At 63.5% G+C, this 57,671-nt stretch carries 48 protein-coding genes (1 of these 48 running past the window's edge); 24 read left to right on the forward strand and 24 right to left on the reverse strand.

All coding sequences use genetic code 11. The features are described 5' to 3' along the window. The first annotated feature begins 53 nt into the window (after positions 1-53). The 3 genes from BN1133_RS03330 (at position 54) to BN1133_RS03340 (ending at position 1,961) form a co-directional block, all read left to right on the forward strand. Positions 54-302: a DUF3297 family protein gene (locus BN1133_RS03330; RefSeq protein ID WP_005346163.1), complete on the forward strand. Its 249-nt coding sequence runs from the start codon at positions 54-56 to the stop codon at positions 300-302. A 222-nt stretch (positions 303-524) separates the two neighbouring features. Further along, positions 525-947, forward strand: a complete 423-nt coding sequence (locus BN1133_RS03335; RefSeq protein WP_050665136.1) for an InvB/SpaK family type III secretion system chaperone — start codon at positions 525-527, stop codon at positions 945-947. A 3-nt stretch (positions 948-950) separates the two neighbouring features. After that, positions 951-1,961 (forward strand): hypothetical protein, encoded by a 1,011-nt coding sequence (locus tag BN1133_RS03340; protein ID WP_050665137.1) that lies wholly within the window; start codon positions 951-953, stop codon positions 1,959-1,961. Positions 1,962-2,110: 149 nt separating this feature from the next. On the opposite strand, the gene BN1133_RS03345 is transcribed toward BN1133_RS03340, so the two are convergent. Next, positions 2,111-2,536, reverse strand: coding sequence for an Hsp20/alpha crystallin family protein (locus BN1133_RS03345; protein ID WP_050665138.1), 426 nt, complete (start codon positions 2,534-2,536; stop codon positions 2,111-2,113). Between the two features lie 191 nt (positions 2,537-2,727). On the opposite strand from BN1133_RS03345, the gene BN1133_RS03350 reads away from it, so the two are divergent. The 3 genes from BN1133_RS03350 (at position 2,728) to BN1133_RS03360 (ending at position 6,057) form a co-directional block, all read left to right on the forward strand. After that, positions 2,728-3,195 carry a BamJ family beta-barrel-assembly machinery protein gene (locus tag BN1133_RS03350; RefSeq protein ID WP_050665139.1) on the forward strand — a complete coding sequence of 156 codons (468 nt, stop codon included), beginning with the start codon at positions 2,728-2,730 and terminating at the stop codon, positions 3,193-3,195. A gap of 206 nt (positions 3,196-3,401) precedes the next feature. After that, positions 3,402-4,799, forward strand: a complete 1,398-nt coding sequence (locus tag BN1133_RS03355) for an alpha-amylase family protein (RefSeq protein WP_050665140.1) — start codon at positions 3,402-3,404, stop codon at positions 4,797-4,799. A gap of 124 nt (positions 4,800-4,923) precedes the next feature. Beyond that, positions 4,924-6,057, forward strand: coding sequence for a M23 family metallopeptidase (locus BN1133_RS03360; RefSeq protein ID WP_050665141.1), 1,134 nt, complete (start codon positions 4,924-4,926; stop codon positions 6,055-6,057). A 53-nt stretch (positions 6,058-6,110) separates the two neighbouring features. Here the strand turns inward: BN1133_RS03360 and BN1133_RS03365 are convergent, their stop codons facing one another. The 3 genes from BN1133_RS03365 to BN1133_RS03375 form a co-directional block, all read right to left on the reverse strand. After that, the gene (locus BN1133_RS03365) at positions 6,111-7,565 is read right to left on the reverse strand and encodes a methyl-accepting chemotaxis protein (RefSeq protein ID WP_050665142.1); all 1,455 of its coding nucleotides are present in this window, start codon (positions 7,563-7,565) and stop codon (positions 6,111-6,113) included. 115 nt (positions 7,566-7,680) lie between these two features. After that, positions 7,681-9,045, reverse strand: coding sequence for a glutamine synthetase family protein (locus tag BN1133_RS03370; protein WP_050665143.1), 1,365 nt, complete (start codon positions 9,043-9,045; stop codon positions 7,681-7,683). Beyond that, positions 9,038-10,420, reverse strand: coding sequence for an aspartate aminotransferase family protein (locus tag BN1133_RS03375; RefSeq protein ID WP_153006693.1), 1,383 nt, complete (start codon positions 10,418-10,420; stop codon positions 9,038-9,040). Before BN1133_RS03375 ends, BN1133_RS03370 begins: the two co-directional genes overlap by 8 nt. A 212-nt stretch (positions 10,421-10,632) precedes the next feature. On the opposite strand from BN1133_RS03375, the gene BN1133_RS03380 reads away from it, so the two are divergent. Then, positions 10,633-12,048: an SLC13 family permease gene (locus tag BN1133_RS03380; protein ID WP_050665145.1), complete on the forward strand. Its 1,416-nt coding sequence runs from the start codon at positions 10,633-10,635 to the stop codon at positions 12,046-12,048. A 77-nt stretch (positions 12,049-12,125) separates the two neighbouring features. Continuing rightward, entirely contained in the window at positions 12,126-12,821 is a 696-nt protein-coding gene (locus BN1133_RS03385; protein ID WP_050665146.1) for a lytic transglycosylase domain-containing protein, read from the forward strand. Between the two features lie 52 nt (positions 12,822-12,873). On the opposite strand, the gene aqpZ is transcribed toward BN1133_RS03385, so the two are convergent. The 5 genes from aqpZ to BN1133_RS03410 all read right to left on the reverse strand — a co-directional run bounded on the left by aqpZ (position 12,874) and on the right by BN1133_RS03410 (position 18,346). After that, entirely contained in the window at positions 12,874-13,560 is a 687-nt protein-coding gene (gene aqpZ / locus BN1133_RS03390) for an aquaporin Z (protein ID WP_050665147.1), read from the reverse strand. 208 nt (positions 13,561-13,768) lie between these two features. Continuing rightward, a complete protein-coding gene (gene ruvC / locus BN1133_RS03395) occupies positions 13,769-14,290 on the reverse strand; it encodes a crossover junction endodeoxyribonuclease RuvC (protein ID WP_050665148.1) in 522 nt (173 codons plus the stop codon). 63 nt (positions 14,291-14,353) lie between these two features. Continuing rightward, the gene (locus tag BN1133_RS03400; protein ID WP_050665149.1) at positions 14,354-15,508 is read right to left on the reverse strand and encodes a CaiB/BaiF CoA transferase family protein; all 1,155 of its coding nucleotides are present in this window, start codon (positions 15,506-15,508) and stop codon (positions 14,354-14,356) included. Further along, complete coding sequence (locus BN1133_RS03405; RefSeq protein ID WP_050665150.1) at positions 15,508-16,683, reverse strand: acyl-CoA dehydrogenase; 1,176 nt, start codon at positions 16,681-16,683, stop codon at positions 15,508-15,510. The genes BN1133_RS03400 and BN1133_RS03405 overlap by 1 nt, the downstream gene beginning before the upstream one ends. Positions 16,684-16,765: 82 nt before the next feature. Next, positions 16,766-18,346 carry a sigma-54-dependent Fis family transcriptional regulator gene (locus BN1133_RS03410; RefSeq protein WP_050665151.1) on the reverse strand — a complete coding sequence of 527 codons (1,581 nt, stop codon included), beginning with the start codon at positions 18,344-18,346 and terminating at the stop codon, positions 16,766-16,768. A gap of 239 nt (positions 18,347-18,585) precedes the next feature. Here BN1133_RS03410 and exaC point away from each other — a divergent pair, with 239 nt between their 5' ends. Then, complete coding sequence (gene exaC / locus BN1133_RS03415) at positions 18,586-20,103, forward strand: acetaldehyde dehydrogenase ExaC (protein ID WP_050665152.1); 1,518 nt, start codon at positions 18,586-18,588, stop codon at positions 20,101-20,103. A 41-nt stretch (positions 20,104-20,144) separates the two neighbouring features. On the opposite strand, the gene BN1133_RS03420 is transcribed toward exaC, so the two are convergent. Continuing rightward, complete coding sequence (locus BN1133_RS03420) at positions 20,145-20,939, reverse strand: AraC family transcriptional regulator (protein WP_050665153.1); 795 nt, start codon at positions 20,937-20,939, stop codon at positions 20,145-20,147. A gap of 95 nt (positions 20,940-21,034) precedes the next feature. Here BN1133_RS03420 and BN1133_RS03425 point away from each other — a divergent pair, with 95 nt between their 5' ends. Then, complete coding sequence (locus BN1133_RS03425) at positions 21,035-21,916, forward strand: DMT family transporter (RefSeq protein ID WP_050665154.1); 882 nt, start codon at positions 21,035-21,037, stop codon at positions 21,914-21,916. Positions 21,917-21,944: 28 nt separating this feature from the next. On the opposite strand, the gene BN1133_RS03430 is transcribed toward BN1133_RS03425, so the two are convergent. Genes BN1133_RS03430 through BN1133_RS03445 form a run of 4 tightly spaced genes read right to left on the reverse strand, consistent with a single transcriptional unit; the run spans position 21,945 to position 27,070 of the window. After that, complete coding sequence (locus tag BN1133_RS03430) at positions 21,945-22,631, reverse strand: response regulator (RefSeq protein WP_050665155.1); 687 nt, start codon at positions 22,629-22,631, stop codon at positions 21,945-21,947. Between the two features lie 3 nt (positions 22,632-22,634). Continuing rightward, positions 22,635-24,200 carry an ATP-binding protein gene (locus tag BN1133_RS03435; protein ID WP_050665230.1) on the reverse strand — a complete coding sequence of 522 codons (1,566 nt, stop codon included), beginning with the start codon at positions 24,198-24,200 and terminating at the stop codon, positions 22,635-22,637. A 16-nt stretch (positions 24,201-24,216) separates the two neighbouring features. After that, positions 24,217-25,767 (reverse strand): oxaloacetate-decarboxylating malate dehydrogenase, encoded by a 1,551-nt coding sequence (gene maeA / locus BN1133_RS03440; RefSeq protein WP_050665156.1) that lies wholly within the window; start codon positions 25,765-25,767, stop codon positions 24,217-24,219. 10 nt (positions 25,768-25,777) lie between these two features. Next, complete coding sequence (locus BN1133_RS03445; protein WP_050665157.1) at positions 25,778-27,070, reverse strand: 2-hydroxycarboxylate transporter family protein; 1,293 nt, start codon at positions 27,068-27,070, stop codon at positions 25,778-25,780. A 206-nt stretch (positions 27,071-27,276) separates the two neighbouring features. Here BN1133_RS03445 and BN1133_RS03450 point away from each other — a divergent pair, with 206 nt between their 5' ends. From BN1133_RS03450 to BN1133_RS03460, 3 genes are read left to right on the forward strand one after another with little or no spacing between them, the layout of a single operon-like run. Continuing rightward, positions 27,277-27,765, forward strand: a complete 489-nt coding sequence (locus BN1133_RS03450; RefSeq protein WP_050665158.1) for a MarR family transcriptional regulator — start codon at positions 27,277-27,279, stop codon at positions 27,763-27,765. Then, entirely contained in the window at positions 27,755-28,813 is a 1,059-nt protein-coding gene (locus tag BN1133_RS03455; RefSeq protein WP_050665159.1) for an HlyD family secretion protein, read from the forward strand. The genes BN1133_RS03450 and BN1133_RS03455 overlap by 11 nt, the downstream gene beginning before the upstream one ends. Before the next feature lie 50 nt (positions 28,814-28,863). Further along, positions 28,864-29,892, forward strand: coding sequence for a DUF2955 domain-containing protein (locus tag BN1133_RS03460; protein WP_050665160.1), 1,029 nt, complete (start codon positions 28,864-28,866; stop codon positions 29,890-29,892). Positions 29,893-30,713: 821 nt separating this feature from the next. Here BN1133_RS03460 and BN1133_RS03465 read toward each other — a convergent pair. Genes BN1133_RS03465 through BN1133_RS03485 form a run of 5 tightly spaced genes read right to left on the reverse strand, consistent with a single transcriptional unit; the run spans position 30,714 to position 36,664 of the window. Beyond that, a complete protein-coding gene (locus tag BN1133_RS03465) occupies positions 30,714-31,718 on the reverse strand; it encodes an ABC transporter ATP-binding protein (RefSeq protein ID WP_050665161.1) in 1,005 nt (334 codons plus the stop codon). Then, the gene (locus BN1133_RS03470) at positions 31,715-32,707 is read right to left on the reverse strand and encodes an ABC transporter ATP-binding protein (RefSeq protein WP_169793526.1); all 993 of its coding nucleotides are present in this window, start codon (positions 32,705-32,707) and stop codon (positions 31,715-31,717) included. The genes BN1133_RS03465 and BN1133_RS03470 overlap by 4 nt, the downstream gene beginning before the upstream one ends. A 10-nt stretch (positions 32,708-32,717) precedes the next feature. After that, positions 32,718-34,535 carry an extracellular solute-binding protein gene (locus BN1133_RS03475; protein ID WP_050665163.1) on the reverse strand — a complete coding sequence of 606 codons (1,818 nt, stop codon included), beginning with the start codon at positions 34,533-34,535 and terminating at the stop codon, positions 32,718-32,720. Between the two features lie 56 nt (positions 34,536-34,591). Then, the gene (locus BN1133_RS03480; RefSeq protein ID WP_050665164.1) at positions 34,592-35,635 is read right to left on the reverse strand and encodes an ABC transporter permease; all 1,044 of its coding nucleotides are present in this window, start codon (positions 35,633-35,635) and stop codon (positions 34,592-34,594) included. Between the two features lie 3 nt (positions 35,636-35,638). Next, complete coding sequence (locus tag BN1133_RS03485) at positions 35,639-36,664, reverse strand: ABC transporter permease subunit (protein WP_050665165.1); 1,026 nt, start codon at positions 36,662-36,664, stop codon at positions 35,639-35,641. A 722-nt stretch (positions 36,665-37,386) separates the two neighbouring features. On the opposite strand from BN1133_RS03485, the gene BN1133_RS03490 reads away from it, so the two are divergent. The 11 genes from BN1133_RS03490 to rfaH all read left to right on the forward strand — a co-directional run bounded on the left by BN1133_RS03490 (position 37,387) and on the right by rfaH (position 48,457). Next, positions 37,387-39,954 (forward strand): TonB-dependent receptor, encoded by a 2,568-nt coding sequence (locus tag BN1133_RS03490; RefSeq protein ID WP_050665166.1) that lies wholly within the window; start codon positions 37,387-37,389, stop codon positions 39,952-39,954. 110 nt (positions 39,955-40,064) lie between these two features. Beyond that, on the forward strand, positions 40,065-40,826 hold the full coding sequence (locus BN1133_RS03495) for a DUF3450 domain-containing protein (RefSeq protein WP_050665167.1): 762 nt from the start codon (positions 40,065-40,067) through the stop codon (positions 40,824-40,826). After that, complete coding sequence (locus tag BN1133_RS03500) at positions 40,826-42,193, forward strand: MotA/TolQ/ExbB proton channel family protein (RefSeq protein WP_050665168.1); 1,368 nt, start codon at positions 40,826-40,828, stop codon at positions 42,191-42,193. Before BN1133_RS03495 ends, BN1133_RS03500 begins: the two co-directional genes overlap by 1 nt. 10 nt (positions 42,194-42,203) lie before the next feature. Beyond that, complete coding sequence (locus tag BN1133_RS03505; RefSeq protein ID WP_050665169.1) at positions 42,204-42,731, forward strand: MotA/TolQ/ExbB proton channel family protein; 528 nt, start codon at positions 42,204-42,206, stop codon at positions 42,729-42,731. Positions 42,732-42,785: 54 nt separating this feature from the next. After that, positions 42,786-43,193, forward strand: a complete 408-nt coding sequence (locus BN1133_RS03510) for an ExbD/TolR family protein (RefSeq protein WP_005346259.1) — start codon at positions 42,786-42,788, stop codon at positions 43,191-43,193. A 15-nt stretch (positions 43,194-43,208) separates the two neighbouring features. Next, entirely contained in the window at positions 43,209-43,844 is a 636-nt protein-coding gene (locus tag BN1133_RS03515; protein WP_050665170.1) for an energy transducer TonB, read from the forward strand. Between the two features lie 9 nt (positions 43,845-43,853). Then, positions 43,854-45,098: a tetratricopeptide repeat protein gene (locus tag BN1133_RS03520; protein WP_050665171.1), complete on the forward strand. Its 1,245-nt coding sequence runs from the start codon at positions 43,854-43,856 to the stop codon at positions 45,096-45,098. Between the two features lie 261 nt (positions 45,099-45,359). Then, positions 45,360-46,403, forward strand: coding sequence for a methionine ABC transporter ATP-binding protein MetN (metN, locus tag BN1133_RS03525; protein ID WP_050665172.1), 1,044 nt, complete (start codon positions 45,360-45,362; stop codon positions 46,401-46,403). After that, positions 46,384-47,037 (forward strand): methionine ABC transporter permease, encoded by a 654-nt coding sequence (locus BN1133_RS03530; RefSeq protein WP_050665173.1) that lies wholly within the window; start codon positions 46,384-46,386, stop codon positions 47,035-47,037. The genes metN and BN1133_RS03530 overlap by 20 nt, the downstream gene beginning before the upstream one ends. A gap of 27 nt (positions 47,038-47,064) precedes the next feature. Further along, positions 47,065-47,865, forward strand: a complete 801-nt coding sequence (gene metQ / locus BN1133_RS03535; protein WP_050665174.1) for a methionine ABC transporter substrate-binding lipoprotein MetQ — start codon at positions 47,065-47,067, stop codon at positions 47,863-47,865. Between the two features lie 94 nt (positions 47,866-47,959). Next, positions 47,960-48,457 (forward strand): transcription/translation regulatory transformer protein RfaH, encoded by a 498-nt coding sequence (gene rfaH / locus BN1133_RS03540; protein ID WP_050665175.1) that lies wholly within the window; start codon positions 47,960-47,962, stop codon positions 48,455-48,457. Positions 48,458-48,459: 2 nt separating this feature from the next. Here the strand turns inward: rfaH and BN1133_RS03545 are convergent, their stop codons facing one another. From BN1133_RS03545 to dgt, 5 genes are all read right to left on the reverse strand, one after another. Next, positions 48,460-50,415 (reverse strand): methyl-accepting chemotaxis protein, encoded by a 1,956-nt coding sequence (locus tag BN1133_RS03545; RefSeq protein WP_050665176.1) that lies wholly within the window; start codon positions 50,413-50,415, stop codon positions 48,460-48,462. A gap of 34 nt (positions 50,416-50,449) precedes the next feature. After that, on the reverse strand, positions 50,450-51,664 hold the full coding sequence (locus BN1133_RS03550) for an EAL domain-containing response regulator (protein WP_050665177.1): 1,215 nt from the start codon (positions 51,662-51,664) through the stop codon (positions 50,450-50,452). Continuing rightward, positions 51,654-55,925: an ATP-binding protein gene (locus BN1133_RS03555; protein WP_050665178.1), complete on the reverse strand. Its 4,272-nt coding sequence runs from the start codon at positions 55,923-55,925 to the stop codon at positions 51,654-51,656. Before BN1133_RS03555 ends, BN1133_RS03550 begins: the two co-directional genes overlap by 11 nt. Before the next feature lie 178 nt (positions 55,926-56,103). Continuing rightward, positions 56,104-56,313, reverse strand: a complete 210-nt coding sequence (locus BN1133_RS03560; RefSeq protein WP_050665179.1) for a hypothetical protein — start codon at positions 56,311-56,313, stop codon at positions 56,104-56,106. 272 nt (positions 56,314-56,585) lie between these two features. Continuing rightward, positions 56,586-57,671 carry the 3' portion of a dGTPase gene (gene dgt / locus BN1133_RS03565; RefSeq protein WP_050665180.1) on the reverse strand. 252 nt of this gene lie beyond the right edge of the window, so only the last 1,086 of its 1,338 coding nucleotides appear in the window; the start codon falls outside the window, past its right edge; it ends in the stop codon at positions 56,586-56,588.

Here is a 57,671-nt window from a genome sequence, read left to right on the forward strand (position 1 = left end):
AGGCGATGGCCATCGCCTACAATGGCGCCCTTTATCGAGAGCAGGTGATGACCATGAGCGACACCCAAACCAAACCGGCCCTGCCGGATCGTCTGGCGGCCAATCCGCGCAGCCCCCACTATGTGGCCGAGTGCTTCGAGCACGAGATCGGCATTCGCCTCAACGGCAAGGAGCACAGCACGGTCGAGGAGTACTGCATCAGCGAAGGCTGGGTGAAGATCCCCTCCCCCAAGGCCAAGGATCGCTATGGCAACCCCATGCTGATCACCCTCAAGGGCACCGTCGAGGCCTATTACCGCTAAGGCGCTCGCCCCCCGCGATGACAAGAGACCGGCTCTGCGCCGGTCTCTTGCTTTTGGGCCAAGCGGGCTGTCACTGTCTCCTGACGTCAATTTCACGCCCCGTTTCACCGGCATGTGTTCATACCCAAGGATGATATTCCAAAAAAAACGACCAATAACGATAGCTCGGTTCCTCGTTCATTTGCACCATATGAGCCATCCCCAACGAGTGGAGCTGCTCATATGAACGATCTCTCTCCTACCCTCTTGCAAGAACAAATAGGCAATATGCTGACAGGCCTCGGGCTACCTCTCGATACCCTGCATACCCTCGAAGCAGAGCGCACGCTCGCTCTTCAACTGGAGGGGTTGCCTGACCTGATGCTTTCACTGGTCGATGGGGAGCTCTGGTTCTGGAGTCTGTTGCAAAAACTGAGCACCAACAAATTGATGGACTATGCCCCCGCCGCACTGACCCAGCTCATCATACCAGTGGAGGGAATACAGGGAGGTCAATTGACCCTGGGAGAGGGTGAAGAAGGGTATGAATTGAAGGGGATGATCAATCCTCGCTGGCTGGAAACAGAATATGGATTGCTTATTACGGCGCAGGGATTTATCCGCCTGCTCGCCGCGTTTTGCCACGCAACCGGAACAGGAGATTGATCCATGCCACCTATCAACGGCGTCACCACAACGGCCTCGCACTCCATCGCCACTCATGGTGTAGACACAGGAGCAACAACTCGTATTGGCCAGGCCACATCCGCCAATGTCAGCTTTCATGAGGGTCCTAATACCCATCAGAAACAAGGCGTGTTATATGCACCCTTTGCAGCACCAGACATAGTGGAGATGGCAATAGGCAAGAATATGATTCGTGCCCAACAAGGCAAACCTCTCTACCCATTGATCTGCCGGAACGAGCAGGACAAGGCCACACTGGAGCAATTGAGAACAACCTTGCTCAACACTCGGAAAGAAGACTACGAGGTGATGACCTCGGGCCTCAACGATTACATAAACCAAATGGCCAAATATGGTTTCACCGAAGAAGAAGCCCGTCAGAATTTCCCCTCGGGAGGTCCGGAACGCTTCGACAGACTACAAAATAACATCAGTAAGCTCCCCCCTATGATTGATGCCCTCACAAATTTAACGATAAAGGGCAGTGATGACCTAAAATTACTCCCCCCAAACCAACATAAACTCTATGTAGTTGGGCATGGCGGGGCAGGAATGGACATTCTGGCCGCAGACGAAGCCTGCCAGCAAGGAATGGTCACCGCCAAAGAAGTTGCCCATCAGCTGGCCGAAGGGGGGCTCGACAAGCGCTTTACCGATATTCGTGTGACCGCCTGCTGGAGCGCAGATACCTGTGCGCCGACTTCGTTTCAAAAATCGGCTCTTGATCGCGCTTCCCAACCGAAAACTCAACAAAGTGGCTTCCTTGGCCTATTTGGATTTGGCAAAAAGGAGGTTGTGGCCGAGCCATTTGCCCAGACCTTGAGCAATGCGATGAAGCGGGAGGGTTTCGAGCAGCCACGAGTGAGCGGTTATCACGGTATTGGTATGACCTTCTCAAGTTTTTTAGGTGAGCACCATCTACGTCGTCTGCCCGACAGTCAGGAGAGCGACGCTCGCGCCTCCACTGTACGTCAATTCTTCATCCCCGTCTGATCTTGAGGGTGCCCCATGCCCCGCGATGACAAGAGACCGGCTCTGCGCCGGTCTCTGGCTTTTGGGCGCACACAAGAACAAGCCCCCGGTCGGGGGCTTGGTGACGGAGGGCAGGCCTCTCTACCTTGCTCGCACGCCCGAACGGGCGCCTACTCGATAGGGATGCGCTGGCCACTCTGGGGGTTGCTCTGCTTGGGCAGGCTCAGGGTGAGCAGGCCGTTGTCAAAGCGGGCATTGACGCCGTCGAGTGTGACATCCATCGGCAACTCGAAGCTGCGAGCCACACTGCCGTAGTAGCGTTCGCTGCGCAGCAGGCGCTCTTCCTGCTCCTGGCTGTCGTGCTGACGCACCTCGGCACGAATGGTGACGACGCGCCCCTGGATGTCGAGGTGGATATCCTCCTTGCGCACACCGGGCAGCTCGGCCAGAACGGTATAGAGCGAGTCGGACTCCTTGACGTCCAGCTTCACCTGAGCCGGCAGCGGGTCCCCGTGCAGGGGCTTGACGGTAAACCCGGAGGCCAGGTCCCGAAAGAGATCGTCAAACAGGCTGGCACGGGACGGTAACAGGCTCATGGCTTCCTCCTTCTCTCGTTAGACACCCACCTTGAAGTCTAAAAAGCCCGCTCCCGGCTGCAAGACGATCTGCCACTCCCCTGATCCGGATCAACTTTCCCGCCCCGGGGGAGCCGACCCCTCCATCTGGCCGTGATGGCCCGCTTCGGGCTAAGATGGCCGCCGTTGCCCACCCTCAAGGAGTCTGACCGATGAAAATCTTGTTGCTGGTTGCCGTGCTCGGCCTGGCCTTCTACTTCTTCACCAGCCAGCAGGCGCGCAAGCAGGCGGCCGAGCATAGTCGCCAGGGCGAAGCCTTCCTGGCCGAGAACAAGGGCAAGGAGGGAGTGCAGAGCACCGCCTCCGGGCTCCAGTACCTGATCCTGAGTGAGGGGAGCGGCGCCGAGCGTCCCGGCCCCACCAGCCGGGTCAAGGTGCACTACGAGGGGAGTCTGCTCGATGGCACCGTCTTCGACAGCTCCTACGCTCGCGGCGAACCCATCACATTTGGTCTCAATCAGGTGATCGCCGGCTGGACCGAGGGGCTGCAGCTGATGCACCCGGGGGAGAAGATGCGGCTCTTCATTCCCGCCCACCTGGGTTATGGCAACCGCTCCGCCGGCAAGATCCCGCCCGGCTCCACCCTGATCTTCGACGTGGAGCTGCTCGCCATCGAGTGAGTCTGGCCCGCGAGACGCTAGTAACACATTAATCAATAGTGTTTTGAATCCGTTTTCATGATCCCCTTCACAGAGCGTCGAAGGGGGTCATGAGGCTGGTCACAAAACCGTCACGCCCCGCTTGTTGCCCTCCCGCTTGCCCCGTCACTCTCTTCGTCAGCCTTCAGGGCGCTCCCGCCCTCGAGGCGCACACGGAGAACAAAATAATGAAACACACAGCGGGCTTTCTGGTGGCAGCATCCTTGCTGACCGCCCCTCTGGCGCAGGCGGATGTCATCCTCCACGCCTTCAACTGGAAATACGCCGACATCACGGCCCAGGCCGACGCCATCAAGGCGGCGGGCTACAAGATGGTGCTGGTCTCCCCTCCCCTCAAGTCCTCGGGCAACGAGTGGTGGGCACGCTATCAGCCCCAGGATCTGCGGCTCATCGACAACCCTCTTGGCAACAAGCAGGCGATCGAGCAGCTGATCACCGCCATGTCGGCGCGCGGCATCGCCGTCTACGCCGATGTGGTGCTCAACCACATGGCCAACGAGACCTGGAAGCGTCCGGATCTTAACTACCCGGGCCAGGAGCTGCTTGGCCAGTACGCCGCCAACCCCACCTATTTCGAGCGCCAGAAGCTGTTTGGGGATCTCGGCCAGAACTTCCTCTCGGGCGGTGACTTCCACCCCGAGGGGTGCATCAGCAACTGGAACGATCCCTACAATGTGCAGTTCTGGCGCCTGTGTGGCGGGGCCGGCGATCGGGGCCTGCCGGATCTCGATCCCAACAACTGGGTGGTGAGCCAGCAGCAGGCCTACCTCAAGGCCCTCAAGCAGATGGGCTTCAAGGGCTTTCGCATCGATGCGGTCAAGCACATGAGTCCCTATCAGATAGGCGCCATCTTCACCGGCGAGATCACCTCGGGGATGCACGTCTTCGGCGAGGTGATCACCTCGGGCGGCGCCGGTGCCGGGGACTACGAGACCTTCCTGCGCCCCTATCTCGACGCGACCAACCACGGGGCCTATGACTTCCCCCTGTTTGCCTCGATCCGCTCGGCCTTCTCCTATGGCGGCAGCATGAACCAGCTCGCCGATCCGGGGGCCTATGGCCAGGCCCTGCCGGGCAGCCGCGCCGTCACCTTTGCCATCACCCACGACATCCCCACCAACGATGGCTTCCGCTACCAGATCCTGGGTCAGCAGGACGAGAAGCTGGCCTACGCCTATCTGCTCGGCCGCGACGGAGGCACCCCCATGGTCTACTCCGACCACGGGGAGACCAAAGACAAGGACGGGCTGCGCTGGCAGGACTACTGGAAGCGCACCGACCTCAAGGGCATGATCCGCTTCCACAATGCGGTGCAGGGGCAACCCCAGCAGCTGATCGGCAGTGGCGATTGCTTCGTGCTCTTCAAACGGGGCAAGGCGGGCCTGGTCGGCATCAACAAGTGCGACAGCGAGCAGGAGTACTGGCTCGACACCGGCAAGTTCGAGATGAACTGGAACCGCAACTACCGGGACGTGCTGGACGCCAGCGCCGTGGTCAACGTTCAGAGCCAGTGGGTGCGCCTCGCCATCCCGCCCCGCTCGGCGCGGATGTGGCTGCAGGAGTAACCTGACAGATCCGGCAGGCCACCCCGCCCCGAGGTGGCCTGCTCTTCGTAAGAGGCTATGGTAAGGTGTCGCCTGGCACCTTGTGCCTGTCGTGGCGATCCGGTTCATCTTCAAGGAGAGCACCATGCCCGGATCCCTTGTGTTACTGCTCGGCGCCTCACTCGCCGTCACCGATCTGCACACCCCCCTGCCCGCCCATCACTTCACCACCACCGAGCGCGTCGCCGCGCTGGCCGATGTCACCGCGCCGGACGAGCAGCTGTTCGTCTACGGGGAGGCGGCCCTGGCCTTCGACCTCGAGGGCTACCTGAGACGCGAGGCCCCCCATTTGCTGCCCAAACTCGAGACCCTCAGTCACTGGGCCGGCGCCACCAGCATCAACCCCCAGCTGCTGCTGGCCCTGATGGAGCAGCGCAGCCAACTGCTGAGCCAGCCCACGGCACGCGCCGTCGAGCAGCCCTTCGGCATGGCGGTCCGCGAGCGCGGCTTTACCTCCCAGCTCGCCGCCATGGCGCGTACCCTCTCCGAGCGCTTCTACCAGGCGCGGGAGCTGGCCAAGCGCCGGCCCAGGGGGGTGACGCGCCCGATCGCCCCCACCGCCCTGGCCCTGCAGACCCTGCCGGGCACAGGCCACCGCCCTCTGGCCGAGGTGTACGAGCAGCTGTTCGGGCGCGGCAGCTTCCGCAGTGCGGCACACCCGGCCGCGGCCCCGCTCCCCCTGCTCGCCGGCCTGTTCCAGCTGCCCTGGCGTCAGGGTTACCGCTGGAAGGTGAACGGCGCCCACGCCCACTCGGGCTCGGGCTTTCCGCTCTCCTCTATCGATGTCTCCTATGACTGGCCGGGCTGGGGCAGCCCCACCTACACGGTGGCGGCGGCCAACAGCGGCACCGTCACCGTCTTCTCCCGCTGCCAGGTGCGGGTGACTCATTCAAGCGGCTGGGCCAGCAACTACTACCACATGGCCGACATAGCCGTGCGCAGCGGCGACTATGTGGAGGCCAACACCCGCCTTGGCACCTACGCCGGCAACCGCAGCCAGGCCCTCTGCGAGGGGGGCAGCTCGACCGGCCCGCACCTGCACTTCTCCCTGCTCTACAACGGGGTGTTTCGCTCCTTGCAGGGGATGACGCTGGGGGGCTATCGCGTCAATGCCGGCCACTACAGCTATGACAATCACTGCAGCCGCTTCTGGCTCGACGATCTGGTGGCCGGCCAGCGCCGCTGCGCCTGGCAGCCCCTCAACAACCACGGCCTGTAGAGGGCAACGAAAAGACCCGCCGCGGCGGGTCTTGTTATGTTGAGTCTGGCCTGTCAGGCGGTGCCGGCCACCACCTGACTCAGCTCGCGGGAGAGGTGCTCCAGCCCGGCGGTGAGCTGGGCCAGCTCGGCCTCCCGCTCGCGCATCTGCCCCGAGGTGGAGGCGGTCTCGCGGGCCACATCGGCCACCTGTACCCCGGCGGCGGCCACCTGGGCCAGGCTGGCATCCTGACTCGCCATCAGGGACTCGAGTCGCCCCACGTCCTGGGCCACCACCCCGATCCGCTCCAGGATCTGCCCGATCAGGGCACCCGATTCGCCGATGATGGCCTGCCCCTCGCTCACCGCCTGGTGGCTGCGCCCGAGCAGGGCCCGGATCTCATTGGCCGCCTGCTGACTGCGGGCCGAGAGCTCGCGCACCTCCTGGGCCACCACCGCAAAGCCGCGTCCGTGATCCCCGGCCCGGGCCGCCTCGATGGCGGCGTTGAGGGCCAGCAGATTGGTCTGATCGGCGATCCCGGTGATGATGCCGGTCATGGCGGCGATCTCGTCGTGGCTGGTCAGGATCCGGTTCATGGCCCGCTCGCTGCGACCGAGGGCATCGGCCCCCTGCTCGGCCAGGGTGCTCGCCTGGCGTGTGCGCACGGCCACCTCGCCCACGAAGCGATTGGCCGCACCAAGATCCGCCCCCATGCGCTCGAGCTGACTCTGGATCTGATCGCTCGCATCCACCTGCTGGGAGGCCCCCTGATGCAGGCAGGTGACAGAATCGGCCAGTGCCCGCGAGGTGTGGCCCAGGGCCGCCGCCGAGCTCACCAGGCGCCCCGCCCCCTCCTCGGCGCGGCTCACCACGGCCCCCAACTGCTCGCGGCCACGGGTGGCGAGTTGGGCTATCCGCTCGCTCTCGCCCAGGGCCTGGCTCGCCTCGGCCAGGGCCCGGTCCCGCTGGCGCACCGTGAAGAACTGGGCACAGGCACAGAGCAGCAGGGGTAAGAGGGCACCGGACCAGGTCTCCACCGCCATGGCCCGCTCGGGCAGCACGAGCCGGGGCACCGGATAACCGCTGCGGTTGAGGGCCACCATCAGGGCGGCGCAGCCCACCAGCAGAACGCTCCACCCCAAGGCACCGAGGCGCCCCTGCAGCAGGAAGCTCACCTGGATGAGCAGCGGGATCCAGTAGAGTTGGGAAGAGTGCGGCACGCCCCCCGACTGCCAGATGATGTTGAGGGCATGCAAAGACATGGCGCCCATGGCCAGCGCGCCGGCCAGTTGCTCCCCGAGCCCGAGCCGGCCGCACAGGCCCGAGGCCAGGGCGCCCCCCATCAGCAGCAGGGAGGTGAGGGCCAACTCGTCGTGGCCATGGTGGCTCCACTTGATGAGGCTGTAGAGGCCGACCAGAAAGGCGATAAAGCCGAAAAAGAGGCGCGTCTCCTGTTGGCGCTGGGCGGCCCTGTCCAACCGGGCCGACGTCGCAAACAGGCGCAGCCATCCCGTCCATGGGTTAAGCATGACTCTCTCCTGAGTGTGGGTGGGGCACTGTCGCCGGGTGGCGACAAGTGATCTGACCAGTTGATGTTACATAAAGGTTATGCAAAGAAAAAGAGCGCCTTGCGGCGCCCTCTTCCTAAACCGTGTCCCGATACCAGCGCCAGTCCTGCTCCCCCACCTCGGCAAAGAAGCGGCGCTGCTCCGCCTCCTTGATGGCGAGCCACACCCCCATGAAGTCGGCGCCAAACACCCTCTCCAGCCAGGGGCTGGCGCGGGCCGCCGCCAGCGCCCCCTGCCAGTGCGGGGCCGGGCTTGCCCCCCGCAGATAGCCGTTCCCCACCACGGGGGCGCCGGGGTCACACTGCTCATCGATACCGCGCAGCAGCCCGGCCAACACGCAGGTGGCCACCAGATAGGGGTTGGCATCGGCGCCGCTGATGCGGTGCTCCAGGTGCCGGCTCTCGGGCGGCCCACCCGGGATGCGCAGGGATACGGTGCGGTTGTTGACCCCCCAGGTGGGAGCCAGGGGCGCATAGCTGTGGGCCTGAAAGCGACGATAGGAGTTGGCGTGGGGGCAGAAGAAGAGCAGCGACTCGGCCAGGGTCTCGAGCAGGCCGCCTATCCCGGCTCGCAGCAGAGGCGAGCCATGAGGATCCTCGGCGGCGAAGCGGTTGTGGCCTTGCGCATCCGCCAGGCTCACGTGCAGGTGCAGGCCGCTGCCCGCCAGGTGACCAAACGGCTTGGCCATGAAGCAGGCCTGCATGCCATAGGTCTCGGCCAGCCCCTTTACCAGACGCTTGTAGCGAACCCCCTGATCGAGGGCGAGCAGGGCCGGACCGTGCTCCAGGGTGATCTCGACCTGCCCCGGGGCATACTCGGAGATGGCGGTGCGGGCCGGCAACCCCTGCAGGCGGCAGGCGGCGTAGAGATCGGCCAGAAACGGCTCGAGCAGGGCCAGCTCGCGCACCCCGTAGACCTGGGGCTCCCGTGGGCGACGCCCATCCCCGAGGCGGGCCGGCTGAGGGCGGCCGAAGGGGTCATCCTCCCGATCCAGCAGGTAGAACTCCAGCTCCACCGCCATCACGGGATAAAGGTCGCGCGCCGCCAGGGTGTCGATGACCCGGGTGAGGGCGTGACGGGGATCGGCCAGGGCCGCCGGCAGCCCGGCCACCGGATCCAGGCTGAGCTGCAACGCCCCGGTGGGCACCCGCCGCCATGGCAGCAGGGTGAGCGACCCCGCCACCGGGCGGGCCAGGCAGTCCATGTCCGCCACGTCCCACACCAGGCCGGTCTCGTCCACGTCCTCCCCGTTGACCGTGAGCGCCAGTATGCTCGAGGGAAGCGGCCGGCCATGGTGATAGAGGGGCAACAGCTCCTCCCGGCGCAGCAGCTTGCCGCGGCTGATCCCGGCCAGATCGATGAGGTAGATCTCGAACGCCTCCACCTCCGGGTGGGCGGCGAGGAAGGCCTCGGCCTCCTCCAGGGTTCCCCAATCACCCATCGAGTCCATCCCCGGCCAGCAGCTCGGCGATGGCCTCGTCCAGGGTGGCGAGCAGCCTATCCACCTGCTCGCTGCGGGTCTCCGGGCAGCAGAGCATCATGTTGTGGAACGGGGTGATGAGGATGCCGCGGTTGATGAGATAGAGGTGCAGCGCCCGCTGCAGGGGATCGTCGAAGGCGGCCTCCGCCTCGGCACCGCTGCGCGGCGGCAGCGGGCAGAACTGAAACTCGCAACGGGCCCCCAGCTCGGTGACCGACCAGGGCAGGGCGTGATGCTCGATGAGGCGGCGCAGCCCCTCGGCCAGACGGCGCGCCTCGTGCAGCATGTGGGCATAGGCGGCCTGGGTCATGACCCGCCCCAGGTTGGCCCGCATGGCATGCATCACCATGGCGTTGGCAGACAAGGTGGTGCCCATGCCGCTGTGACCGTGCCCGGTCGGCGAGGCGGCCCGCTCCCGCGCCGCCGCCATGCCGCTGGCCACCTCTTGGGTGAAGCCGAACACGGCGCAGGGGAGGCCGCCGGCGATCGCCTTGCCCAGGGTGAGCAGGTCCGGCTCCAGACTCCAGGCCCGGGTACAGCCCCCCGGATGGGTCGAGAGGGTGTGGGTCTCGTCGATGATGAGCAGGGTGCCATGACGCCGGGTGAGTTCACGCAGGCGTGGATGAAAACCGGAATCTGGCAACACCATGCCGATGTTGGTCATGGCCGGCTCGCACAAGACGGCGGCCACATCCCCGGGCGCCAGGGCCGCCTCGAGGGCCGCCGGATCGTTGAAGGGGACGACGCGACTGGCGAGGGCCGGATCCGCCCCCATGCCGATGAGGCCGGGACGTGCCACCGTCTCCCCATCCCGCAGCCGCACCAGGGTCTCCTCCACGGTGCCGTGGTAGCAGCCGTCGAACAGGATCACCACCGAGCGCCCGGTGATGGCGCGGGCCCAGCGCAGGGCGTAGCGGTTGGCATCGGTGGCGCTGGCACTGACCTGCCAGAGGGGCAGGCCGAAGCGCTCGGCCAACAGCTCGCCGCAGACCACCGCATCCTCCCCCGGCAGCATGGTCGTGAGCCCCAGGTAGGCCTGACGGGCTATCGCCTCGGCCACCGGCAGCGGCGAGTGGCCAAACATGCTGCCGGTGTCGCCGAGGCAAAAGTCCACATAGTCGTGGCCGTCTGCGTCGGTAAAGTGCGCCCCCTGGGCCTGACTGACAAAGAGCGGCACCGGGGTCGACCAGTCGCTCATCCAGTGCATGGGGACACCGCCAAACAGGCTCTCCCGAGCCCGGCTGGCCAGGGCCACCGACCTGGGATTGGCGGCGAGAAAACGGGTCTCTTCGCGGGCCATCAGACGGGCCACGGCGGCGGGTGTGATGGGGTTCATGCTCGCTCCTTGGGTCATGAGGGTCCCATTGAGTGTGATTTTCCCCCTGCGGAGCCGTCAATCAAGCCGCTCGAGATTTGTTCAAGCCACAGGGCACTTCACAAAAATCGGGGCAAGCCGTTATCCCCGTCGCATTTTGGGGGAGCAATCGACCCCCAAGCGTCTGTTTTATGGAATGATTCCCCTATTACTACCTCTAAAGTGGAGTCAACATGTCCCGCTTGCTCAAGCTGTGGCTGCCCCTGGTGCTCTTTCTCTTCCTGATGGTGATCCCGACCCACTGGATCCCCCTGCCCGGTCTCACCCTCATCGAACAGCGGGTGATCGCCCTGTTCGTGCTGGCGGCCCTGTGCTGGATCCTCGAGCCCATCCCCATCTACGCGACCTCGCTGCTCATCATAGTGCTCGAGCTGCTGCTGCTCTCGGACAAGGGGATCTGGCTCTTCACCGCCGGCAAGGGGAGCGAGGGGTTCGGTAACCTGCTCCCCTACACGGACGTGATGGCCACCTTCGCCTCCCCGGTCATCATGCTGTTTCTCGGCGGTTTCTTCCTTGCCATCGCCGCCACCAAGTACCGCCTCGACATCAACCTGGCACGGGTGCTGCTGCGCCCCTTCGGCTCCAACCCCAGGGTGGTGATGCTGGGGCTGATGCTGATCACCGCCATCTTCTCCATGTTTATGAGCAACACGGCCACCACCGCCATGATGCTCTCCATCCTGGCCCCGGTGCTGGCCCTCTTCCCGGATCAGGACCCGGCCAAGACCGGTATGGTGCTGGCCATTCCGGTGGCCGCCAACCTGGGGGGGATCGGCACCCCCATCGGTACCCCGCCCAACGCCGTGGCCCTCAAATACCTGACCGGCGAGCACGCCATCAGCTTCGGCCAGTGGATGGGGTTTGCCGTGCCCTTCGTGGCCATCCTGCTGCTGCTCGCCTGGTTTCTGCTCGGACGCCTCTTCCCGAGCCGCCTCGAGCGGGTCGAGCTCAAGCTGGAGGGACGCTTCCTGCAGGGGCTCAAGCCCTGGACTGTCTACCTCACCTTCATCGTCACCATACTGCTCTGGCTGCTCGGCGGCATGCACGGCATGAACTCCTATGTGGTGGCCATGATCCCGGTGGCGGTCTTCGTCTGTACCGGCATCATCACCAAGGACGATCTGCACAAGATCTCCCTCGACGTGCTCTGGCTGGTGTCGGGCGGTATCGCCCTCGGGCTGGCCCTCGAGGAGAGCGGCCTGGCCGAGCGGCTCATCACCCATATCCCGTTCCACGAGTACTCCACCCTGGCGGTGCTGGTCGGAGCCTGCCTGCTGGCCCTGCTGATGGCCAACTTCATGTCCAACACGGCCACCGCCAACCTGTTGCTGCCGCTGGTGGCGGCACTCGCCGCCGGCATGCCGGAGCTGGCCGAATGGGGCGGCGCCCATACTCTGATCCTGGCGGTGACCCTGTCGGTGTCGCTTGGCATGTCGCTCCCCATCAGCACCCCGCCCAACGCCCTGGCCCATGCCACCGGTCTGGTACAGAGCAAGCAGATGGCCGTCATCGGCGTGGTGATGGGGGTGGTGGGCACCCTGCTGGCCATGGTCTGGATCTACCAGATCGCCGCCCTGGGCTGGATCTAGCCGGCGGGCGGTGGACTGGATTTCACCGCCCATATGCCCGATGCTGAAGGGGGTCAAGGATGAAAGGAGTCATCGTCTTGCTTGCTCGCCTGCTTCCCCTGTTTTGGTGCTCCCTGGCCCTGGCCGGGAGCCCGCAACCGGCCGAGGTGACCTTTATCACCACGGAGAGTTCTATCACGGCCAAGGCCCCCGAGCCCGGCGAAAAGACGCAGATCCAGGTCTACAAATATGAGCAGCCCAACGGGGTGGTGAGCTATTCGGATCGCTCCCCCCTGGAGGGAAAATACGAGGTGCTGGTGTTTGAACACTGCTTCGCCTGTGACCCCGCCTCCCCCATCGACTGGCACCACACCGGCCTCTATGTGCAGGACTACGCCGCCACCATCCAGGCCGCCGCCCGGGCCTACCGGGTCGAGCCGGCCCTGATCCGCGCCCTGATCCACGCCGAGTCTGCCTTCAACCCCATGGCGGTATCGCGCAAGGGGGCCATGGGGCTCACCCAGCTGATGCCGGGCACGGCGCGCGATCTCGGGGTGGGAGATGCCTTCCTCGCCGAGCAGAACATCTTCGGCGGAGTCAAATACCTCTCTGGCTTGCTGCGCCAGTACAATGGCGATATGCGACTGGCGACCGCCGCCTACAACGCAGGGCCGGGCGCCGTCGATCGCCACAAGGGGGTCCCCCCCTACGCCGAGACCCGCGCCTATGTCGAGCGCATCGCCCTGCTCTACCAGCGCTATCGGGACGCCCTCGGCAGCCGCAACCACCTGTAAAAAACGCACCCCGAGGGGTGCGTCTTACGGAGATACACGTTTAAGAGAGGGCTTAATCCTTGCTGGCCACGGCGCGATAGGCCAGGGCACCGATGATCCCGCCGACAATGGGGGCAACCCAGAACAACCACAGCTGGCTTACCGCCCAGTCACCCACAAACAGGGCCACGCCGGTGCTGCGTGCCGGGTTGACCGAGGTGTTGGTCACCGGGATCGAGATGAGGTGGATCAGGGTCAGGCACAGGCCAATGGCGATCGGTGCGAAGCCGGCCGGGGCACGCTCGTCGGTGGCCCCCATGATGACAAACAGGAAGAAGGCGGTCATCACCACCTCGCACACCAGGGCTGCGGTCAGGCTGTAGCCACCCGGAGAGTGCTCACCATAACCGTTGGAGGCAAAGCCCGCCGCCACGTCGAAGCCGGCCTGGCCACTGGCGATAACGTAGAGTACGCCGCCGGCCAGCACGCCGCCGATCACCTGGGCGGCGATATAGGGCAGTACCTTGGAAGCCGGGAAGCGGCCACCGGCGAAGAGGCCGACGGTAACGGCCGGGTTGAGGTGACAACCGGAGATGTGCCCGATGGCATAGGCCATGGTCAGCACGGTGAGGCCGAAGGCGAGGGCGACCCCGAGCAGGCCGATCCCCACATCGGGAAAGGCAGCCGCCAGCACGGCACTGCCACAACCCCCCAGCACCAGCCAGAAGGTCCCCATCAATTCCGCAGCATACGATTTCATTGTGTTCTCCTCATCTGTTGTGAGCCGGCCTGCGGGGCCGACACCGGGCGCATTATGTAAATCAGGCGCCATTTGGCTAGTCTGCGCTCGCGAGATGACAATTGTGATTAAAGTCACAACTCAATGATTAACAATCATATTTTTCCAAGAGAACAAAAAAGAGCCTCTCGGCTCTTCTCTGATCACACGACAGTTTTTGACAAAAAACTCAACGGTAGCGACCTCCCGTGGCTCCCCTGACCCGACCGGCCATGCGGATCAGGCTCTGGCGGGTGTGCAGGTGGCACAGGGCGATGGCCAGCGCGTCGGCAGCATCCGCCTGGGGAGTGCCCGGCAGCTTGAGCAGGTGCTTGACCATGTGTTGCACCTGGCTCTTGTCGGCCCCCCCCGTGCCCACCACCGCCTGCTTGATCTGGGTCGGCGAATACTCGCTCACCGGCAGGCCGGCATTGACCGCCGCCACGATGGCGCTGCCGCGGGCCTGGCCGAGCTTGAGGGCCGAGTCGGCGTTGCGGGCCATGAAGACCCGCTCGATGGCAAACTCGGCCGGCGCGAACTGGGTGATGATCTCGCTCACCCCGTCGTAGACCTGCTTGAGACGGCTCGGCAACTCACCCAGATCGGTGCGAATGCAGCCCGATCCCAGGTACTCCGCCTTGCCGCCCACCACCCGGATCACCCCATACCCCGTGATCCGCGACCCCGGATCGATTCCCAAAATAACGCTCATCGACTCACATAGATTGAACTGCAATGGGCGCCACCATAGCAGAGTTGGCCCACCTTGGCGCGCTCAGCCTTGCCCCAGCCAATCACGCAGCACCGCCTCCCGGTCCCCATCCAGGGCCGGCGAGGCGCGCCCGTAGCATACCGGGGTGGCCGACAGATGGAGCGGGTTGGCCAGGGTGGGCAAGGATTGTTCGCCGCGCTGCACCTGCTGCACCCAGCCGCGTACCGCCCCCTGCTCGAGGGCAAACAGGGCATCCAGGGTGAGGATGGGGCCACCCGGCACCCCGACCGCCTCCAGCATGGCACTCCACTCGGCGCTGCCGCGCGCCAGCAACCGCTCGGCAATCAGGGCGTTGAGCCGGTGACGCTGGCGCACCCGGGCGGCGTTAGTGGCAAAGTCCGGGTCCGTCGCCCACCCGGGTTCCCCCAACAGGGCCGCCAGGGCGGCAAACTGGCCGTCGTTACCCACCGCCAGGATGAGATGGCCATCACTGGTGGGATAGACGTCGTAGGGGACGATATTGGGGTGGCCGTTGCCAAGGCGCCCGGGCGCCCGACCGGTGGCGAGATAGTTCATCGCCTGGTTGGCCAGCACCGCCACCGACACGTCGAGCAGGGCCAGATCGATCTGCTGCCCCTCCCCGGTCCGCTCCCGGTGACGCAGGGCCGCCTGGATGCCGATGGTGGCGTAGAGGCCGGTGAGGATGTCGACGAGCGCCACCCCCACCTTGACCGGCCCGCCGCCGGGCACCCCATCGGGTTGACCCGTGATGCTCATCAGCCCCCCCAGCCCCTGGATCAGCAGATCGTAACCGGGTCGCCGGGCCCAGGGCCCGTCCTGGCCAAAGCCGGTGATGGAGCAGTAGATGAGCTCTGGGCGGCGGGCCTTGAGGCTCGGGTAATCGAGGCCAAAGCGTGCCAGCCCCCCTACCTTGAAGTTCTCGATCACCACGTCGGCCCGGTCCACCAGGGCCAGCAGGGTGTCTCTGTCGCGCGCCAGATCCAGGGCGATGGAGCGCTTGCCCCGGTTGGTCGCGTGAAAGTAGGCCGCCTCCCCCGCCACCAGCTCGGGGGGCCCCCAGTGGCGGGTGTCATCACCGCGCCCCGGGGCCTCCACCTTGACCACGTCGGCGCCGAGATCGGCGAGCAGCTGGCTGGCCCAGGGGCCGGCCAGCACGCGGCTGAGATCCAGCACCCGCACTCCGGCAAGGGGCCCCATCACTCGAACGCCTGCAGACCGGTCTGGGCGCGCCCGAGGATCAGGGCGTGAATGTCGTGGGTCCCCTCGTAGGTGTTGACCGCCTCCAGATTCATCAGGTGGCGGATGACGTGGAACTCGTCGCTGATGCCGTTGCCCCCGTGCATGTCGCGGGCGACGCGGGCTATCTCCAGCGCCTTGCCGCAGCCGCTGCGCTTGATAAGCGACACCAGCTCCACCGGGCAGCGCCCCTCGTCCATCAGGCGCCCGGCGCGCAGGCAGCCCTGCAGGCCGAGGGCAATCTCGGTCTGCATGTTGGCGAGCTTGAGCTGAAACAGCTGGGTGGCGGCCAGCGGGCGGCCGAACTGCTGGCGATCCAGCCCGTACTGGCGGGCGGCGTGCCAACAGAACTCGGCGGCACCGAGCGCCCCCCAGGCGATGCCGTAGCGCGCCTTGTTCAGACAGCCGAACGGCCCCTTGAGGCCGCTCACCCCGGCCAGCCGGTTGGCCTCCGGCACCAAGACCCGATCCATCACGATTTCACCTGTGATGGAGGCGCGCAGGGAGAACTTGCCCTCGATCTTGGGGGCCGAGAGCCCGGCCATCCCTTTCTCCAGCACGAAGCCGGTGATTTCGCCCTCCAGCTTGGCCCACACCACGAAGAGATCGGCGATGGGGGAGTTGGTGATCCACATCTTGTTGCCGGTGAGCAGATAGCCGCCCTCGACCCGCTCGGCGCGGCTCTTCATAGAGCCGGGATCGGAACCTGCATCCGGCTCGGTGAGGCCAAAGCAGCCCACCAGCTCGCCCCGGGCCAGTCCCGGCAGCCAGCGCTGACGCTGGGCCTCGTCCCCATAGGCGTGGATCGGGTGCATCACCAAGGAGGATTGCACGCTCATGGCCGAGCGGTAGCCGCTGTCGACCCGCTCCACCTCCCGGGCAATAAGGCCGTAGGCCACATGGTTGACCCCGGCGCAGCCATACTGCTCCGGCAGGGTGGCGCCGAGCAGCCCCAGCTCGCCAAACTCGTTCATGATGGTGCGGTCAAACTGCTCGCGACGGTTGGCCTCCAGCACCCTTGGCATCAGCCGCTCCTGACAGTAGTCGCGGGCTGCGTCGCGGATGAGCCGCTCCTCGTCGCTCAGCTGGTCGTCGAGAAAGAAGGGATCTTGCCAATCGAAGGGGGTACGGGCCATGGGGCGCTCCTTGCCGGGGGAAAAAGAGGTGATGAAATAACCACGCCTCCATTCTACCGGGCCCCCTTTATGAAACAATCCCTTAACACTTGAGCAGGCGATAGAGGGTGGAGCGGCTGATGGCAAGGCGTCTTGCCGCCTCGCTCAGGTTGCCTCCGCAGGCGGCCAGTGTCGCCTCGGCCTGGCTGCGCCGCCCCTCGGCCAGGGTGAGAGCCGGGCGTTCCCGGGTCACTGGCAAGGTGAGGTGACAGGGGGCAATCTGGGCCGCCCCGTCGGCCAGCACACAGGCCACCTCCAGCACCTGCTTGAGCTGGCGCACGTTGCCTGGCAAGGGATGAGCCAGCAGCTGCGCCTCGGCATCCGGCGCGAGCCCCATCCCCGGCTCCATCTCGGCCAGCAGGCGCCCTATCAGCTCACGCCGGGCCGGCACAGACCACTCCCGCAAGGGAGGGATCCTGTGGTGCCAGCCACAGAGGCGGTAGTAGAGATCCTCGCGAAACTGGCCACTCGCCACCATCTCCTTGAGACCGCGGTGACTCGCCGAGACCAGCCAGAAGTCCACCGGCTCGGGACGGGTGCCGCCGACCGGGGTGACGGCGCGCTCCTGCAATACCCGCAGCAGCCGGGTCTGGGCCGACAGCGGCAGCTCGCCGATCTCGTCGAGCATCAGGATGCCGCCGTGGGCGGCGCGCAGGTAACCCTGGCTCCCCTGGCTGCGGGCACCACTGAAGGCCCCACCCAGATAGCCAAAGAGTTCGGCCTCCACCAGATCCGCCGGCAGGGCACCACAGTTGACGCACACCAGGGGGCCGACGGCGCGCGCCGAGGTGCGGTGCAGTTCGCGCACCAGATGCTCCTTGCCGCTGCCGGTCTCCCCCTCGATCAGCAAGGGGATGCCACGGGCCAGCATGCGTTGTGCCACCCGTTCGGGGGCGGCCCGGCCGGCACCGGCCGGGCGGGCCTGGGCCTGCTCCAGGGGATGACACTCGAGCCAGCGCCGCCCCGCCCGGTTGGCACCGAGCAGCTCCCCATCCTCCCCCAGCAGCAGGCGCGCCGACCAGGGGCTCTGGGGCTCGAGATCGAGCAGCCGTCCGGGTCGTCCCGCCAGCAGGGCGTTCTCCAGTGTCATGGCGAGCAGGCGCACGGTACCGAGCATGTCGTGGCCATGGCCCCCCGCCTCGGAGGAGAGATCGAGCACCCCGACCGTGTTGCCATCCGGCCCGAGCAGGGGAATGGCACTGCAACCGAGGAAGCGGTGGCGCTCGAAGAAGTGTTCGCCCCCCAGCACCTGCACCTCGCCCCCCTCGCACAGGGCGGTACCGATGGCGTTGGTCCCCTTGCTCGCCTCCCCCCAGCAGGCGCCCGGTTGCAGAAAGACCCGCTCGGCCTGGCGCTCAAACAGCGGGCTGCCGCCCGCATCGAGGATAGCCCCCTGGGTGTCGCACAGGAGCAGCCGGCAGGGACGCCCGGCCTGGAGCTGCTCGAACAGGGGCAAGACGTAGCGGCGAAAACAGTCGACCAGGTCACGCCCCCCTTCGAGACGGGCCGAGAGCTCGCCGCGCGCCAGCAGATCGAGCTCGGCCTCGTTCCCCGGTTGCAGGCCCATCTCCCGGCAACGCAACCAGGAGCGGCGAATGGGATCGGACGGGGCGGGGTAACTCATGGGGCCTCCTTGCGACTGTAGCGAAACGAGACAGGGCCGTGCGACAGGTGTCGCACCCCGATACAGGGCGCGGGCAGCAGAGCCCCGCACATCTGCCACACCATACGCCGGTGCCCTCCATTTTGTTACGTTTTTTTAACTTTTCATCCGGGTGTCGCGCCCCTGGCACACCCCTTGCGTTGGCAGCCCTCACCCGCAGCGCGGGCCACACACGGACTGAATACACAAGGAGACACACCATGATCTATGCCGCTCCCGGTCAAACCGGCTCCCTCGTCAGCTTCAAATCCCGTTACGACAACTTCATCGGTGGTGACTGGGTGGCGCCGCGCGCCGGCCGCTATTTCGAGAACGTCTCGCCGGTCGATGGCCGCGTCTTCTGCGAGGTGGCCCGCTCCGACGCCGCCGACATCGAGCTGGCGCTGGATGCGGCCCACAAGGCGTTCGCCAGCTGGAGCAAGACCAGCGTCACCGAGCGCAGCAACCTGCTGCTGCGCATCGCCGATCGCATCGAGCAAAACATAGAGCGGCTCGCCATCGCCGAGACCTGGGAGAACGGCAAGGCGGTGCGCGAGACCCTGGCCGCCGACCTGCCCCTGGTGGTGGATCACTTCCGCTACTTCGCCGGCTGCATCCGCGCCCAGGAGGGTTCGGCCGCCGAACTGGATCAGAACACCGTCAGCTACCACTTCAAGGAGCCCATCGGGGTGGTCGGCCAGATCATTCCCTGGAACTTCCCGCTGCTGATGGCGGCCTGGAAGCTGGCCCCGGTGCTGGCGGCCGGCTGCTGCAGCGTGCTCAAGCCCGCCGAGCAGACCCCGGTCACCATCATGCTGATGATGGATCTCATCAAGGACATACTGCCCCCCGGCGTGGTCAATGTGGTCAACGGCTTCGGCGCCGAGGCGGGCCAGGCGCTCGCCACCAGCGACCGGATCCAGAAGCTGGCGTTTACCGGCTCCACCGAGGTGGGGGCCCACATCCTGCGCTGCGCCGCCGACAGGCTCATTCCCTCTACCGTGGAGCTGGGTGGCAAGTCCCCCAACATCTACTTCGCCGACGTGATGGACCACGAGAGCAACTACATCGACAAGGCGGTGGAAGGGATGCTGATGACCTTCTTCAACCAGGGCGAGGTGTGCACCTGCCCCTCCCGTGCCCTGGTGCATGAGAAGATCTACGACGACTTCATGGACAGGGTGCTGGCCCGCGCCCGCACCATAGTCCAGGGCAACCCCCTCGACACCACTACCCAGGTGGGCGCCCAGGCGTCCCGCGAGCAGTTCGACAAGATCCTGAGCTACATGGAGATCGGCCGCGGCGAAGGGGCCAAGATGCTGCTGGGCGGCGGTGCGGCCACAGTGAGCGGGCTGGAGGGAGGCTTCTACATCCAGCCCACCATCTTCTTTGGTCAGAACAGGATGCGGGTGTTCCAGGAGGAGATCTTCGGCCCGGCCCTCGGGGTCACCACCTTCAAGGACGAGGCGGATGCCCTGGCCATTGCCAACGACACCCGGTACGGCCTGGGGGCAGGCCTGTGGACCCGCGACAGCAACCTGGCCTGGCGCATGGGGCGCGGCATCCAGGCCGGCCGGGTCTGGGTCAACTGCTACCACGCCTACCCGGCCCACGCGGCCTTCGGCGGCTACAAGAAGTCGGGGATCGGCCGCGAGACCCACAAGATGATGCTGGACCACTACCAGAACACCAAGAACCTGCTGGTGAGCCACGACATCAACCCCCTCGGCTTCTTCTAAGGCGGTGGTGAATGCACGAGGGCGCCCCGGGGCGCCCTCTCTTATGCCCGCTCGCCGCCGAGCTGCTGGCGGTAGCGCTGGGGGGCGCAGCCCTGCTCGCGCTGGAACATGGCGATAAAGGCCGAGGTGGAGGTGTAACCGAGGCGCCAGGCGATCTCCTGCACCGGCATGTCGCCACGCAGCCAGGCCAGGGCCTTGACCATGCGCAGCCGGGTGCGCCACTGCCCCAGGCTCATGCCGAGCTCCTTCTGGCAGCGCCGTGCCAGGGTGCGCTCCGTGGTATGCAACGACGTGGCCCACTCGGCCAGGGTGCGGTTGTCCTCCGGCGCCGCCTGCAGGGCCGCCAGCAAGGGGGCGAGCAGGCGATCGCGGCTCATGGGCAGGTAGCTCGGCTGACAGCGGGTGCGCGCCAGCTTCTCGATGAAGAGCTCGGCCTGACGCCTGTCCCACTCCTCCCGGGTGTGGCCGACCCGGCGCTGGGTGAAGTCGTCGAGCAGGGCGCGCAGCAATGGGGTGAGGGAAAGCAGCACAGGCTCCCCCGGCAGGCACCTGGCCAGCTCGTGGCTCACGTAGATGGAGGTGTAGTCCAGGGTCTGCTCGTTATAGGCGGAGTGAGGCACATCCGCCGGCACCCAGATGAGGTAATCGGGCGGGGCCACCAGCCGCTCTCCGGCCACCTCCACCACCATGATGCCGAGGCTGATGAGGCTGAGCTGGCCCCAGGGATGAGCGTGCTCGGCGCAGGCGTTGCCCCCCTGGATCTGGCTGTAGCGAAAGTAGAGGGGCTGAGGGGGAGTGAGCTGGCGATCCTGCTCGGCCAGGGTGAGGGTCCCCATAAGAATGTCCCAAAGCGGTTATTGGATGTCTTATTTACGCTACTTGTTTCATAAAAGACAAGACTAGACTCCCTCTGTTCCATCGAGGAGTCCCTATGTCTCAACTCTTTCCCCTGCTCGCCGTCCTCATCTGGGCGGCCAATACGGTGGTCTCCAAGGCCGCGGCAGGCCTTATCGATCCGGCCGCCATCTCGTTTTATCGCTGGGTGGTCGCCGCCCTGGCGCTCTCCCCCTTCTGTCTGCCGCTCTTGTGGCGCCGCCGTGGAGAGCTGCGCCCCTGGCTCGGCAAGCTGCTGATCCTGGCGGCCCTTGGCATGGTGCTCTACCAGTGCATCGCCTACTACGCGGCGCACCAGACCTCAGCCACCAACATGGGGGTGATCGGCTCCCTCATTCCCCTGCTGACCGTGGTGCTGGGCGCCCTCTTCTTCGGCCATCGCCCCGGCCACCGGGCCGTGGTGGGCGTGCTCGTCTCCCTGTTCGGGGTGCTCTGGCTGCTCGGTCAGGGACAGCCTCTGGCCCTGCTGCACGCCGGCATCAACCCGGGGGACGGGCTCATGCTGCTCGGCACCACCAGCTACGCCCTCTATGGCCTCTTGCTGCGCCGCTGGCAGCCCCCCTTCGGCCCCTGGCTCAACCTCTACCTGCAGGTGCTGCTGGCGGTGCTGCTGCTGGTTCCGGTGGCGGCCAGCGCCGACTCTCTGGTCATCCCGCAAGATGCCATGGGCCTGGTGCTGTTCGCCGGCATCGCCTCCTCCCTGTTTGCCGCCTACTGCTGGATGCGGGGGCTGGCTACCCTGGGTCCGGAGCGCACCGCCATCTTCATGAACCTGATGCCCCTGTGCACGGCCCTGATGGCCACCCTGAGCCTGGGTGAGCCGGTGCACGGCTACCACCTGCTGGGCGGGGGACTCATCTTGAGCGGCGTCGTCTTGAGCCAGTACCGGCCGCGCCGGCCCCGGCTTGCCACCTCATGAAAAACGGGAGCCGATGGCTCCCGCTTGCTTACAGATCCTTGCGCCAGCGATAGCGCCGCTCGGGGCGGCCACGCTGACCATAGTTGAGCTCCACCTCCAGCCGGTCCTCCGACTCCAGGTACTCCAGGTAGCGGCGTGCCGTGGTGCGGCTTAAAGAGAGGCGCAGGGAGACGGTATCCGTGGTGAAGGTGTGATCCGGCTCACCGGCCAGCAGGTCGAGCACCTGGCGCAAGGTGATGGCGTCGATCCCCTTGGGGGTGTCGCGGCTCTCTCGCGGGCGCCCCTTGCCGAGCAGACGGTCGAGATCCCCCTGATCCAGGTGGCGGCGCTCGGCCAGCCGGCGGCACAGCGCCTGCACCTCGGCCAGGCTCTGCTGGATGCGCGACAGGCGCAGGGGCTTGATGATGTAATCCTGCACCCCCAGATTGAGGGCGCGCTGGATGCTGGCCACATCGCTGGCGGCGGTGACCATGATCACCTGGCTGTCGATGCCCCGGGCGCGCAGGCTGGCGACCCACTCCAGACCCGAGCCATCGGGCAGGGAGACATCCACCAGCAGCAGCTGGATCGGGGTGGCGTTGAGCATCTGCTCTGCCTCGGCCAGGGTCTCGGCCCTGCCCAGCAGGCTAAAACCGGGGCGATTGGCGACGAGTTCGGCCAGGATGGCGGCGATGCGCGGATCATCTTCGATGATGAGGCTGGTTATTGACTCCATGTCTTACACTAGTTGTTCTTTATCGAGATAAATGCCGAACAGTGTGGTTCGGGCAGCGGTGCGCCGCCATTCTATCACACCCCCGTGACGCTCGGCCGTCTCCTTGACCAGAAACAGCCCCACCCCGTGATCGCCACTCTGACGGCTCACTCCGTATTCGAACAGGTGATCGGCGAGCGCCTCATCGACCCCGGCGCCGCTGTCTTCGACCTCGATCACCAGACGCCGCCCCTGATCGTCGAGCGAGAGCAGCACCCTGGGCGTGACCCGCTCCCGGTTGGCCCGGGCGGCGCGAATGCCGTTGTCGAGCAGGTTGCCGATGAGGGTGATGAGATCCGCCGACACCGAGACCGGGTACTCCTCCAGATGGGAGTCGGGGTCGAGCTCGAGGCGCACCCCCAGCTCCCGGGCCCGGCTGAACTTGCCGAGGATAAGGCCGGCCACCGGCTTGTCCTGCACGGCGCGCAGCAGATCCCCGAGCAGCACCTGGCACTCGTCGTTCTCACGCTGGATAAGCTCCACCGCCTGGCTCACGTGGCCCAGTTGCAAGAGTCCGGAGAGGCTGCTCAGCTTGTTGGCAAACTCGTGGGTCTGCATGCGCAGCAGCTCCGCATACTGGCGCAGGTGGGTCACCTGGGAGGCGAGGCTGCCGGCCGCCTCGGGGCGGCTGAAGATAAGCAGGCGGGCCCCACCGTGGCCTATCTGTTGCAGCCGGCCGACGAAGCTCTCCCCGTGCACCTGAAACTGGATCTCCCCTTCCGCCCGGCTCAGGCTCGCCGCCAGACAGGGCACCAGGGGGGCCAGGGGTTGCCCCACCAAGGACTGGCGCCCCGGTCCCGGCAGGCGCAACTGGTAGAAGGCGGCGCTGTTGAGCATGCTCACCCGTCCCTCTCGGTCGATGGCGATGATCCCCTCCTGAATGCTCTCGAGCACCAGCTCCTGCTCCACGAAGCGCCGCGCTATGGTCTCGGGCTCCAGATCGAGCAGGGTACGCTTCAGGCGCCGCTGGATCCCGAGTGCCAACAAGAGCCCGGCCCCCAGCAGGGAGAGGATGGCCCCCACCACCAGGGAGAGGCGCTCCATATAGACCGCCTCCACCCGCTTCATCAGATAGCCCACCACCACGGTGCCGATGGGGCGACCGTCGGCACCGAGCACAGGGGAGAAGCAGCGAATGGCCGGCCCCAGGGTGCCCACGTCCCGCGAGCAGTAACTCTGACGGCCGTGCAGGGCATACCAGATATCCTCCCCGCGAAAACGTCCTCCTACCAGCGCCGGGTTGGGGTGGCTCAGGCGAATGGCGTGGCGATCGGTCACCACCATGTAGGCCGCATCGGTGCGGGCGCTGAGCCCCTCTATGTAGTCGCGCAGGGTGGCATCCTGCCCCCGTTGCAGGGCCACCACCACCCGCTCGTCACCGGCCAGTATGCGGGCCAGCTCGCTCCCCTTCTCCTCCAGGTTATTCTCGACCAGATGACGGATGAAGAGGGCCAGCAGGGTCCCCAGCACCAGGAGCAGCAGCAGGGAGACCGACAGGGAGAGAAGCAGAACCTGATGGCGCAGTTTCATGGGATGCCCTTGCATGTCAGCGAAGTGCCCAATAATGGGGGCGCCACCAGGCCCGGTCAATGAGGGGGGCCGGATCCCCGTCAAACTCGGCCAGCCCCTCGGCGCGGGCCGCCAGGGCCACGGCGCTCGCCACGGCGCGGGCTACCTCGCCCACCTGCTCGATGGGGGGCAGCAGCCGACCCGCCTCCAGGGGATAAGCCCCCACCGCCTCCACGGCCGCCAGCAACATGCCGTCGCTGATGCGCCGCGCCTTCACCGCGGTGGCACCAAGGCCGATGCCGGGGAAGACGTAGACGTTGTTGCACTGGGAGACACTGCGCAGGCTCTCTCCCACCGGTACCGGGGCAAAGGGGCTGCCGGTGGCGATCAGGGCGCGCTCGCCGCTCGCCTCCCACACCTGCTGCGGGGTCGCCTCGGCGCTGCGGGTGGGGTTGGAGAGTGGCAGGATCACCGGCCGCTCGTTCACCGCCCCCATCGCCTCGAGCACGGCGCGGGTGAAGAGCCCCCCCTGACCGCTCACCCCGATGAGCACACCGGGGCGCAGGCGCTGGATCACCGCCGCCAGATCGCCACTGGCCTCTTCCGGGGGGCGGACGAAGGGGCGTTGGCCCGGGGTCAGCTCGGCTCTGTCGCGGCTCACCACTCCCTCCTGATCGAACAGCCAGATGGTGTCACTGCCACCGGCCAGTTGCGCCAACATGGCGGCGATGCCGCAACCGGCGGCGCCGGCGCCCACGATCAGCACAGGGGTACCGGCCAGGGCCCGTCCCGCCTGGCGCAGGCCCGCCAGCACACAGGCCGAGGTGACGGCCGCCGTGCCCTGGATATCGTCGTTGAACATGCACAGCTCATCCCGGTAGCGGGCCAGCAGGTTGGCGGCGTGCTTGCCGGCAAAGTCTTCGAACTGCAACACCACCTGGGGCCAGCGGCGGCGAATGGCGGCCACCACCTTGTCCATGAAGTGGTAGTAGGTCTCCCCGTCGATGCGCGGCGCCTGCCAGCCGAGGTAGGAGTCATCTTCCAAAAGCTCGGGGTTATTGGTGCCCACATCGACGCACAGGGGCAGGGTGCGGGCCGGGTCTATGCCGCCGGCGGCGCTGTAGAGGGCCAGCTTGCCGATGCAGATCCCCATGCCGCCGATGCCAAGATCGCCAAGCCCCAGCACCCGCTCCCCGTCGGAGATGACGATGACATCCACCTCCTGCTCCACCGAGTCGAAGATGGCATCGAGCTCGTCCCGGTCGTGCCAGGAGAGGTAGAGGCCGTGGCTGCGCAGGTAGAGATCGCTGTGACGCTGGCACGCCTCCCCCACCACGGGGGTGTAGATGATGGGCAAGAGCTCCGGCAGGTGGTGGCGCACCAGGTCGTAGAAGAGCACAGGATTGTCCTCCTGCAGCTGACGCAGCAGCAGATGCTGGTCAAACGGGCTCTGCATGGCCTGCACCAACCGGTGAATACGGCGGCGCTGCTGGGCCAGGGACTCCTCTTTATGGGGCATGCGTCCCATCAGGCCGAGGCGACGACGCTCGGCATAGGGCAGGCTGGTGCCCATCAGGGTGTCGTTCATGTGGGGCTCCTTACACGAACAGAGAGATGAGCAGGGTGGCCAGGATCAGCATGAAGGCGCCGCCGAGCCGTGAGGAGATCTGGGCAAACGGCATCAGCTGCATGCGCCGCGCCGCAGAGAGCACGGCCACATCGCCAGTGCCCCCCATGTTGGCCATGCACAAGCCGCCGGTGATAGCCGCCTCTATGGGGTAGAAGCCGATCATCCGACCCACGATGGCCGCTCCCAGGGCCCCCCCCAGCACGGTGATCAATACCAGCACGAAGTACTGGAGCGAGAAGGCGGCGACCAGCTCGGGGATGCTGGTGTAGGCGACGCCAATCCCCACCAGCAGCGAGGGAGTCAGGTTGGTGACCACAAACTGGTACCAGTCGGCGGCGGCCTCCTCGAAGCGACGAGGCAGAAGACCGCTCACCTTGATGACGGCTACCGCCAGGATCATCAGGGCGAAAGGATGCATGGGAATAAACTTGCCGAGCAGAGAGCCGAGCACAAACATGCTCGAGCTGATGAAGAGGCCGATGCCGAGGCTCTCGAGGGTCGGGGTGCGGCTCGCCTCCTCGGCGGTGGCGCTCTCCTCGCGGATCATCAGGCGACCGTTGCCGGTAAGGCTCGGGAATCGGCGACCCAAGCGGGCCAACAGGCTACCGACCAGGATCGCCAGGGTGTTGGCGATGACCACCGCCGGCACCATGCGCGAGAGCAGCTCGGCGCTGGAGAGGTGCATGGGCCCGGAGAGGATCTCGACCAAGGGAACGGCCCCCGCCCCCATGCCACCGCCCATGATGGGCAAACCGATGAGCAGCACCGCATTCTTGAAGCCGTAACCAAGCAAGGCACCGGCCAGGCCGACGGCCAGCAGGGCCACCGCCACACCGCCGAGGATCACCGGCAGATAACGCATGGCGGCATTTTTCAGCAGGGCTCGGCTCATGCCAAACACGGAGCCGGTCACCAGGCTGGCGATGAAGAAGTTGAGAAAGCCCCCCTCCTTCATGAAGTTGGTGATGACCGCCCCCGCCTCGGCGGGGAGGAGGTGGTATTCAAACAGAGCGGCACCGCCGAAAATGGCGAGTATGGTGCCGCCTCCCAAGTATTCACGCACCGGGGGGATACGCTCGCCGAGCTCGGTCAGCAGGGTACCGAGTACGAACATGAGCGCCAGGGCGCCCACCATGCCAAGAGGCAGAGAGCCATTCCAGCCGGCGTAGAGTACGCAGGCCGAGAAACCGAAGAAGAGCTGCATCGGCATGCCGGCGATCTGCCAGTTGCCGAGGGCGGTGGGGGTAGCGAGGTTTTTCATTGTTATGCTCCAGCACTGTGTGTGATCGGGCACACTCTAGGGATGCAGGCTCCTCCTGTCGGTTAACTCCCCGCCAAAGCCAAATAAAATCATTGAAACCTTTAACGCCAAGCCGCCCCTCTCCAAGGGGGTATCCGTGACCCCCGTCACAAAACCATTTACTTAGCGTGCTAACNNGTTAGCACGCTAAGTAAATGGAGTCCCCCATGGATCACTCTCTCGAACGCCTGCGCGAACTCTCTCTGGCCGAACGCCTCGGTCGTCTCTACCGTCTGTGGGGGCGAGTGGCCGATCAGGAGTTGTTGCCCCTCGGCCTCACCTACCCCCGCTGGACCGCGCTCTGGAAGCTCAAGCGTCTGGGCGATCACATCAGCCAGAAGAGTCTGGCCGATGCCCTCGAGATCGAGGTTGCCTCCCTGATGCGAACCCTGGGTCAGCTCGAAGAGCAGGGACTGGTGAACCGCCACTGCTGCCGCGAGGACAAGCGCGCCCGTATCGTCAGCCTGACCGATGCCGGCCTTGAGCTGCTCGCCCAGATGGAGCAACGCATCATGCAGGCCCGTCACGATCTGCTCGGGAGCGTCGATGAGGCCGAGCTGACCCGCTTCGAGCTGACCCTGGGCAAGATCACCGAGAACGCCCTGGCCCGCCTGGCCAGACACAATCAGCAGGGGTCGCAACAAGATGACACCTGATCAGCAATTTGCCCGTTGGGTGAAGGGGGGCGCCATCGCCTTTGCCCTGCTGTTTGCCTACTTCCTGCTGGCCGATCTCAAGATGCCCCTGACTCCCCAGGCCATGGCCACCCGCGGTGTAGTCAAGGTCGCCCCCCAGGTCAGTGGGCGGCTGATGGCCGTCCATGTGCGCAATAACCAGAGCGTGCACAAAGGCGATCTGCTGTTCGAGCTCGATCCTGCCCCCTTCCGGCTGGCGGTCGAGCAGGCCCAACTGGCCCTGGAGCAGGCCAGACAGGAGAACGCCAGGCTCGATGCCAACATAGCCGCCGCCGACGCCGATCTGAGTGCGGCAAACACCCGCTACCAACTGGCCGAGCGTCAGGCGCGCCGGGTCAATGCCCTCTATGAGCGCCACCTCATCGCCCAGCAACAGAAAGAGGATGCCGATGGGGCGCTGCGCACGGCACAAGCCGCCCTGGAGGCAAGCCAGGCCACCCTGGTCCAGCTCAAGGTGAGTCGCGGCGAATCGGGCGAGGCCAACCTGCGCCTGCGCCAGGCACATAACAATCTGGAGCGGGCCACCCTCAACCTGGCCTACAGCAGGGTGAGCGCCGAGCAAGATGGGGTGGTCACCAACCTGCAGCTGGAGCAGGGGGCCTACGCCGCCGCCGGCAGCCCGCTGCTGGCACTGGTGGCCGATCAGCTGGAGGTGATCGCCGATTTTCGCGAGAAGGCACTGCGCGGTGCCGAGCAGGGAGACAGGGCACTGGTGGTCTTCGATGGCAGGCCGGGCAGCCTCTATCCGGCCCATATCGACAGCCTGGATGCCGGGGTGAGCGCCGGCCAGTTCGACGCCAACGGCCAGCTCGCCACCCCGACCCAGTCGGATCGCTGGGTGCGGGATGCCCAGCGACTGCGCCTGCGCCTGCATCTCGATGAGGTGGCGCAGACCCGGCTCCCCTCCGGGGCGCGAGCCACCGTACAACTGCTCCCCGAGAACCCCCTGCTCGCCCTGCTGGCCAGGGCCCAGATCACCCTGATCAGCCTGCTGCACTACATCTACTGATAACCGGCCGCCACCCCGTCGATGCGAGGCTGGCGGCTCGAGGAGTCTGCATGTCTTTCACCGCCCCCCTCAGCGGGGATCAACTGCGCCGCTGCCTGCGTATCGCCAGCGGTGCCACCCTGGGGTTTCTCCTGTGCAAGGTGATGAACTGGAACTATGGGGTCTTCTTCACCGTGACCCCCATGCTGCTGCTGGGCACTGTGCCCATCCTCAATCGCCAGGTGACGCTGCAACTGCTGGCGGCGCCCCTGGTCAGCACTCTGGAAGTGGGCCTGCTGGGGGGGATCTTCGGCGGCTATCCCCTGCTCATGACCCCCATCGTCTTTGGGTTGTTTCTCTACCGCTTTGCCTGCATGTCGAGGGGCAACCTGTTTCTCTTTGGCGCCAACGGTGTCCTGATCCTCAGCATCATGCTCCACTTCGCCAGCTACCCCGGCACGGATCTCAACGACCTCTTCCTGAGCACCCTGATGGGCAATGCCTTCTCGGCCATGGTCGCCTGGCTGCTGGTCTCACTCTTTCCCGACAGCGAGCCACCGGCAAGCCCGGCGCCGGCGCCCAAGCCTTCCCACCGTCTGCGTCATGAGGCGCTGCTGGGTGCCACCCTGGCCACCCTCTCCTTCGTGGTGTTTCAGATCTGCGATCTGAGCGACTCCATGTCGGCCCAGGCCACCACCCTGATGCTGCTCTTTCCCATGAACTGGAATGGCGCCCTCACCTATGCCCGCAAGCGGGCCCTGGGCACCCTGCTCGGGGTCGGCGTGGGACTGGGGATGCAACTGCTGCTCTATGACTGGTCGGGAGTACTACTGCTGGTCACCCCCCTGCTCTGGCTGGGGTGCATGGTGCTGGCCAGGATCCACGTAGGCGAAGGGGGATCCGGCATCGGTTTCGGGGCTCTCTCCACCCTCGGCATCCTTTTTGGGCAATATCTCTCACCCAATCGGGATCTGGTCTTCAGCGCCCTCTATCGAGTCAGCAGTATTGGTGTGGCCATAGTGGTCACCCTGGCTCTGTGTTATCTATTACACCAACTGCTAAACCGATTTGAGGCGACGCGATATGGCACCCAGGCCTGAACATTTATTCCCGTAGTAACAGATCAATATTTTCTGCCGTCAACATTGGCTCGTCATGATCATATTCAGTATGAGGTTCCATCACCGTCTCGACGTCACTTAGCAGCGCGTCAATAATGAGCTCGCTCGGTAACATAGCCGTGTATCCTCTGGAGGCCAGAAAGAGGGACCATAAAAAGAGTAGTCGCTCTCTCATATCCACTGCCAGACAAATAGCGCTATTTATTATTGCGCCTGCGCCTCCAGCAGAGATGAGATAAATTATTTCAGCAACGGGGACAGGAAATAGACCAAGGTGGATCCTTTATCTAATGTAATTGCCCACCGGTCACGCCACCTAATATTGCGGACATCTCCTTGGTAAAATTGGCACCTTTTGATGCTCATTCGGCACATAACACGAGAGGGAAGTCGCCTGAAAACGGCTCCATAAGCATCACTGCTGTGAAAACCCTTTCCAGAAAATTATGTAAATAAACAACAAATTTTATTGATCCAGCTCACAAACCCACCTAGGATTGCTCCTGTGACGCAGGTCACACCAACCACAAAGAGGTGAGTTATGTTTGAACATCTGGCAGTGCTTTTCCACCTGAAAGGGGTGACTGACAAGGGTCGTAACGAGAAGGTCGCCTATGCACCGGCAACCCGCAACTACTACTTCCGCTACGGTGCCTGAGCACCACTTTGTTGTAAAATTACAAACATCATGACCGCAGTGCCCACAAGGCACTGACCCGCCCAGGCCTGTTCAGGCCAACCTGAAACTCCACACACAGACGAAAATGGGGCCCAGGGCCCCATTATTTCATTCCATCACCTCAGATCGCGCGATCGAGGTACACCTGGTTATGCACCCCGCTGGCTGGCAGAGGGTGGTGACAGGCCACCTGGTGCCCCTCACCCGCGAGGGCTGGCGCCTCACTGCGGCAGCGCTCGCTCGCGTAGGGACAACGCTGATGGAAGTGGCAACCCGGTGGCGGTGCGATGGGAGACGGCACATCACCGGTGAGCAGGATGCGCTGGCTGCGCCGACGGGGATCCGGCACCGGGATGGCCGAGATGAGCGCCTGGGTGTAGGGGTGACGCGGCGCCTGATAGAGCTCGCTGGCCTCGGCCAGTTCGACCACCCGACCCAGATACATGACGGCGATGCGATCCGAGATGTGCTTCACCACCGACAGGTCGTGGGCGATGAAGATCATGGCAAGATCCATCTCCCGCTGCAGGCTGAGCAGCAGGTTCACGATCTGGGACTGCACCGAGACATCGAGGGCCGAGACCGCCTCGTCACACACCAGCAGCTTGGGCTTGAGGGCGATGGCACGGGCGATGCCGATACGCTGACGCTGACCACCCGAGAATTCATGGGGATAGCGTTCGGCGGCGGTGGCGGGCAGCCCCACCTTCTCGAGCAGCTCGCGCACCCAGAGACGTCGCTCGTCACTGGTGCCCTTGCCGTGGATGATGAAGGGCTCCTCCAGGATCTGACCGACCGTGTGGCGCGCATTGAGCGACTCCATCGGGTCTTGAAAGACGATCTGCATCTCCTGGCGCAACGAGCGCATCTCCCGGGGAGAGAGGGTGGTAATGTCGCGCCCCTCGAAGGTGATGGATCCTGCGGTGGGCTCGAACAATTTGAGCAGGGTGCGCCCCAGGGTGGACTTGCCGCAGCCGGACTCCCCCACCAGGCCAAGGGTCTCGCCCCGGCGCAGGGAGAGGCTGATGCCGTCGACCGCATAGACCTTGTAGTTGCGCTGCAAGAAGCCGCCGCCCATGGCGAAGTGCTGCTTGAGATCCGTGATGGTGAGCAGTGGCTGGGTCATGCTCTCACCTCCTTCCAGTGGTGACAGGCCACGCTGTGATCCCGGGCCAGCAGCTCGATGGCCGGCACCTGACCCACGCACAGCTCGGTGGCATGAGGGCAACGGTTGGAGAAGCGGCAACCGGCCGGCATCTCGGCGAGGGAAGGCACCTGCCCGCGGATGGTCTTGAGCAGGGTCTTGGGCTCGTCTTCGAGGCGCGGAATCGAATCCATCAGGCCATGGGTATAAGGATGGCACGGCCGCTCGAACAGCTCGAACACATCCGCCTGCTCCACGGCCCGGCCGGCATACATGACCACCACCTCGTCACACATCTCGGCGACCACGCCGAGATCGTGGGTGATAAAGAGGATGGCCATGCCATTTTGCTCTTGCAGCTCCTTCATCAGATCGAGGATCTGGGCCTGAATGGTCACATCCAGCGCCGTGGTGGGCTCGTCACAGATGAGCAGGGCCGGCTCGCAGGCCAGCGCCATGGCGATCATCACCCGCTGGCGCATGCCCCCCGACAGGTTATGGGGGTAGTTGCCGTAGCGCCGTTCCGGCTCCGGGATCCCCACCTTGCGCAACATGGCGATGGCCGCCTCCTTGCGCTGGCGCCGATCGTAGTCGGGGCGGTGCAGTTCATACACCTCGGCGAGCTGCTCCCCTATGGTCTTGACCGGGTTCAGGGCCGTCATCGGCTCCTGGAAGATCATCGAGATGCGGTTGCCACGCACCTTGTAGAGCGCCTCGGTGGGCAGATCCAGCAGCTCTTCCCCCTCCAGGCGGATGGAGCCCCCCACCACACGGCCGTGGGGCTTGGGTAACAGCCCCATGACGGCGAGCGAGGTGACGCTCTTGCCACAGCCCGACTCACCGACGATCCCCAGAGTCTGTCCCGGGCGCACCGCGAAGCTGACGCCGTCGAGAACCCTCACACAGCCATCATCGACGCTGAACTCCACCGCGAGGTCACGAACCTCGAGCAGGGGCTTGCTCTGCTCCATGCCCGCCTCCTCAACCATGCTGCCAGCTCTTGTCGACCAGCACGACCGGCTCCAGCGCCTTGCCGGAGGACTTGTCACTCATCACCTCTTTACGCTTGCCCTCGTCGATCCAGAGCAGGCCGCCGGAGCTGTGGGGATAACCGTCCATGGGCCAGTAGAGGAGATCCGGGGTGTTCTTGGTGGCCGGCACGGCGGGCAGCATCACATAGCGCCAGCTGGAGGCGCGCACATAGTTGAGGGCATAGCCGGGTACGAAAATGGCGAGATCATAGATGCGTTGCTGGATCTGGCGCGACAGGTCGGCACGCTTGTCCAGATCGAACTCCTTGCCATAGGCATCGATGAGCGCGTCGAGCGCCTTGTCGGCCACGTTGAAGAAGTTGTTGGTCTGGGGTTTGTTGGCGTTATCCGAGTGGAACGACTCCCAGTACTGGGGATAGAGGCCGCCGCCGCCCCAACCGAGCCAGGCCGCCTCATGCTTCTTCTCCAGCATGGCCTTGAAGCCGGTAGCGCCATCGACCAGGTTGAGCTCGAGATCCAGGCCGGCGCGCTTGGCCTCCTCTTTGAGGAAGCTCAGCCGCTTGGCGTGTTCGGAGACGGTAAAGGTGACCGCCAGGGTGAGGCGCTCGCCCTTGTCATTGACCAGGATGCCGTCCGGTCCCTGCTTGGTGTAGCCGGCCTTGGCGAAGTAGTCACGGGCCTTCTGCACGTCGTAGGCACGCTCCGGCAACGTCATATCGGTGAAGGGGCCAAAACCCGAACCGAAGGTGGTGGCACGCACATAGTCACCGCGCAGCACGGTGGCGATCATCTTGTCCATGTTGATGGCGTGCTCGATGCCGAGGCGCACGTTGAGATCGGCAAGCCGGGGCACGGAAGTGTTCAGGTGCAGCCCCTGGCCACCCTGCTTGGTATCGGTGTAAGCCATCACCTTCTGAATGTAACCCTTGTCGAACTCGGGTCCCTTGGCCTTCTCGTGCCACCAGGTGGGCTGGATCATCTCGAAGCTGTCGAGCTCCCCTTTCAGGAAGTGACGAAACGCTATGTTCTGATCGCGGATCACCTTGACGTGCACCTTGTCGATGTTGAAGCGGTGCTGGAAGAAGCGATCGTCCCTGGCCCACCAATCCTTCTGGCGGCTGAAGGTGACCGATTTTCCCTTCTTCACGTCGCTGATGACGTAGGGGCCCGTGGTCGGGACTATGGCCCAGTTGTACTGCTTCACCCAGTTGGGGGTGAGCTTGTAGAAGTGCTTGGGCTGGGGCCACAGCTCGGTGGTGTTGAGCAGATCCAGCTTGCCCTTGGCACTGCCCGCCTTGACCTTGATGGTGTGCTCGTCAACCTTGCTCACCTCGATCACTTCGGTGGTGTAGTAGTTGTTGAACCAGGGCCCCTTGATGTGGGGCGAGCGCATCATCTCATAGCCAAAGGTGTAATCCTCGGCCACCACAGGTTTGCCATCGGACCACTTGGCGCGCGGATCGAGCCTGAAGTAGACGGTCTGGTTGTCCGGGGCAATCGCCCAGTGAGTGGCCAGCGCCGGGATCGGGTTGCCGGTATTGGGGTGAAAGCTGATGAGCCGCAACTGGTTATCGAGAATAAAGGAGCGGAACGAACCGTTGGAGTCGGGCCCCACGGTGCGGAAAGTGAGCGGGAAGCTGTCCACGTAGAGGTTCAGCGTGCCCCCCTGCCTGGCGTCCGGCGAGGCGAACACGGGATCCGTGTCGTTGGTCTCCCAGGTGAGCCCTTCCGGCAGGGCCTCGGCCCACACCAGAGTCCCGTTCACCAGCAGCAAGAAGCCACCTATCCATTTGATTTTATTATTCATCCTTGAACTCCAGAGCGCCTGGTTGTGGCGCAGCACCAAATTTTGACGAGAGAGGCTTATTCGTAACGGGTGAACTTGCGCGGGTCGAATGCCTCACGCACCGCCTCACCGATGAACGAGACCATGATAAGCACGGCGCTCACCGCCGCCACCACAGAGCTCACGATCCAGATGGCGTCGAGGTTGTTGATCCCCTGGGAGAGCAGCTCACCCCAGCTCGGGGTGGGCGGCGCCAGACCAAAGCCGAGGTAATCGAGCGCAGTCAGGGTCGAGATGTTACCGACCACGGCAAAGGGGGCCAGGGTCACCACCATCACCAGGGTGTTGGGCAATATGTGGTGGAAGATGATGCGCCCGGTCGCGGCACCTTGCGCCCGCGCCGCCATCACGTAGTCACGCGCCCGCTCCTTGTAGGTCAGGGTCCGCATATACCAGGTGATCCCCATCCAGCCAAACAGCACGTTGATGCCGACGAACAGGCCGAAGTTGGGCTTGGTGAGCGACACCAGGATCATGATGACGTAGAGGAAGGGGACCTGGGACCAGATCTCGATGAAGCGCTGCATCACCAGATCGAAGCGCCCGCCGAGGAAGCCCATCATGCAGCCGACGGCGACGCCGATGACGTAGCTCGCGACCAGGGCGATAAAGGCAAAACCGATGGCGATACGAAAGCCATACACCAGGCGCGCCAGCACGTCTCGTCCGCTGGTGTCGGTGCCGAGGAAGTGGCGATCGAGAAGAGTGGGGGCATAAGGAGGATAGGCATCTTCCTTGAAGTCTTGCTCATAGGGGTTCCAGGGCACAGGGGGCAGCAGCACCCAGTCACCCTGATCCTCGGCGGCCAGCTTGGCCTTGAGCTGGCGATAGTTGGTCTCGTAGTCGTAATCGAGGCCGAAGCGGCTGCCCGGGATCACGTCCCCGTAGGTGGGGAAGTAGAGTTGCCCCTGATAGCTCACCACCAGGGCACGGCTGTTGACCAGCATCTCGGCGGCGCAGGAGAGCAGTACCAAAACCGAAAACAGGATAAAGGAGTAATAACCGCGCTTGATGGAGGCGAAGCGCTTGAGTTTCTTGCGGGTAACGGGACTCAGTTGCATGGCTTACTCCCCGAAGCGTACGCGTGGGTCGACCAGGGCGACACAGATATCCGAGAGGATATTGCCCAGCAGCATCAACACCGAGGTAATGGCCAATATGCCCATCACGGTCGGATAGTCGCGCTCGACGATCGCCTCGTAACCGAGCAGACCGATGCCGTCGATGTTGAAGATGGTCTCGATGAGGAAGGAGCCGCCGAAGAAGACGGTCAGCACGCTGCCAAAGTGGCTGGCGATGGGGATCAGGCTGTTGCGCATGGCATGACGGGTGACCGCCTTGCGAAACGGCAACCCCTTGGCCACGGCAGTGCGCACGTAGTCGGCCGAGAGGTTCTCCATCAGGCTGTTCTTCATGGTCATGGTGAGCACGGCAAAGTCACCGATCGCATAGGCGATGAGGGGCAGCAGGGCGTGGGCGAAGACGGTGCTCACCTTCTCCCAGTGACTCTCCAGATATTCGTAGTCATCGCCGGGGAAGCCGCCCATGGGGAGCCACTCGAGATGGAACGCGAAGACGGTGATGAGGAATATCCCCACTACATAAGCGGGCAGCGCATAGGCGGTATAGATAAACATGGAGCTGGCCGAGTCGAAGCGGCTGTTATGACGCAGCGCCTTGGCGATACCGAGCGGTATCGAGACCAGATAACTCAAGAGAAAGGTGGCGACCCCGAAGAAGGCGGTGACGGGCAGCCGCTCCTTGATGAGATCCCACACCGGCTCGTAGTAGCGGGTAGACTCCCCCAGATCCAGCTTCACCAGCTTCTGCAGCCACTCCCAGTAGGCCACTAGCATGGGCTTGTCGAGACCATAGAAGGCCTTGAGCTCTTCGATCTGTTCATCGGAAAGCGCCTGGGCCCCCTTGCTGGCGGTGGAGCGATGCCCCTCCCCCTGCGCGACCTGAGCCTGCAGCAACATGCGCTCTACCGGACCACCGGGAACGAAGCGGGTAATGGTGAAGACGAGCAGGGTGATGCCCAGAAACGTGGGTATGATGAGCAGTGCCCGACGTAGAAAATACGACAGCATGGCGTCTTGCGACCTCGTCCTTGTTGTTTTAATTAGCGATCAGTCAATTCCAATGACCAATCCATCCTTCCTGGCATTACTGACTGGGTTATCGGCCTGAACACAGACAACCCGCAGGGCCACTGTAAGAAGTTTGCAATAAAAATCAAGCACCATGAGTGCCATAAAGCGCCCAATGCAACTTTCTTCACGCAAGATACAATTTGAAACAAAATGCTAAATCGCCCCCATGACGGCTACGCGGTGAAAACGATTACCGGCGAGGTGGCCGGCCTTGAATGGCGCCAAGAAACAAAGATAAACAACTGTTTTAAAAGGATAAAAAGACCCAATAACGACAGGCGGAGATGAGAAGACGCCGCAGACACACAAAATTTTACAAAGACAAGATCAAAACCTACAAAATCAATACATCAATCTATTAATAGATAAAAAAACAGCATTTTTTAACCACAGACCCATTAATCAACAATAAGTTCCCTGTGAGTATGATCTTTGCAGACATCCGCCCGAACATAGAAACTTAACCTCAGCTTAACCACTCAAATCAAGATAATTACCTGCCTATCAATAAAACCACGATATAACACTCCAAAAACACCGCCGCATCCTTTCCGTTACAACCACGTTGACGCACGACCGACAAACTTGATAAGCGTAATAGCCACCACCCGAGGGTGGACCGGAAGCAAACAAAACAAACAATCAGGAAGGATAAAGCGATGCTAAGGAAAAGCAGACTCTCTGCTGCGGTCGCGTTCGCCCTTGCGAGCGCCGCAGTAGTAGCCACCCCTGTCTCTGCCGCCGAAGAGGGGCAGAACGTCGAGAAACTCCAGAAGATCAAGGTGACCGGTTCCCGTATCTCCCGCGTTGACGTGGAAGGGGCCACCCCGGTCGTCTCCGTCTCCAAGGCCAAGATTGAGCAATCCGGTCAACAGACCGTGGCCGACTACCTGAAACAGGCCTCTTATAACTCCTTTGGCGGCATTTCACCGTCTTCCGGCAGCTCGGCCCAATCTCAGGCCTCCGTCGGTCTGCGCGGTCTGGGCTCGGAGCGTACCCTGGTACTGCTCAACGGCAAACGGATCGCCGGCTCCCCCTCCATGGGCGGCACCTCCATCAACCTCAACACCATCCCGATGGCTGCCGTCGAGCGCATCGAAGTGAACCTGGACGGTGGCTCGGCCCTGTATGGTTCTGACGCCATCGGCGGCGTCATCAACGTCGTGCTCAAGGAAGATTTCGACGGCCTGCTGTTCCAGGGTCGCCTCGGCAGCCCCAGCGAAGAGGGCGGCGACGAGAAGAGCGGCTCCATCGTCACCGGCATCACAGGTGAGAAGGGCTCTCTGACCATGGTCTACGAGCATGACGTCAAGGACGTCATCTACATGCGTGACCGTGACTACCTCGCCAAACAGGGTGCCACTGCACCGAGCCTCTACGGCCGCAATATCAAGGGAACGGACCCTGTGACCGGCAAGCCGGTGACCAAGACCCTGGATGGTATCGATTGCGCCAACACAGGCCCGGGTTTTGTCACCAAGGGCACCGCCTGCCGCTTCGACTTCGCCCAGGTGGCCGCCCAGACCGCCTCCCGTACCCGTGACACCATCTACGTCAACGGCCGCTACCACATCAACGACAACGTGGACTTCGTGCCCCAGGTGATCGGCTCCCGGGTCACCAGTTTCGGCCGCTTTGCCCCGGCTGCCGCCCCCTTCACCGTTAAGGGCGGCACCGCCGGCGGCGATGCGGTGCTGGCCGCCAACGGCTTCGATACCGGTGTCGGCGAGAAGGCGACCGTCTACTACCGCTTCAGCAACGTCGGCCCCCGTGACAACGACGTCACCGACCTGACCGGCACCCTGAACCTCGGCTTCGAAGGCACGCTGCCGACCGAAGCCGTGGGGGATGTGGAGTGGAACGCGGGCTACATGTACTCCAAGACCGATAACAAGAACAAGGGATCCGGCTATGTGCTGAATCCGTCGGTCCAAAGACTGGTCGACAGCGGGGAGTTCAAGGACGGCGAGTTCTCCCCCAGCGCCACCAGCGACCTCTCCTACGACACCAGCCGCAACTCCAAGATGGACTTCTTCCAGTGGTACGGCGGTCTGGGGTGGGACATGGGCGAACTGCCCGCCGGCCCCGTCAGCTGGTACCTGGGTGCCGAGTACAACGACTGGAGCTACAGCGACACCTATGACAGCCAGTCTGCGGCCGGTAACGTGCTGGGCTCCTCCGGTAACTCCGGCAGCGGTGTGCGTGACGTCTTCGCCACCTACATCGAGAGCCTGATCCCCATCACAGAGCAGATCGAGCTGAACCTGGCCGGTCGTTACGACAAGTACAGCGACTTCGGCAGCGCCTTCTCGCCCAAGGCGAGCCTGCGCTACCAGCCGCTGGACAACCTGATGTTCCGTACCTCCTGGTCCCAGTCGTTCCGCGCCCCGGGTCTGGACGACCTGTACGCCGCTGATGCCGACTCTGCCGACTTCGCCAAGGACTACGTTGCCTGCCAGGCCAACGGTATCGCCAACTGCCCGGAAGAGCAGTACAGCACCGTCCGCCAGTCCAACAAGAACCTGAAGGAAGAGACCGCCGATACCTTTGGCATCGGTGTCGCCTACAACCCGCTGGATAATCTGAATCTGAGCCTCGATTACTACTACATCAAGATCGATGACGTGATTCAGCTGGCTACCACCCAGACCCAGTTCTATCAGGAGCTGAACACCGGCAGTAACCCGAACGTCATCCGTGATGCCAACGGTGACGTCGAGATGGTCTACGCCGGTATGGTTAACCTGGGTCAACTCAAGACCTCGGGCCTCGACTTCAAGGTGGACTACAAGTACGACTTCAACGTTGCCACCGTGCGCACCGACTTCAGCAGCACCTACATCCTCAAGTATGAAGAGGGTCTGTTTGCCGGTGGTCCCATGGTCGACAAGAAGGGCTGGAACGGTCGTCCCGACTTCCGCTTCAACTCCGGTGTCGGTGTGAACGTCCCCGAGTGGTGGAACTTCGACGCCTACCTGAGCGCCAACTACATCGACTCCCAGAGCCAGGACTACGTGGATGGTCAGGAGACAGGTCACATCGCCTCCAACACCACCTGGAACCTGAACCTGGCCGTCGACACCAGCTGGAACGGCAAGATCCAGGCCGGCGTGAAGAACATGTTCAATCGTGGCCCCTCCCTCTCGGATGATGGCTTCACCTACGACGACTACCTCTACAGCATCGACGGTCGCGTCTACTACATCGACTACACCCAGAAATTCTGATAGGCCAACCCGCCTGACAGAACCAAGGCCGGCCCCATCGGGCCGGCCTTACCCCAGGTCCAAGGAAGTGATGGAGATAGGGTAATCCTATGAAAACAAGGACTATTACAATGAAAAAAGCGCTCCTCGGCAGCCTGATCTCGGCCGCCCTGTTGACCAGCTTTGCATCGAGTGCCGCCCCGGCCAACCAGGCCGTCGACACCCAAGCCGCCACCAATCAGGCCGCCAAGGCCTCTCAGCAAAAAATCGATAACTACGCCGAGGCAGCCGACACCGCCCTGGCTCAGTACAAGGCCGCCCTGCGCCAGCTCGACAGCCTCAAGGCTTACAACGAGCAGGTCGCCAAGATGGTCGACTCCCAGCAAGGAGAGCTCGTCTCCATGCAAAAGCAGATCGAGCAGATCGATCAGACCAGCACCGAAGTGGTGCCCCTGATGCTCAAGATGATCGACTCCCTGGAGCAGTTCGTCGCCCTGGATCTGCCGTTCCAGAAGGTGGAGCGCGAAGACCGCGTCGCCGCCCTGACCGACCTGATGAACCGGGCCGACGTCACCATCTCCGAGAAGTACCGCAAGATCCTGGAAGCCTACCAGATCGAAGAGGGCTTCAGCCGCACCATCGAGGCCTACAAGGCCAGCCTGGAGAAAGATGGCAGCGAGAAGACTTATGAGTTCCTGCGCGTGGGCCGCATCGCCCTGCTCTATCAGTCCCCGGATGGACAAGAGACCGGCATGTGGAACAAGAAGACCCGCCAGTGGGAGCCCCTGCCCGATGAGTACCGCAGTGCCGTAGAGCAGGGCCTGCGTATCGCCAAGAAGCAGGCGCCTCCCGCCCTCATCAAGCTGCCGGTCCAGACTGCGGAGAAAGCATAATGAAAGGAATCAAACATGCCGTCGCCGCGCTGATCGCCGGCGCCACCCTCTTTGCCCTGCCGACCACGGCGGCAGAGAAACCGGTGGATCTCAACGCCCTGCTGAGCCAGATCAAGAGCGAGAGCGCCGCCGAAACCAGGCTCAACGCCGACCGCGAGGCCCGTTTCCTCGCCGACAAGAACCAGCAGGCCTCCCTGCTGGCCAAGGCCCAGGCCGATCTCAACGCCGAAATCGCCCGTGGCGAGCAGCTCAAGACCCGCTTCGATGCCAACGACAAGCAGCTGACCGAACTCACCGATACCCTGCGCCAGCGCGCCGGCAACATGGGTGAGATGTTCGGGGTCTTGCGTCAGTTCGCCGGCGAGTTCAAGGGGATCTTCAACGCCTCGGCCCTGCGCCTGCAGCACCCGGATCAAGCCCAGCTGCTGACCAAACTGGCCGAGAGTAAGGAGCTTCCCTCCTCCGACGAGCTCTCCCTGTTCTGGACCACCATCCTCAGCCGCATGGTCGATGCCGGCAAGGTGACCCAGTTCCCGGCCACCATCGTCTATGGCGAGGGTAACCAGGCCGAGCACACCGTCACCCAGATCGGTGAATTCAACACGGTCGCCGACGGTAAATACCTCACCTTCGTGCCCGAAACCGGCAAGTTTGAACAGCTCGCCCGCCAGCCCGACAGCGCCGTGCTCAAGCCGGTTGCCGACTTCGAGCAGGCTGATAGCAGCGTCAAGCCGCTCTTTATCGACCCCTCCCGCGGGGTGATCCTCTCCCTGCTGGTGCAATCCCCGACCCTCAAGGAGCGTATCGACCAGGGGGGTGCCGTCGGTTACGTGATCCTGGCCCTGGGCGCCCTGGGTGTGCTGCTGGCCCTCTTCATCGGTGCCCGCCTCTCCCTCATCGGCAGTGCCATGCGCAAGCAGCTCAAGTCTGACGCCGTGATCGAGGGCAATGCCATCGGCGAGATGCTGGAGGCCTACCAGGGTCACCGCGGCGACAATATTGAAGATCTCGAGTCCAAGCTCGACGAGATCATCCTGCGCAACGTGCCCAAGCTCGAGAAGGGGATCAGCATCATCAAGCTCATCGCTTCGGTCGCTCCGCTGCTGGGTCTGCTGGGTACCGTGGTCGGTATGATCGCCACCTTCCAGGCCATCACCCTGTTCGGTACCGGTGATCCCAAGCTGATGGCCGGCGGCATCTCCGAAGCCCTGGTCACCACCATGCAGGGTCTGGTCGTGGCCGTGCCCATGCTGTTCCTCTACACCCTGGTTAACACCCAGAGCCGTCGCCTGATCCAGGTGCTGGAAGAGCAGAGCGCCGGTTTCGTGGCCCGTTATCAGGAGCGCCTGCACGCCAAGGCAGCCTAAGGAGTCATCCATGTGGTTCTGGTTGATTGAGGAAGTGGAGTCCGTCCGCCGGTTCCTGGGACTGGGTGGCGACGTCTTGGTCGCCATCTTCTTCCTGACCCTGCTGATGTGGGCCCTGCTGCTGGAACGCTGGTTCTATTTCGTGACCGTTTATCCGAAACAGGTGAGAGAGACCAAGAAGTCCTGGCTGGCGCGCACCGATCACCTCTCCTGGTCTGCCAAGCAGATCCGGCGTGAGATGGTCTCCCACGTTGCCATGGCGGTGGACAAGGGGATGCCGATCATCAAGGTGTTGATCGCCCTCTGCCCCCTGATGGGACTGCTCGGCACCGTAGTCGGCATGGTTCAGGTGTTCGATACCCTGGCCGTGACCGGTACCGGTTCGCCGCGCGCCATGGCCTCGGGCATCTCCAAGGCGACCATACCGACCATGGCCGGCATGATCGCCTCTCTCTCGGGTCTGTTCTTTGTTAATCAGCTCGATCACAAGGCCAAGCTGGCCGTCGACAAGCTGGAAGACAACCTGAAACACGGTTAACGCAGGAAGCACTGGCCGGGGCAGGGCCCCGGCCATGAGCAAGGAGTATTTGCGATGAGAAAACGCTATAGCGATAGCGGCGCCGACGAGGCCGCCATCGATCTCACCCCCATGCTGGACATCGTCTTCATCATGCTCATCTTCTTTATCGTCACCACCTCCTTCGTGAAGGAGGCCGGTGTCGAGATCAACCGTCCCAGCGCCAACACGGCCGAGACGGTGAAGAAGGGCAACATCATGGTCGCCGTGCGTGAGAACGGCCAGGTCTGGGTCGACAAGCGTCAGGTCGAAGTGGGTGCCGTGCGCGCCAACATCGAGCGCCTGCGTGCCGAAAACCCGGAGAGCGCCGTGGTCATCCAGGCCGATACCGAGTCCCGCTCCGGTATCGTGGTCGAGGTCATGGATCAGATCCGCATGGCCGGCGTGCAGAACATCTCCATCGCCGCCAACAAGGAAGGCTGATGCCAGGAGGCGACAATGAGATATCTGATATCCCTCCTGGTCTCGTTTGTGGTGGTGTTTGGCCTGTTCTGGGGAATGAACAGGCTGGTTAACCAGCACAGGGGTGAGTTGATCGAGAAGGAAGACCCGAGCATGGTCGACTTCATCCGCATCAAGCCCCAGGAGACCCTGCAGGAGAAACAACGCGAGCTGCCCAAGCCGCCTCCTCCCAAGCGTCCGCCGCCCCCTCCCGAGCTGGAAGTGGCAAGCACGGATCGCCCCAAGATGGAGAGCGCGCCCATGGACATGCCCAAGCTCGATCTGCCAGTCAACATAGGTGGTGGCAACGCCCTCGGTGCCTACAGCACCGGTACCGGCGGCGGTGGCATAGGTGGTAACAACGGAGCGATTCCGCTGGCGACCTTCGAGCCCATGATGCCCCGCAAGGCGGCCCTGGCCGGGCTGGCATCGGGCAAGGTGATACTCGAGTTCACCGTTACCGAGCGCGGTACGGTCAACAACATTCGCGTCGTGCGCGAGGATCCGCGCAGCTACGACCTTGGCAAGGAAGCCAAGAAAACCGTAGCCAAGTGGACCTTCAAGCCGGCCATGGTGGATGGCAAGCCCCAGGCCAGCCGGATGCAGCAAGAGATCGAGTTTGCGGTCAACTAAGGAGTGGCGATGAAAGGATGGAAACAGTGGGGCCTGGCCCCGGTCGCCCTGGCGGTGCTTATCAGCACCGCCCCCTTGGCGGCAGAGCAGCCGGCCCTGTCGGATCGCGCCTACCGTGCGGTCAACAAGGCCCAGGAGCTGATCACCGAGAAGAAATATGGCGAGGCCAACGCCAAGCTGCAGGAGGCGCTCTCGGGCGCCGGCGAGCGCATCTACGACAAGGGCGTCATCTTGCAGACCCTGGGCTTCGTGGCGGCGCAGCAAGAAAAGTACGGCCAGGCCACCAAGTACTTTGCCGCGGCGATCGCCACCGGCGGTCTGCCGGCACCGGTCGCCCAGCAGGTACGCTATAACCTGGCCCAGCTCTATATGGCGGAAGGCAACTTCCAGGCCTCGGTGAAGACCATGAAGGAGTGGTTTGCCAATCTCGGCAAGGATGAGAAGCCCACGCCTCACGCCTACATCACTCTGGCCAACGCCCACGTTCAGCTCAAACAGTACAAGGAGGCCATCCCGGCCGCCGATCAGGCGATTCGCCTCTCCGGCGCCAAGGCCCCCGAGTCCTGGTATCTGTTGAAGATGGGTGCCCATTACGAGCTCAAGCAGTACAAGCAGGCCACCGAGGTGCTCACCGCCCTGGTCGGCATGTTCCCGGAGAAGAAGAAGTACTGGATGCAGCTGTCGGCCATGAACCAGCAGGCCGGCAATGACACCAAGGCCCTGGCCGCTCTGGAGAGCGCCTACAAGCTGGGTATGCTCACCGAGTCGGCCGAGCTGCTGCGCCTGTGCAACTATCTGGCCTTCAACGGCATTCCCCATCGGGCTGCCCGCGTGATGGAGAAGGGGATGAAGGATGGCGCCATAGAGCAGAGCGCCACCAACCTCAGGACCCTGGCCAACTTCTGGCACCAGGCCAAGGAGATCAACCCCGCCATCGATACCCTGATGGCCTCTTACCGCAAGGCGCCGAGCGGCGAGCTGCAGCTCAAGATGGCACGCATGATGGTACAGGCCAAGCGCTACGGGGATCTGGTGACCCTGGCTGGCAAGCCGGCACCCGGTGCCAATGGTGAGCAGCGTGCCGAGCTGCGCTTCCTCTCCGGTGTCGCCCTGTTCGAGCAGGACAAGCCCAAGGAAGCCCTGGCCGCCTTCTCCCAGGCCGCCCAAAACGGTGTCATGAGTGGCCGTGCCACTCCCTGGATCACCTTCCTCAAGGAACAAAATAGCGAGCTGCAGGAAACCGCAGCCCAATAACCACTACAGAGCGGCCCGCGCCAGCGGGCCCACCCTTTGCCTTGGTGGCAATTGACCGCTCTCCGGAGCGGTCTTTTTTATGTTTCCAGGAAACATCGGCAAGAGATGTTTAGACGTCCAGACGTAAAAACATTCGTTGACATGGCCATCCAGACATCTTAGCATCATCCACTACTCAGGCAGGGTCTGACCGCCATTCCTCTGCCCAATTTTTCAGCGACCAGTCCCCCGTACTGCGACGCTCTCGACACGGATGATTTCATGATTAAATTGATCGGTCTGAGCAAGGTATATGGTCACGGCAACGATGCCGTGCATGCCCTGCGCGAGGTGAGTCTGGAGGTGCCACAGGGCAAGATCGTCGGCGTCATCGGCGCCTCGGGGGCCGGCAAGAGCACCCTGATCCGTTGCGTCAATCTGCTCGAGCGTCCCACCACGGGTCAGGTCGTGGTCGACGGCACCGATCTCACCGCCCTGCCCGAAGGGGCACTGACCCTGGCTCGCCGCCAGATCGGCATGATCTTCCAGCACTTTAACCTGCTCTCGTCGCGTACCGTGGCCGGCAACGTCGCCTTCCCCCTCGAGCTGGCAGGATGGGACAAGGCCCGCATCGCGGCCCGGGTGGCCGAACTGCTCGCCCTGGTGGGACTGGAGCACCGCGCCCAGGCCTATCCGGCCGAGCTCTCCGGCGGGCAGAAGCAGCGGGTGGCCATCGCCCGGGCCCTGGCCCCCTCCCCCAAGGTGCTGCTGTGTGACGAGGCCACCTCGGCCCTCGATCCCCAAACGACCCAGTCGATCCTGGCACTGCTTAAAGAGATCAATGCCAAGCTGGGGCTGACCATACTGCTCATCACCCACGAGATGGAGGTGGTCAAGCGCATCTGTGACGAGGTTGCCATCATCAGCGACGGCAGGCTCATCGAGCGCGGTGAGGTGGCCTGGTTCTTTACCCATGCCAAGACAGAGCTGGCCCGGGACTTCATCCGCTCCACCATCCATGTGGCCATTCCCGAGGAGTATCAAGCCAGGCTGGTGCCCGAGCGCATCGAAGGGAGTTACCCTCTGGTCAAGCTGGGCTTCACCGGCAACACGGTCGATGCCCCCCTCATCTCGGAGGTGAGCCGCCGCTTCGGTATCGACATCAGCATCCTCTCCGCCAACATAGAGTACGCAGGCGGGGTCAAGTTTGGCTTTATGCTGGCCGAACTGTTTGGGGATGCCGGCCAGTGCGAATCGGCCCAGGCCTTCTTTATCGAACATCATATTCAACTGGAGGTGCTGGGCTATGTCCGAAGCCATGGTTAATCTGCTGATCTCCGCCCTGGGTGACACCCTTATCATGGTGCTGGCGTCTGCGCTGTTCAGCTGTCTACTGGGACTGCCGCTCGGCATCGCCCTGCACGTGACCAAGCGCGGTCAGATCCTGGAAAATCCGGCTCTCAACTGGGCTCTGGGACTGGTGGTCAACATAGGACGCTCGGTCCCCTTCATCATCTTGCTGGTGGCCATCATCCCCTTCACCCGCTTGGTGGTCGGCACCAGTATCGGCACCGCCGCCGCCGTGGTCCCGCTCACCATAGGAGCCATCCCCTTCTTCGCCCGCCTGGTGGAAGGAGCCCTGATGGAAATCCCCGACGGCCTGGTGGAGGCGGCCCGCGCCATGGGGGCCAAGCCGCTGCAGATCATCGCCAAGGTGCTGCTGCCCGAGGCCCTGCCCGGCGTCATCAACAGCGTCACCATCACCCTGGTGGCCCTGGTCAACTACTCGGCCATGGCCGGCGCCATCGGAGGTGGCGGCCTCGGCGACGTGGGTATTCGTTACGGCTACCAGCGTTTCGATCCCCTGGTCATGCTCACCACTGTGGTGATCCTGGTGGTGCTGGTACAACTCATTCAGAGCCTGGGAGATCGCCTGGTCAAACGGGTCGATCACCGCTGATTCAATGATTCTTTACAGGAGGTAAACATGAAACTGGGTATCAAATCTGTCGCGGCCGCCCTGCTGGCCGGTCTGGTACTGGCCGGCTGCGGTCAGAAGGAAGAGAGCAAGGTACTGAAGGTCGGTGCCATCGCCGGTGCCGAGTCCGAGCTGGTCGAGACGGCCGCCAGGGTGGCCAAGGAGAAGTACGGCCTGCAGGTCGAGGTGGTGACCTTCTCCGACTACGTCACCCCGAACGTGGCCCTGAACGATGGCAGCATCGATCTCAACGCCTTCCAGCACAAACCCTACCTGGATGCCCAGGTCAAGGATCGCGGCTTCAAGCTGGTGCCGGTCGGCAACACCTTCGTCTATCCCATCGCCGGCTACTCCAAGAAGATCAAGTCCCTGGACGAGCTTAAAGAGGGTGCCCAGGTCGCCGTTCCGAACGATCCCACCAACCTGGGTCGCTCCCTGATCCTGCTGGCCAAGCAAGGGCTGCTGACCCTCAAGGACAACGGCAACCTCAACGCCACCGTACTCGACATCGTCGCCAACCCGAAAAACCTGAAGATCGTCGAGCTGGAAGCCGCTCAGCTGCCCCGCTCCCTGGAGGACGTGGATCTGGCCATCATCAACACCACCTTCGCCAGCCAAATCGATCTCACCCCGAACCGTGATGGCCTCTTCGTCGAAGACAAGGAGTCCCCCTACGTCAACCTGATCGTGGCCCGCGAGTCCAACAAGGACGAGCAGAAGGTCAAGGAGTTCGTGCAATCCTTCCAGACCGACGAGGTCTACAAGAAGGGTGACGAGCTGTTCAAGGGTGGACTGGTCAAAGGCTGGTAATTCACCAAACGACCCGACAAGGCCACGTTTAACGTGGCCTTTTTGCTTCCAATCGCTATCATATCGACAGGAATAGCCGCACAATTTCACTCTTATGCATCAATGGTATCTGGCCTACTGCAAAGCCAAGGAAGAGGGGCGCGCCGAGGCCAATCTGAAAATGCAGGGCATCGAGTCTTACTACCCCATGGTCGAGGTGGAGAAGATCAAGCGCGGCAAGCGGGTCAAGGTACGCGAACCCATGTTTCCCGCCTATCTCTTCATCTATGCGGATCTCGAGGTGGTGACCCCTCTGAGCATCAAGTCTACCCGGGGCATCGCCCGCATCATCCGCTTTGGTGAGGAGTGGACCCCCATCCCCAAGCAGCTGGTCTATAGCCTGATGAGCCAGGATGACAGCGACGAGGCGAGGGCCAAGTATGCCGAGCTGCCGAGCCCGGGAGACAAGGTACTGATCGAATCAGGCCCCTTCCAGGGGATAGAGGCCATCTATCAAGAGCCGGACGGCGATCAACGGGCCATACTGCTCATCCATCTGCTCAACAACGAAACCCCTGCCAGCATCGCCAACCAGGAGTTCCGCCGTCTCTAGGCTCACTCCAGCGTAAAACGTCCCAGCATCTCACGCAGCCGGCCGGTGTTCTCACCGAGCCGGTGTACCACCCGGTTCCCCTCTTCCCCCCGATCTCCTGCCTGCTGACAGAGGCGCGCCATGTCGGCCAACCGCTCGGCGACCGACGTCGCCACATCCGATTGCTGATGGGTGGCCGTATCGACCTCGGCCAGTCCCTGGGCCAGGGCTCGTACCCGCTCGGCCGTTCTGGCGAGCAGTTGACTGGCCTGTTGCACCGCCGCTTCGCCACCGGCCACCAGCTCGGTCCCTCTGGCCACCGTCTCGGCCGTGGTGCGGGTCTGCTCCTGGATCTGCTGAACGCTGGCGGCAATCTCCCGGGTCGAGCCCTGGGTGCGCTGGGCCAGCTGGCGCACCTCGTCGGCCACCACCGCAAAACCTCGCCCCTGATCGCCGGCCCGGGCCGCCTCGATGGCCGCGTTGAGGGCAAGCAGGTTGGTCTGCTCGGCGATGGAGGCGATGACCCCCGTCACCTGGCCAATCTGTTCACTCTGACCACGCAGCGCCCCCATGGCGCCGTTGGCCTCCTCGATCATGGCCGAGACCGCCTCCATGGCTCGGGTCATCAACCCCAGGCTCTGTACCACCTCACCCAACCCGACCTCGGTCGCCCTCGCCTCACGGGCCGTCTGCTCCACCGTGCCGGCAATGCCACGCGCCGCCCCCGAGATGTCGCTCATGGCCTGCGCCACCTGCTCGGACTGGGCCATCAACTCCCCCAGCAGCTGGCGCAGGGAGGTAGAGAGGGAGGCCACATCTCCCCCCGCCTCATCCACCCGCACCACCAGTCCCTGCAGGCCCGAGACCAGCTCTCTGAGTTGCCCCGTCATGCGGTTGACGGCAGCGGTCAGCAGCCCCAACTCGTCCCTGTGGCGACTGTCGAGGGGGGAGAGGGGCAGATTCCCCTCAGCCACCGACTCGGCCCGGCGAACCAGCGGATCGATCCCCAACCCCACCCGCCGTGCCAGCCAGATGGCGATGCTCATACCCAGCAACAGGGTGCTCAGGGTCACCATCAGCAACAACAGCGAGATGGTGGCGCCTGTTCTGGTCAGGGCCTCGGATATCTCGCGCACCGAGCCTTCGGCCTGGAGCACCCGCTGCTGCGCCTCGCCCACCAGCTGCTGCTGCCTCGGCTCAACCTGACTCGCCATCAGGTGGTTGGCCCGGTTCCAGTCTGGCGCCTGACGCAGGGAGATCACCTGCTCCACCAGTTCGTCGAAGGGGGTCATCATCTCCTTGAAGAGAGGCCAGAGATCCCGCTGGGTCTGACTCATCTCCGCGTTGCGGGCGTCGAGCTCGGTCACCCGTTGCCGGTGGAAGGCCTGATAGTCACGAAACTTCTGCAAGTAGTCGGGTGAGCCGGTGATCAGGAAGTCGCGCAGGGCGGAGAGGGCATTGGATAGGCTGTTATAGGCATCCCCCACCAATTTCAGAAACTGGCGGCGGTCGCCAGGCAGGGAGCCCGCCGGCGCGGCCACCTCCTCGTTGGCGAGGGACTGCAACTGATCGAGGGCCGCCTCGGCCAGGGGGCCGGCCTCTTGCAGCATCAGGGTATGGGCCGGCAGGTTCTCGTCGCTGTGGGCCAGTTGCCACACCTGCTCTTGCAAGGGGCGCATATCCCCGGTATTGGCGCCGGTCTGCTCGAGGTCCTGCCAGGCCTGTTGCCACTCCTGTTGCAGTCGCTTCGCCTGCTCCGGCTGGGCACCGAGGATGAGGTAACCACGCAGTGAAGAGACCGTCGCCACCAAAGCCTTCTGACTCGCCTCACCCCGTTGCAGGGTGGGGAGCGCCTCATCGAGCAGACGCTGCTGCGCCTCCTGCATCTGGCGTTGCTCCCCGTAGATAAGCAGCGAGCCCGCCAGCACCATCAGATTGATAACACCAAATCCTGCCAGTAGTTGATGCACTATTTTCATGAACGACCCTGTTCCTTATGGCGCATCCTGCGCCCTATTCACCACTCAGGCGGGGGATGACCTCTTGCCACTCCCGGTGCCACTCCTGCAGCTTCTCTCTGGGCATGGGGCGCCCGGAGAAGAAGCCCTGGCAGACATCACACCCCAAACTGGCCAGTTGCTGCCAGGTCTCTATGTCCTCAACCCCCTCGGCCACCGACTTGAGCCCCAGCTTGCGAGCCAGCTCGATGCTCGACTCAATGATGGCAAGGCGGGAAGGGTCCCGATAACAGCCATCCACGAAGGAGCGGTCCAGCTTGAGTTCGGTGAAGGGGAGCAACGCCAGCTGCTGCATGGAGGAGTAACCGGTGCCAAAATCGTCGATGGAGAGGCCAAAGCCGTGCATCCGAAGGCGAGTCAGCACCTCGAGGGACTGGCCCAGATCCTTGACGAAGGCGCTCTCGGTCACCTCCAGGGTGATCAGCTCGGGGTTGATGCTCCAGCGCTGACACTGGTCGATCAGGATGGCACACAGATCCCCCTCGATGAGGGAGGTGGTCGAGAGGTTCATCGACAGGTTGAGAGAGAGCCCCGTCTCCTGCCAGAGGTGACCATCCTTGAGGGTGGCCCGGATGATCTGCTCGGTCAGCTCATCGATAAGCCCCGAGTGTTCCGCCAGAGGGATAAAGCGGGAGGGCATGATCAGCCCCTGCTCGGGGTGGAGCCAGCGCGCCAGCGCCTCGAGGCCGACCCACTCCCCGCTGGAGAAGGAGACTTTGGGCTGATACCAGGGGAGCAGCTCACCGTATTCCAGGGCCCTGCGCAGATCGTCGAGATCTATCTCCTGCCTCGCTCCCGCCTCCTTGCCCCGAACGGGATGGGGCCTCCAGCTCTCGATCATCTGCCGGATCCGGGCCTGACTGGCCGGTTTTTCCAACCGCCCCAACACCTGCAGACCGTAGGCACTGCTCATGCGCAGCACGGCGCCCACCACATCCTCCTCGAGCGCACTGGAGAGGATGATGCCACCGTGAAAACCGCTCAGGGAGAGGCGCCTGAGCAAGGCCATCCCGTCCATACCGGGCATTCGCAGATCACAAAAGAGGATATCCACCGGTTGGCTGTCACAGATGGCCAAGGCTTGCTCGCCATCGGCGGCCTCCAGCAACCGGCTGTACCCCAGTCCGCCGAGTTGGTGCAACAACGCCTTGCGCTGGAAGGCATGATCCTCCACCACCAGAATCACCACATCGTGCTGTCTATTGTTCATCGAGCCATAGTCCAATGTCGTTTTCGATTTGCTGCATCATTTGCCAAACGCTCTGTGCCAGAGGGGCAACCCTGTCCCATTGACGTAGACGCGCCACACTCTCCAGCCTGGCGGCCTCATCGGCCAACGACTCATATCCCGCCATCCGTGCAGCCCCCTTGACCCGGTGTGCCGCCTCGATGAGGGGAGCGGCCTCCCTGTGCTCCACGGCCTCTTCGATCACCCGCCCATCCTGGCGATTGGAGGCGATAAACTCTTGAGCCATGGCGCCCGCCGTCGCGACATCGCCAAACAACCTTATCCAATTATCAGCCAATTCAGCATATTGGGGATCCTCTGTGACAGTCGGCCCGGTCACTGCCGTCGTCGGCAACCATTGGGAGAGCATCTGCCACAGGGTCTCCAGGGTGTAAGGTTTGAACAGGCTGTCACTCATCCCCGAGTAGGCCATCTTGGCCACCGCCTCTCCCGAGGTGTCGGCCGTCACCCCTATGATGGGGCGCTCATCCCCTTGCTGACGCAGGCGCCGGGTCAGGGAGTAGCCATCGAGCACCGGCATGTGGCAATCGGTCAACAGCAGGTCAAACGGCTCTCTCTGCCAGACGGCAAGGGCTTGCTCCCCCTCTTCCACCACGGTGGCCGTCACCCCCAGGGTCTCCAGCTGGCGGGCAATCAGGGCGCGATTGATCGGATGATCGTCGGCGACCAGCACTCGGCCCACCAGGCGCCCTGGCGCTCGCTTGGCCATGACATCGCTACGGCTGGGGGCCAACAACTGCTGACAGCTCTCCAGCAACAGATCAGGGTAGAGAGGCTGGGTGCCAAGACGCCACCACTGCTTGTCCAGGCGGCTTCGCACCGCCTCGCGGGGGGAGAGGATGATGCCTCCCTGCATGCGGCTGCGCAACCGCTCCGACTCGCGGGCACCGAGCACCGCCTCCAGCTCCGCCTCATCGGCCAGCAGGAAGCCGTCATCGAGAGAGCCCAGTTGCTGCCGATCGACCAACTGCAAGATGGCTCCCTGACGCGTCAGCAGAGGATGCCAGGAGGCTTCCCCCAATACCCACCAGCGCCTTCCCTGCAGAGAGGGTGGCGTACTCCACGGGGAGGACAAGGGGAGGGTGAAGGTCACCGAGGTCCCCTCTCCCGGGGCGCTGACGAGCGTCAACTCCCCCCCCATCTGCGCGATCAACTGGTGGCAGATAGCCAATCCCAGACCAGTCCCCCCATAACGGCGGGAAATATCGGACTCCACCTGCTCGAAGGGGGTAAAGAGGAGCGACTGCTTCTCGGAGGCAATACCAATACCGCTGTCGGATACGGTGACCCGCAGCAGGGCGCCATCCCCCTCCACCGCGATCCGAATACTCCCCCGCTCGGTAAATTTTACCGCATTGCTGAGCAGGTTGGAGAGCACCTGCCCCACCCGAATCGCGTCCAGGTCGGCCCTGTCGGGGACTCCCTCTCCCCACAGCAGCTCGACGGCAAGCCCCTTGCCATGGGCCTTGGCCGCATGGCCCCGCACCACGTCACACACCATGCGGCACAGCTCGCAGGGCTGAACATCCAGATGGAGCTGACCGGCCTCTATCTTGGAGAAGTCGAGTATATCGTTGACCAGATAGAGCAGGTTGTTGGTCGAGGCGACCACGTTGTGGAGCAGATAACGCTGGTCCTCATCCAGTGCACTCATCTGCAGCAGCTCCAGCATGCCGTGCATGCCCGAGATGGGGGTGCGCAGCTCATGGCTCATGGTGGCCAGGAAACGGCTACGGGCCTGCATGGCACGCTCGGCCGTGTTACGGGCCTGCTGCAGCTCCAGGGCCTGACGGGTCAGCGCCGTGATATCTTGCACCATGACATAGAGCATGAAGCTGCCATCGGGCAGGGGGTCGACCCTCCCCTTGACCTGGAAGTTGAGCACTTCACCGGAGGGGGCCGTGATAGGCAATACGAGATCGAGGCGATGTTCGGTCTCGACCTGATGTGCCAGCTGGGGGCCGAAGCGATCCAGATCAAGAGCATAACCGTGCAGCTCCAGCGCCTGGTGAAAACCGCTGGTTTGCAACAAGAGATCACGGCGTATCCCCAGCAAGGGCTCGATCCCGGCGCTGGCATAGAGAAACTCACCGACATTGAGACCCAGGTAATGGTACTGGTAGACGAAGCCCGGTACGTTGTCGGTCAACTGGGTCAGCCTGGACTCCATCTCCCGGGCATGGCGCTGGGCCTGACGCAAATCGGTGATGTCGGTGAGCACGGTCAGAATACCCAGCTGTTTGCCATCGGCCCCCGACAGCCGCCGCTTGGTATAGAGCATCTCGTGTTCCACACCATCCTGGAGCTGCACCTCCCCGTGGCCATTGATCTCGATACCACTCTCCCAGACCCGGGTGTCTTCGGCCATCACCCTCTCCCGTATCGCTTCGGGCAGGTTGTCCTTGAGCAGGTGGTGGTAGCTCCCCTTGAGATCGCGGCCGCCGAAGAAGAGATTGCGATAGGCTCGATTGGACATGGTGATCTCGTGATGTGCGTTGGTCAGCACCACCAGATTGGGCAGGGTATCAAGCAGCATCTGCACGAAGGCCAGTTGCTCGGCCAGACGCTGCTCCGCCTCGAGGCGCTGGCTTATCTGCCGGCGCAGGGTACGGTTCCAACCGAAGAAGATGAGACTACAAAGCAGGAAGAGCCCCCCAGCGATCCCTCCCCAGAAGAGAACCCGCTCACGGTTCACCCCCGTCTGTATGGTCAGACTGAGCCAGCGTTTTTCCAGTGTAGTGAGCTCTTCCCGGCTCACCGTCAGCAGGGCCTTGCTCAGGATCTGCTGCAGCAACTCCCGCTGGCGAAGTACGCCCATGGCGATGGGGAGATTGAGCTCTTCACCCGAATAGACCAACACATAGCGCTGGTTAAATCCCCTGGCAATGGAGTCCTGAAGGGTACTGATACTCATCAGCACATAATCGACACGGCCCGCATCGAGCAGTGCCAATAACTGGGTATCGCTGGGCACCAGGACGGTGGTCGCCCCAACCGCATCGAGCATTTCACCCTCGACCGAGGCGGCGACCATCCCCACCCGTTTGCCCCTTAGCAGGTCGAGGCTCGGTAGCTCGGTGGCCCCCAGCCGGCCCACCACTACCCGCTTCACGCTGGCATAGTCAGGTGTGAAAAGGATAGAGCGACGGCGCACCGGTGTGGGCGTCATGGCTGGGAGAAAGTCCACCTTCCCCTCCCGCAGCAGTCGTTGACTCTCCTCCCAGGAGCGGGTCGGCACCAGAGTAAAATTCAGTCCGGTACGTTGCCTTATCAGACGCAGCAGATCGCTGAGATAGCCGCGCAGCTCACCGTTTTTATCGATCTCGCTAAAGCTGGGCCAATCCGGCGCGATGGCGAAACGCAAGGGGCCATGGTCCAACAGCCAATCCCGCTGGGCGCGGGTAAAGCTGGCATTGTAAGGCGCTTGGGCACTTCCCAACTCCCCCAACGGCGAGGCCTCAAAGATGGCCTTTCTCTCATCGAGGGGGATCTGGTTCATGCCCCAGGTAATCGCCCTCTTCAGCATGGGCTCACGAGTGGCGATAGAGATGGAGAGATGCATCGGATCCAGCCAGGCAGGCGTGACCACCAGCAGGGGCGATGAGGTGAAGTGCTGATACCATCTCAGGGTCGGCAAATCGGCCACATAAGCATCGAGGAGCTGCCGCTTGACCAGCAACACGCCCTCCTGATCGCTGTCGACCTCGACCACCAGCCCCATCCCCAATCCACGCAAGGCCTCACAGTTGGCACTGGCGCGCTCACAACCGACTCGCATCACGGCCGTTTGTTGTTGCGTCGGCTCAGGGGTTCCGTCCCGCAGTAACAGAGCCCTGGGGATATTGAGCAGTCCCAGCTCCAACCGCTCAGCCCCCTTGCCCGCAGGGCCGGCAAAGCCGAAGAGCAGGTCAACCTCCCCCCGGGTCACCGCCTCCTGGGCCAGATGGAAGGTGAGATAGGGACGAAAATGCACAGTGACCCCCAACACCTGTGCGAGATGCTGGGAAAAGTCGATGAGAGGACCACTGAATCCCCCTCTGCCATCGATGTAGAGATAGGGCGGCCACCCCTTGGCAGGTACCCCCATGCTTAATTCGGTGTGTACCTTCAGCCAGGCACTCAGCCCCCTCTCGGCACCAATTCCAGAGGGACGCTCGACCGCCCCCGCCCACACGGGCAGCAGCAGCCATAACAGAAGAGCTTTTAAGCAGAGGGTACGCATCGTGAATGTTTCATGTTAAATGGCCGGCAATAATAGTGTTTTTTCTCAATTTGAATAATAAAAAAACAATAAAACCAGTTGGCAGCGAATGAAATCCCCGCCTGAATCCTTTAGCGGAATAAAATGGGGAGGCTTCGCCTCCCCTTGCTTCGGGTCCGGGGGAAACGCCCCCCCGGGATTACCGTATTCGATTCCCAAGGCGAAAGCCGGTTTGATATTGCCGCTCCAGGATCAGGTTCACGGCCGGCCCCTGCTCACGCCCCTCCAGCCCGATGTCACGGAGCAGAGCCGGGGAGAGATGAACCGCCATGAGGCGACGCTCGATGCGGGCAATACGACGCTGTACCAGGCTTTCCACGCCACGCAGCAGAACCAGTTCGATAGACATAAAAGATCTCCGTCAGAGCCCGTCGGCACTCCCGGAGAGAGGAACATCACCCTGCGAAAGTGTCGCGGGTGATGATTAAAAGGGGGGGTTATTCCCTGCTCATCCCACGCGAGAGACGTGCGCACGCATCCGCGCTCAGATGGCGCAGTGAGGTCGCTTGTTGGGTCATGAGTTGATTCATGATCGTCTCCTCGTAGATGAAAGGTTGAACAGGTTGCAGCAGTCTAAAAAAACGATGCCCCCATGGCAATCGGACTCACCCCATTTGGGGGTCACAGGCCACAGAGCAGGCGATACTCCTGCTGAATATAGGTGTCCGTCATACCGCTCACGTAATCGAGCAGCAGCCTGACCCTGTAATACCACTCCTGATGCGGTGGATCGGGGAAACGGGGATCCGCACAGGCGATGGCACGCTGATAGGCCCGGATATGGCGGGCCGAGAGGCGATGCACCAGGCGGCGCAGCACGAAGAGCCCCTGGCTGTCACCGGCCAGCAGCCCCTGAAAACGGTCGGTCGGCAGCGCCAACAACTCTCCGTAGGTATCCAGCACGGTGCGCAGGGCCGCATAGCCCTCCAACTCCAGCGCCTCCACCTCTGGCCTCAGGAAGACCTCTTCGCGAGCCACCTGGCGCAGGCGATCCAGCGCCCTGGCTGGCGCCGTCTGACCGTGGAGCAAGGGGCGAGGGTAACGTCCGGCCAGGATCGCCTCGTGCTCGGCCAGATAGGTCCGGGCGGCCAACGCCACCAACTCGGCGGTGAGCTGCTCCCGAAACGGGGCGAAGAAGCGCGTGTCCGTCGCCAGCGCCTCCTCGATCAGCTCGCCAAGGTAGGGCTCGGCACTCTCGCGCAGCGCCTTTTGCAGCGTCTCGCTGGAAAGAATGCGCCTGTCCACCGCATCCTCCAGATCGGCGATGCAGTAAGAGATATCGTCGGCCGCCTCCATGATATAGGCGAGGGGATGGCGAGCCCCGGGCTCCAGGCCGAGGGAGTGCCACAGCCCGGCGATAAGCGGGCGCTCACTCAGGTAGACACCGCACTTGGCCTGCCATCCCTCTCCCTTGCCCTCCCCCGGGTACTTGCACAGGGCCGCCAGCTGCCCCTGGGTGAGATCCAGCTCGTGCAATGAGTGCACCAGCCGCAGGCTCTGGGCATTGCCGTCGAAGTGGCAGAGGTCCTCCCGAAACGGGAGCCACCGGGGGAGGTTAGCCTGCCCCAAGGCCGCAAGGTAGCAGCGATCGTGATGGGTCTGCATCCACTGCCCTATCACCTGCTCCCCGAAGTGACCGAAAGGGGGGTTGCCCACGTCGTGCAGCAGCGAGGCCATCTCCACCAGGTTGATGAAGACCAGCGAAGG

Origin of the sequence: Aeromonas schubertii (assembly GCF_000820105.1) — a bacterium.
GTDB lineage: Bacteria > Pseudomonadota > Gammaproteobacteria > Enterobacterales > Aeromonadaceae > Aeromonas > Aeromonas schubertii.

Bases quoted from the DNA above. Each gene is read 5' to 3' on its own strand.
- BN1133_RS03330 (WP_005346163.1), top strand. From the start codon at position 54: ATGAGCGACACCCAAACCAAACCGGCCCTGCCGGATCGTCTGGCGGCC.
- BN1133_RS03335 (WP_050665136.1), top strand. From the start codon at position 525: ATGAACGATCTCTCTCCTACCCTCTTGCAAGAACAAATAGGCAATATG.
- BN1133_RS03340 (WP_050665137.1), top strand. From the start codon at position 951: ATGCCACCTATCAACGGCGTCACCACAACGGCCTCGCACTCCATCGCC.
- BN1133_RS03345 (WP_050665138.1), bottom strand. From the start codon at position 2,536: ATGAGCCTGTTACCGTCCCGTGCCAGCCTGTTTGACGATCTCTTTCGG.
- BN1133_RS03350 (WP_050665139.1), top strand. From the start codon at position 2,728: ATGAAAATCTTGTTGCTGGTTGCCGTGCTCGGCCTGGCCTTCTACTTC.
- BN1133_RS03355 (WP_050665140.1), top strand. From the start codon at position 3,402: ATGAAACACACAGCGGGCTTTCTGGTGGCAGCATCCTTGCTGACCGCC.
- BN1133_RS03360 (WP_050665141.1), top strand. From the start codon at position 4,924: ATGCCCGGATCCCTTGTGTTACTGCTCGGCGCCTCACTCGCCGTCACC.
- BN1133_RS03365 (WP_050665142.1), bottom strand. From the start codon at position 7,565: ATGCTTAACCCATGGACGGGATGGCTGCGCCTGTTTGCGACGTCGGCC.
- BN1133_RS03370 (WP_050665143.1), bottom strand. From the start codon at position 9,045: ATGGGTGATTGGGGAACCCTGGAGGAGGCCGAGGCCTTCCTCGCCGCC.
- BN1133_RS03375 (WP_153006693.1), bottom strand. From the start codon at position 10,420: ATGAACCCCATCACACCCGCCGCCGTGGCCCGTCTGATGGCCCGCGAA.
- BN1133_RS03380 (WP_050665145.1), top strand. From the start codon at position 10,633: ATGTCCCGCTTGCTCAAGCTGTGGCTGCCCCTGGTGCTCTTTCTCTTC.
- aqpZ (WP_050665147.1), bottom strand. From the start codon at position 13,560: ATGAAATCGTATGCTGCGGAATTGATGGGGACCTTCTGGCTGGTGCTG.
- ruvC (WP_050665148.1), bottom strand. From the start codon at position 14,290: ATGAGCGTTATTTTGGGAATCGATCCGGGGTCGCGGATCACGGGGTAT.
- BN1133_RS03400 (WP_050665149.1), bottom strand. From the start codon at position 15,508: ATGGGGCCCCTTGCCGGAGTGCGGGTGCTGGATCTCAGCCGCGTGCTG.
- BN1133_RS03405 (WP_050665150.1), bottom strand. From the start codon at position 16,683: ATGGCCCGTACCCCCTTCGATTGGCAAGATCCCTTCTTTCTCGACGAC.
- BN1133_RS03410 (WP_050665151.1), bottom strand. From the start codon at position 18,346: ATGAGTTACCCCGCCCCGTCCGATCCCATTCGCCGCTCCTGGTTGCGT.
- exaC (WP_050665152.1), top strand. From the start codon at position 18,586: ATGATCTATGCCGCTCCCGGTCAAACCGGCTCCCTCGTCAGCTTCAAA.
- BN1133_RS03420 (WP_050665153.1), bottom strand. From the start codon at position 20,939: ATGGGGACCCTCACCCTGGCCGAGCAGGATCGCCAGCTCACTCCCCCT.
- BN1133_RS03425 (WP_050665154.1), top strand. From the start codon at position 21,035: ATGTCTCAACTCTTTCCCCTGCTCGCCGTCCTCATCTGGGCGGCCAAT.
- BN1133_RS03430 (WP_050665155.1), bottom strand. From the start codon at position 22,631: ATGGAGTCAATAACCAGCCTCATCATCGAAGATGATCCGCGCATCGCC.
- BN1133_RS03435 (WP_050665230.1), bottom strand. From the start codon at position 24,200: ATGAAACTGCGCCATCAGGTTCTGCTTCTCTCCCTGTCGGTCTCCCTG.
- maeA (WP_050665156.1), bottom strand. From the start codon at position 25,767: ATGAACGACACCCTGATGGGCACCAGCCTGCCCTATGCCGAGCGTCGT.
- BN1133_RS03445 (WP_050665157.1), bottom strand. From the start codon at position 27,070: ATGAAAAACCTCGCTACCCCCACCGCCCTCGGCAACTGGCAGATCGCC.
- BN1133_RS03450 (WP_050665158.1), top strand. From the start codon at position 27,277: ATGGATCACTCTCTCGAACGCCTGCGCGAACTCTCTCTGGCCGAACGC.
- BN1133_RS03455 (WP_050665159.1), top strand. From the start codon at position 27,755: ATGACACCTGATCAGCAATTTGCCCGTTGGGTGAAGGGGGGCGCCATC.
- BN1133_RS03460 (WP_050665160.1), top strand. From the start codon at position 28,864: ATGTCTTTCACCGCCCCCCTCAGCGGGGATCAACTGCGCCGCTGCCTG.
- BN1133_RS03465 (WP_050665161.1), bottom strand. From the start codon at position 31,718: ATGACCCAGCCACTGCTCACCATCACGGATCTCAAGCAGCACTTCGCC.
- BN1133_RS03470 (WP_169793526.1), bottom strand. From the start codon at position 32,707: ATGGAGCAGAGCAAGCCCCTGCTCGAGGTTCGTGACCTCGCGGTGGAG.
- BN1133_RS03475 (WP_050665163.1), bottom strand. From the start codon at position 34,535: ATGAATAATAAAATCAAATGGATAGGTGGCTTCTTGCTGCTGGTGAAC.
- BN1133_RS03480 (WP_050665164.1), bottom strand. From the start codon at position 35,635: ATGCAACTGAGTCCCGTTACCCGCAAGAAACTCAAGCGCTTCGCCTCC.
- BN1133_RS03485 (WP_050665165.1), bottom strand. From the start codon at position 36,664: ATGCTGTCGTATTTTCTACGTCGGGCACTGCTCATCATACCCACGTTT.
- BN1133_RS03490 (WP_050665166.1), top strand. From the start codon at position 37,387: ATGCTAAGGAAAAGCAGACTCTCTGCTGCGGTCGCGTTCGCCCTTGCG.
- BN1133_RS03495 (WP_050665167.1), top strand. From the start codon at position 40,065: ATGAAAAAAGCGCTCCTCGGCAGCCTGATCTCGGCCGCCCTGTTGACC.
- BN1133_RS03500 (WP_050665168.1), top strand. From the start codon at position 40,826: ATGAAAGGAATCAAACATGCCGTCGCCGCGCTGATCGCCGGCGCCACC.
- BN1133_RS03505 (WP_050665169.1), top strand. From the start codon at position 42,204: ATGTGGTTCTGGTTGATTGAGGAAGTGGAGTCCGTCCGCCGGTTCCTG.
- BN1133_RS03510 (WP_005346259.1), top strand. From the start codon at position 42,786: ATGAGAAAACGCTATAGCGATAGCGGCGCCGACGAGGCCGCCATCGAT.
- BN1133_RS03515 (WP_050665170.1), top strand. From the start codon at position 43,209: ATGAGATATCTGATATCCCTCCTGGTCTCGTTTGTGGTGGTGTTTGGC.
- BN1133_RS03520 (WP_050665171.1), top strand. From the start codon at position 43,854: ATGAAAGGATGGAAACAGTGGGGCCTGGCCCCGGTCGCCCTGGCGGTG.
- metN (WP_050665172.1), top strand. From the start codon at position 45,360: ATGATTAAATTGATCGGTCTGAGCAAGGTATATGGTCACGGCAACGAT.
- BN1133_RS03530 (WP_050665173.1), top strand. From the start codon at position 46,384: ATGTCCGAAGCCATGGTTAATCTGCTGATCTCCGCCCTGGGTGACACC.
- metQ (WP_050665174.1), top strand. From the start codon at position 47,065: ATGAAACTGGGTATCAAATCTGTCGCGGCCGCCCTGCTGGCCGGTCTG.
- rfaH (WP_050665175.1), top strand. From the start codon at position 47,960: ATGCATCAATGGTATCTGGCCTACTGCAAAGCCAAGGAAGAGGGGCGC.
- BN1133_RS03545 (WP_050665176.1), bottom strand. From the start codon at position 50,415: ATGAAAATAGTGCATCAACTACTGGCAGGATTTGGTGTTATCAATCTG.
- BN1133_RS03550 (WP_050665177.1), bottom strand. From the start codon at position 51,664: ATGAACAATAGACAGCACGATGTGGTGATTCTGGTGGTGGAGGATCAT.
- BN1133_RS03555 (WP_050665178.1), bottom strand. From the start codon at position 55,925: ATGCGTACCCTCTGCTTAAAAGCTCTTCTGTTATGGCTGCTGCTGCCC.
- BN1133_RS03560 (WP_050665179.1), bottom strand. From the start codon at position 56,313: ATGTCTATCGAACTGGTTCTGCTGCGTGGCGTGGAAAGCCTGGTACAG.